53 protein-coding genes (1 of these 53 only partly in view) are annotated in these 57023 nt (G+C 61.7%); 30 read left to right on the top strand and 23 right to left on the bottom strand.

All coding sequences use genetic code 11. The features are described from left to right. Nucleotides 1-23: 23 nt before the first annotated feature. Nucleotides 24-1481, top strand: coding sequence for a D-alanyl-D-alanine carboxypeptidase/D-alanyl-D-alanine endopeptidase (dacB, locus tag BM403_RS06205; RefSeq protein ID WP_093542103.1), 1458 nt, complete (start codon nt 24-26; stop codon nt 1479-1481). Between the two features lies 1 nt (nt 1482). Here the strand turns inward: dacB and BM403_RS06200 are convergent, their stop codons facing one another. Continuing rightward, nucleotides 1483-2262 carry an IclR family transcriptional regulator gene (locus tag BM403_RS06200; protein ID WP_093542101.1) on the bottom strand — a complete coding sequence of 260 codons (780 nt, stop codon included), beginning with the start codon at nt 2260-2262 and terminating at the stop codon, nt 1483-1485. Between the two features lie 120 nt (nt 2263-2382). On the opposite strand from BM403_RS06200, the gene hmgA reads away from it, so the two are divergent. The 4 genes from hmgA (at nt 2383) to BM403_RS06180 (ending at nt 7208) form a co-directional block, all read left to right on the top strand. Next, nucleotides 2383-3666, top strand: a complete 1284-nt coding sequence (hmgA, locus tag BM403_RS06195; protein ID WP_093542099.1) for a homogentisate 1,2-dioxygenase — start codon at nt 2383-2385, stop codon at nt 3664-3666. A 4-nt stretch (nt 3667-3670) separates the two neighbouring features. Continuing rightward, nucleotides 3671-4957 carry a fumarylacetoacetase gene (gene fahA, locus BM403_RS06190; protein ID WP_046034372.1) on the top strand — a complete coding sequence of 429 codons (1287 nt, stop codon included), beginning with the start codon at nt 3671-3673 and terminating at the stop codon, nt 4955-4957. 12 nt (nt 4958-4969) lie between these two features. Next, the gene (gene maiA, locus BM403_RS06185; protein ID WP_093542097.1) at nt 4970-5605 is read left to right on the top strand and encodes a maleylacetoacetate isomerase; all 636 of its coding nucleotides are present in this window, start codon (nt 4970-4972) and stop codon (nt 5603-5605) included. A 232-nt stretch (nt 5606-5837) separates the two neighbouring features. Then, the gene (locus BM403_RS06180) at nt 5838-7208 is read left to right on the top strand and encodes an MFS transporter (RefSeq protein ID WP_093542095.1); all 1371 of its coding nucleotides are present in this window, start codon (nt 5838-5840) and stop codon (nt 7206-7208) included. Nucleotides 7209-7248: 40 nt separating this feature from the next. Here BM403_RS06180 and BM403_RS06175 read toward each other — a convergent pair whose 3' ends face one another. Further along, nucleotides 7249-8052 (bottom strand): SirB1 family protein, encoded by an 804-nt coding sequence (locus BM403_RS06175; RefSeq protein ID WP_093542093.1) that lies wholly within the window; start codon nt 8050-8052, stop codon nt 7249-7251. Nucleotides 8053-8239: 187 nt separating this feature from the next. On the opposite strand from BM403_RS06175, the gene BM403_RS06170 reads away from it, so the two are divergent. Beyond that, nucleotides 8240-9259, top strand: a complete 1020-nt coding sequence (locus tag BM403_RS06170; RefSeq protein ID WP_093542090.1) for a Glu/Leu/Phe/Val dehydrogenase family protein — start codon at nt 8240-8242, stop codon at nt 9257-9259. 54 nt (nt 9260-9313) lie between these two features. Here BM403_RS06170 and BM403_RS06165 read toward each other — a convergent pair whose 3' ends face one another. Further along, nucleotides 9314-9574 (bottom strand): YebG family protein, encoded by a 261-nt coding sequence (locus tag BM403_RS06165; RefSeq protein ID WP_012722374.1) that lies wholly within the window; start codon nt 9572-9574, stop codon nt 9314-9316. A 371-nt stretch (nt 9575-9945) separates the two neighbouring features. On the opposite strand from BM403_RS06165, the gene BM403_RS06160 reads away from it, so the two are divergent. After that, on the top strand, nt 9946-10434 hold the full coding sequence (locus BM403_RS06160; protein ID WP_012722375.1) for a phosphate-starvation-inducible protein PsiE: 489 nt from the start codon (nt 9946-9948) through the stop codon (nt 10432-10434). Here the strand turns inward: BM403_RS06160 and BM403_RS06155 are convergent. The 3 genes from BM403_RS06155 to BM403_RS06145 form a co-directional block, all read right to left on the bottom strand. Next, nucleotides 10431-10745: a DUF3509 domain-containing protein gene (locus tag BM403_RS06155; protein ID WP_012722376.1), complete on the bottom strand. Its 315-nt coding sequence runs from the start codon at nt 10743-10745 to the stop codon at nt 10431-10433. The genes BM403_RS06160 and BM403_RS06155 overlap by 4 nt on opposite strands. A 298-nt stretch (nt 10746-11043) precedes the next feature. Further along, entirely contained in the window at nt 11044-12330 is a 1287-nt protein-coding gene (locus BM403_RS06150) for a serine/threonine transporter (RefSeq protein ID WP_093542088.1), read from the bottom strand. A 62-nt stretch (nt 12331-12392) separates the two neighbouring features. Continuing rightward, nucleotides 12393-13769, bottom strand: coding sequence for an L-serine ammonia-lyase (locus BM403_RS06145; protein WP_012722378.1), 1377 nt, complete (start codon nt 13767-13769; stop codon nt 12393-12395). A gap of 137 nt (nt 13770-13906) precedes the next feature. On the opposite strand from BM403_RS06145, the gene BM403_RS06140 reads away from it, so the two are divergent. Together BM403_RS06140 and BM403_RS06135 are read left to right on the top strand one after the other, a co-directional pair. Beyond that, nucleotides 13907-14854 (top strand): LysR substrate-binding domain-containing protein, encoded by a 948-nt coding sequence (locus BM403_RS06140; RefSeq protein ID WP_012722379.1) that lies wholly within the window; start codon nt 13907-13909, stop codon nt 14852-14854. Nucleotides 14855-15067: 213 nt separating this feature from the next. Continuing rightward, a complete protein-coding gene (locus BM403_RS06135) occupies nt 15068-15478 on the top strand; it encodes an HPF/RaiA family ribosome-associated protein (RefSeq protein WP_012722380.1) in 411 nt (136 codons plus the stop codon). A 59-nt stretch (nt 15479-15537) separates the two neighbouring features. Here the strand turns inward: BM403_RS06135 and BM403_RS06130 are convergent, their stop codons facing one another. Beyond that, entirely contained in the window at nt 15538-17052 is a 1515-nt protein-coding gene (locus tag BM403_RS06130) for an MFS transporter (RefSeq protein ID WP_093542085.1), read from the bottom strand. A 107-nt stretch (nt 17053-17159) separates the two neighbouring features. Here BM403_RS06130 and BM403_RS06125 point away from each other — a divergent pair, with 107 nt between their 5' ends. Then, on the top strand, nt 17160-18071 hold the full coding sequence (locus tag BM403_RS06125) for a LysR family transcriptional regulator (protein WP_012722382.1): 912 nt from the start codon (nt 17160-17162) through the stop codon (nt 18069-18071). 156 nt (nt 18072-18227) lie between these two features. Here BM403_RS06125 and fecA read toward each other — a convergent pair whose 3' ends face one another. From fecA to BM403_RS06110, 3 genes are all read right to left on the bottom strand, one after another. After that, complete coding sequence (gene fecA, locus BM403_RS06120; RefSeq protein ID WP_093542082.1) at nt 18228-20564, bottom strand: TonB-dependent Fe(3+) dicitrate receptor FecA; 2337 nt, start codon at nt 20562-20564, stop codon at nt 18228-18230. 91 nt (nt 20565-20655) lie between these two features. After that, nucleotides 20656-21597, bottom strand: a complete 942-nt coding sequence (locus BM403_RS06115) for a FecR domain-containing protein (protein WP_093542079.1) — start codon at nt 21595-21597, stop codon at nt 20656-20658. Continuing rightward, nucleotides 21594-22082, bottom strand: a complete 489-nt coding sequence (locus BM403_RS06110; RefSeq protein WP_046034383.1) for a sigma-70 family RNA polymerase sigma factor — start codon at nt 22080-22082, stop codon at nt 21594-21596. The genes BM403_RS06115 and BM403_RS06110 overlap by 4 nt, the downstream gene beginning before the upstream one ends. Before the next feature lie 170 nt (nt 22083-22252). Between BM403_RS06110 and BM403_RS06105 the strand changes: the two genes are divergently transcribed. The 5 genes from BM403_RS06105 to BM403_RS06085 are packed head-to-tail and all read left to right on the top strand — an operon-like array spanning nt 22253 to nt 26013. Then, nucleotides 22253-22555 carry a DUF3649 domain-containing protein gene (locus BM403_RS06105; RefSeq protein ID WP_043204828.1) on the top strand — a complete coding sequence of 101 codons (303 nt, stop codon included), beginning with the start codon at nt 22253-22255 and terminating at the stop codon, nt 22553-22555. Next, nucleotides 22552-24126, top strand: a complete 1575-nt coding sequence (locus BM403_RS06100; protein ID WP_012722387.1) for a PepSY-associated TM helix domain-containing protein — start codon at nt 22552-22554, stop codon at nt 24124-24126. The genes BM403_RS06105 and BM403_RS06100 overlap by 4 nt, the downstream gene beginning before the upstream one ends. Beyond that, nucleotides 24127-24453 (top strand): DUF3325 domain-containing protein, encoded by a 327-nt coding sequence (locus tag BM403_RS06095; RefSeq protein ID WP_093542077.1) that lies wholly within the window; start codon nt 24127-24129, stop codon nt 24451-24453. Nucleotides 24454-24460: 7 nt separating this feature from the next. Continuing rightward, complete coding sequence (locus tag BM403_RS06090) at nt 24461-25039, top strand: RNA polymerase sigma factor (RefSeq protein WP_043204830.1); 579 nt, start codon at nt 24461-24463, stop codon at nt 25037-25039. Beyond that, nucleotides 25036-26013, top strand: a complete 978-nt coding sequence (locus BM403_RS06085) for a FecR family protein (protein WP_093542074.1) — start codon at nt 25036-25038, stop codon at nt 26011-26013. The genes BM403_RS06090 and BM403_RS06085 overlap by 4 nt, the downstream gene beginning before the upstream one ends. Here BM403_RS06085 and BM403_RS06080 read toward each other — a convergent pair whose 3' ends face one another. Together BM403_RS06080 and yejK are read right to left on the bottom strand one after the other, a co-directional pair. Next, nucleotides 26014-26364 (bottom strand): glutaredoxin family protein, encoded by a 351-nt coding sequence (locus tag BM403_RS06080; RefSeq protein ID WP_064054842.1) that lies wholly within the window; start codon nt 26362-26364, stop codon nt 26014-26016. Then, on the bottom strand, nt 26364-27368 hold the full coding sequence (yejK, locus tag BM403_RS06075) for a nucleoid-associated protein YejK (RefSeq protein ID WP_093542072.1): 1005 nt from the start codon (nt 27366-27368) through the stop codon (nt 26364-26366). The genes BM403_RS06080 and yejK overlap by 1 nt, the downstream gene beginning before the upstream one ends. Nucleotides 27369-27764: 396 nt before the next feature. Here yejK and BM403_RS06070 point away from each other — a divergent pair, with 396 nt between their 5' ends. Further along, complete coding sequence (locus BM403_RS06070; protein ID WP_003188840.1) at nt 27765-28046, top strand: HU family DNA-binding protein; 282 nt, start codon at nt 27765-27767, stop codon at nt 28044-28046. Between the two features lie 197 nt (nt 28047-28243). On the opposite strand, the gene rlmF is transcribed toward BM403_RS06070, so the two are convergent. The 5 genes from rlmF to BM403_RS06045 all read right to left on the bottom strand — a co-directional run bounded on the left by rlmF (nt 28244) and on the right by BM403_RS06045 (nt 35303). Further along, nucleotides 28244-29263, bottom strand: a complete 1020-nt coding sequence (rlmF, locus tag BM403_RS06065) for a 23S rRNA (adenine(1618)-N(6))-methyltransferase RlmF (protein ID WP_012722393.1) — start codon at nt 29261-29263, stop codon at nt 28244-28246. 430 nt (nt 29264-29693) lie between these two features. Further along, nucleotides 29694-32540 carry a valine--tRNA ligase gene (locus BM403_RS06060; RefSeq protein WP_093542070.1) on the bottom strand — a complete coding sequence of 949 codons (2847 nt, stop codon included), beginning with the start codon at nt 32538-32540 and terminating at the stop codon, nt 29694-29696. Between the two features lie 300 nt (nt 32541-32840). Beyond that, entirely contained in the window at nt 32841-33218 is a 378-nt protein-coding gene (locus BM403_RS06055; protein ID WP_093542068.1) for a DNA polymerase III subunit chi, read from the bottom strand. 7 nt (nt 33219-33225) lie between these two features. Then, the gene (locus BM403_RS06050) at nt 33226-33654 is read right to left on the bottom strand and encodes a DNA polymerase III subunit chi (RefSeq protein WP_012722396.1); all 429 of its coding nucleotides are present in this window, start codon (nt 33652-33654) and stop codon (nt 33226-33228) included. Between the two features lie 158 nt (nt 33655-33812). Further along, entirely contained in the window at nt 33813-35303 is a 1491-nt protein-coding gene (locus tag BM403_RS06045) for a leucyl aminopeptidase (protein WP_012722397.1), read from the bottom strand. 284 nt (nt 35304-35587) lie between these two features. Here BM403_RS06045 and lptF point away from each other — a divergent pair, with 284 nt between their 5' ends. The 10 genes from lptF (at nt 35588) to tadA (ending at nt 46133) form a co-directional block, all read left to right on the top strand. Beyond that, a complete protein-coding gene (lptF, locus tag BM403_RS06040; RefSeq protein WP_093542066.1) occupies nt 35588-36706 on the top strand; it encodes an LPS export ABC transporter permease LptF in 1119 nt (372 codons plus the stop codon). Beyond that, nucleotides 36699-37778: an LPS export ABC transporter permease LptG gene (gene lptG, locus BM403_RS06035; protein WP_046034392.1), complete on the top strand. Its 1080-nt coding sequence runs from the start codon at nt 36699-36701 to the stop codon at nt 37776-37778. The genes lptF and lptG overlap by 8 nt, the downstream gene beginning before the upstream one ends. 151 nt (nt 37779-37929) lie before the next feature. After that, nucleotides 37930-39729 (top strand): translation elongation factor 4, encoded by a 1800-nt coding sequence (lepA, locus tag BM403_RS06030; RefSeq protein WP_003210439.1) that lies wholly within the window; start codon nt 37930-37932, stop codon nt 39727-39729. Between the two features lie 5 nt (nt 39730-39734). Further along, a complete protein-coding gene (gene lepB, locus BM403_RS06025; protein ID WP_012722400.1) occupies nt 39735-40589 on the top strand; it encodes a signal peptidase I in 855 nt (284 codons plus the stop codon). Between the two features lie 146 nt (nt 40590-40735). Continuing rightward, nucleotides 40736-41425, top strand: a complete 690-nt coding sequence (gene rnc / locus BM403_RS06020; protein ID WP_012722401.1) for a ribonuclease III — start codon at nt 40736-40738, stop codon at nt 41423-41425. Next, nucleotides 41418-42320 carry a GTPase Era gene (gene era, locus BM403_RS06015; RefSeq protein WP_043204836.1) on the top strand — a complete coding sequence of 301 codons (903 nt, stop codon included), beginning with the start codon at nt 41418-41420 and terminating at the stop codon, nt 42318-42320. Before rnc ends, era begins: the two co-directional genes overlap by 8 nt. A gap of 194 nt (nt 42321-42514) precedes the next feature. Continuing rightward, a complete protein-coding gene (recO, locus tag BM403_RS06010) occupies nt 42515-43204 on the top strand; it encodes a DNA repair protein RecO (RefSeq protein WP_012722403.1) in 690 nt (229 codons plus the stop codon). A gap of 52 nt (nt 43205-43256) precedes the next feature. After that, nucleotides 43257-44000, top strand: a complete 744-nt coding sequence (pdxJ, locus tag BM403_RS06005; protein ID WP_012722404.1) for a pyridoxine 5'-phosphate synthase — start codon at nt 43257-43259, stop codon at nt 43998-44000. Between the two features lie 259 nt (nt 44001-44259). Next, entirely contained in the window at nt 44260-45636 is a 1377-nt protein-coding gene (locus BM403_RS06000; protein ID WP_139237943.1) for a multicopper oxidase family protein, read from the top strand. After that, on the top strand, nt 45636-46133 hold the full coding sequence (tadA, locus tag BM403_RS05995; protein WP_046034395.1) for a tRNA adenosine(34) deaminase TadA: 498 nt from the start codon (nt 45636-45638) through the stop codon (nt 46131-46133). Before BM403_RS06000 ends, tadA begins: the two co-directional genes overlap by 1 nt. Nucleotides 46134-46213: 80 nt before the next feature. Here tadA and cmoB read toward each other — a convergent pair whose 3' ends face one another. The 6 genes from cmoB to BM403_RS05965 form a co-directional block, all read right to left on the bottom strand. Further along, entirely contained in the window at nt 46214-47170 is a 957-nt protein-coding gene (gene cmoB, locus BM403_RS05990) for a tRNA 5-methoxyuridine(34)/uridine 5-oxyacetic acid(34) synthase CmoB (RefSeq protein ID WP_012722407.1), read from the bottom strand. Further along, nucleotides 47167-47910 (bottom strand): carboxy-S-adenosyl-L-methionine synthase CmoA, encoded by a 744-nt coding sequence (gene cmoA, locus BM403_RS05985; protein WP_046034397.1) that lies wholly within the window; start codon nt 47908-47910, stop codon nt 47167-47169. The genes cmoB and cmoA overlap by 4 nt, the downstream gene beginning before the upstream one ends. 203 nt (nt 47911-48113) lie before the next feature. Continuing rightward, nucleotides 48114-48749, bottom strand: coding sequence for a lysoplasmalogenase (locus BM403_RS05980; RefSeq protein WP_093542061.1), 636 nt, complete (start codon nt 48747-48749; stop codon nt 48114-48116). Between the two features lies 1 nt (nt 48750). After that, nucleotides 48751-49140, bottom strand: coding sequence for a protease inhibitor I42 family protein (locus tag BM403_RS05975; RefSeq protein WP_012722410.1), 390 nt, complete (start codon nt 49138-49140; stop codon nt 48751-48753). 209 nt (nt 49141-49349) lie between these two features. Next, nucleotides 49350-51770, bottom strand: a complete 2421-nt coding sequence (gene lon, locus BM403_RS05970; protein ID WP_012722411.1) for an endopeptidase La — start codon at nt 51768-51770, stop codon at nt 49350-49352. 218 nt (nt 51771-51988) lie between these two features. Further along, nucleotides 51989-52978 (bottom strand): GntR family transcriptional regulator, encoded by a 990-nt coding sequence (locus BM403_RS05965; RefSeq protein WP_012722412.1) that lies wholly within the window; start codon nt 52976-52978, stop codon nt 51989-51991. Nucleotides 52979-53315: 337 nt separating this feature from the next. Between BM403_RS05965 and BM403_RS05960 the strand changes: the two genes are divergently transcribed. The 4 genes in view from BM403_RS05960 to BM403_RS05945 are tightly spaced (at most 31 nt apart) and all read left to right on the top strand, a layout consistent with a single transcriptional unit that may run on beyond the window. Further along, nucleotides 53316-54638: an amidase gene (locus BM403_RS05960; protein ID WP_093542059.1), complete on the top strand. Its 1323-nt coding sequence runs from the start codon at nt 53316-53318 to the stop codon at nt 54636-54638. A gap of 11 nt (nt 54639-54649) precedes the next feature. Then, nucleotides 54650-55528, top strand: coding sequence for a polysaccharide deacetylase family protein (locus BM403_RS05955; RefSeq protein WP_003234086.1), 879 nt, complete (start codon nt 54650-54652; stop codon nt 55526-55528). Nucleotides 55529-55559: 31 nt separating this feature from the next. Beyond that, nucleotides 55560-56900: an MFS transporter gene (locus BM403_RS05950; protein ID WP_012722414.1), complete on the top strand. Its 1341-nt coding sequence runs from the start codon at nt 55560-55562 to the stop codon at nt 56898-56900. A gap of 10 nt (nt 56901-56910) precedes the next feature. Further along, nucleotides 56911-57023: the 5' portion of an SDR family NAD(P)-dependent oxidoreductase gene (locus BM403_RS05945; protein ID WP_012722415.1), read on the top strand. Its footprint extends 649 nt past the window's final position; 113 of the gene's 762 nt are visible here — the first part of the coding sequence; it begins with the start codon at nt 56911-56913; its stop codon lies beyond the right edge, outside the window.

Genomic DNA, 57023 nt, shown 5'->3' with positions numbered 1-57023 from the left:
CAGCTTTGCGGACAACGCTACTGATGTACTTTGGAAAATGCTTACACACCCGCGGCATGCTGGTTGGCTTGAGCCTTTTGCTGGGGGGCTGCGCGAGTGTTTCCCAGACCTCCACCCCAGCCACCCTCGATCACCTGATGGCCGACCCGGCGCTCAACGGCGCCACTGTCTCCCTGATGGTGCGTGACGCCCGCAGCGGCAGCACGCTCTACCAACACAACCCGCGAACACGGGTCATTCCTGCGTCCAACCTCAAATTGCTCACCACTGCGGCGGCGATGGATGTGCTGGGGCCGCAATACCGGTTTTCCACTCAACTGCTGGGTAACGGCACCCAGCAGGGCGAGCGCCTCAGCGGCAACCTCTATTTGCGCGGCTTGGGCGACCCGACCACGCAATTCGCCGACTACCAGGCATTGGCGGCACAACTGGCGGGGCAGGGTGTGCGCCAGGTCCAAGGCGATCTTGTCTTCGACGACACTTGGTTCGACGCCGAACGGCTGGGCGTGGACTGGGCCCAGGACGATGAAAGCACCTACTACGGCGCGCAGATTTCGGCGCTGACCGTGTCGCCCAATGCGGATTTTGATGCGGGCACGTTGCTCGTCACGGCGAAGGCGCCCGTCGCGGTTGGCCAGCCGGTGAGCGTGGTGGTGAGCCCGTCCACCGATTATGTGCAACTGAACAACCGCGCGGTCAGCGGTCCCGGTAACACCTACGGCATCACCCGCCAGCACGGCACCAACCTGCTGCAACTCACGGGTGCGCTGGCGCCAGGCAAACAAAGCCGGCAGTGGGTGAGCGTGTGGGAGCCGACGCAACTGGTGGCCAATCTGTTTGAGCAGGCGTTGGCGCAGCAGGGCATCCAGGTACTGGGCCGACGCGTGATCGGTGGTACAAGCCCAGCGACGGCCAGGGTGCTGGCCGAGCATCAATCGGCACCGCTGCAGGAACTGATCACGCCGCTGCTCAAACTGTCGAACAACAACATGTCCGAGGCGTTTCTCAAGGCCATGGGGCGCAAGACAGCCAACGCGGGTACGGCGCAGGCCGGTGTCGCGGCAGTCGCGGATTTCATGCGGCGCCAGGGTTTGGACCCGATGACGCTGAGCCAGGTGGACGGTTCAGGTCTGTCGCGGCGTAACTGGGTGTCGTCGCAGAACCTGACCGACCTGCTGCTGGCCGCAGCCAAGCAGCCCTGGTTCGAAGCCTGGTACAACGCCTTGCCGATCGCCGGTGACCCCGACCGCATGACCGGCGGCAGCCTGCGCTACCGCCTGCGCGGCACGGCGGCGCAAAACAACCTGCACGCCAAGACCGGCTCCATGGCCGGGGTTTCCTCGTTGAGCGGCTACATCACCGACGCCGATGGCCGACGCCTTGTGTTTTCAATGATCAGCAATAACTACGTGAGTGACGCCACGCCCATCCGTGCGCTGGAAAACCGCGTGGCACTGGCCCTGAGCCAATGGCACGACTAGCTCAGGGCTGATAACCCATCCGCCAACTCACGGCCTGGGTCGCCGCCAGCAAGCGCTGCGCCGCCGGGCCGTCTTCATCGGCGTGGAACAACGAGGTGGGGCCGACCACGGTCATCACCGCCGCCACTTGGCCGACAGCGTTGAACACCGGCGCCGACAACGCATCGACGCCGGGCATCAGCAAACCATGCACAAAGTGCAGGCCACGGCGGCGGATCTGTTCGCAGGCGGTCGCGTAAGCCTGGTCGTCCGCCAGGGCATGGGCGGTGCCGGCCTGGATCTCGCGTTCACGCAGCTCTACGGTTTCCCGCAACGGCAGGAACGCACTGAACACCAGCCCGGTGGACGAACTGAGCAGCGGCAACACCGAACCCAACTGCGTGACCACCGTCACCGCACGCACCGCCGGTTCGATCTGCACCACGGTCGCGCCCTGGTTACCCCACACCGCCAGGAAGCAGGTTTCATTCAATTCATCGCGCAACTCCGCCAGGGGCATCGCGCCGACCTTGAGCACGTCCATGCTGCCCAGCGCCGCCAGGCCCACACGCAAGGCTTCGCGGCCCAGGCCATAGTGATTGGTGGCGGTGTTCTGTTCGGCGAAACCTGAGGCGATCAGCGCCTGCAGGTAGCGGTGCACCTTGCTGGCCGGCATTTGCACGTGCTCGGCCAGGCGTGAAAGCGAGGTCGCCGGTGACAGTTCGGCCAGGGCCTTGAGGATGTCGGTGCCCACTTCGGCCGAGCGGACTTTCTGTTTACCGGTGTCGCGGGGCTTTTCCATGGAGGGGCGAGAATCCGAGAGATGAATGGGCGTCTTTATAGCTTGACGGTCGTTAGTGATCAAATTACGTTATGCGTAACTGGATTACGATAAAAACAACTTCCGTACAGAGGATGCTCCATGAACCTCGAATACCTGTCGGGCTTCGGCAATGAGTTCGCCAGCGAAGCCTTGGTCGGCGCACTGCCGGTCGGCCAGAACTCCCCACAAAAAGCGCCCTATGGGCTGTACACCGAACTGTTCTCCGGCACGGCGTTCACCATGGCGCGCAGTGAAGCCCGGCGCACCTGGCTGTACCGCATTCAGCCGTCGGCCAATCACCCAGCGTTTATCAAGCTTGAACGGCAGTTGGTCGGTGGGCCGTTGGGGGCGGTGACGCCGAATCGCTTGCGCTGGAACCCGTTGGATATTCCAAGTGAGCCGACTGACTTTGTCGATGGGCTTGTAGGGATGGTCGCTAATTCCGGGTCGGAAAAACCCTCGGGCATCAGCATCTACAACTACCGCGCCAATCGTTCGATGGAGCGGGTGTTCTTCAATGCCGATGGCGAATGGTTGATCGTTCCCGAACAGGGCCGTCTGCGTATCGCGACTGAATTGGGCGTGCTGGAAGTCGAGCCGCTGGAAATCGTCGTGCTGCCGCGCGGCCTCAAATTCCGCGTCGAACTGCTGGATGCGCAAGCGCGCGGCTACGTCGCCGAGAACCACGGTGCCCCACTGCGCCTGCCGGACCTGGGGCCCATCGGCAGCAACGGCCTGGCCAACCCGCGCGACTTCCTGACCCCGGTCGCCCACTACGAAGACCTGAAACAACCGACAACGCTGGTACAGAAATTCCTCGGCGAACTCTGGGCTTGCGAGCTGGATCATTCCCCGCTCAATGTGGTCGCCTGGCACGGCAACAACGTGCCGTACAAATACGACCTGCGCCGCTTCAACACGATAGGCACCGTGAGCTTCGACCACCCGGACCCGTCGATCTTCACGGTATTGACCTCGCCCACCAGCACCCACGGCCTGGCCAACCTCGACTTCGTGATCTTTCCGCCGCGCTGGATGGTGGCCGAGAGCACCTTCCGTCCGCCGTGGTTCCATCGCAACCTGATGAACGAATACATGGGCCTGATCCAAGGAGCCTACGACGCCAAGGCCGAAGGCTTCGTGCCCGGCGGCGCGTCGCTGCACAGCTGCATGAGCGCCCACGGCCCGGACGGCGAAACTTGCACCAAGGCCATCAACGTGGCGCTGGCGCCGCACAAGATCGATAACACCATGGCCTTTATGTTCGAGACCAGCCAAGTGCTGCGCCCGACCCAGTTCGCCTTGGACTGCCCGCAGCTGCAAAACACTTACGACGCGTGCTGGGCCTCGCTGCCCGCCACCTTCAACCCGAACCGGAGATAAACCCATGACGCAGCCAACACTCACCCGCAGCTGGGTGGCCTCCGCGAATGGTCACACCGATTTTCCGCTGCAGAACCTGCCGTTGGGCGTGTTCAGCGTCAACGGCTCCGCACCGCGCGCTGGCGTGGCGATTGGCGACTCGATCCTGGACCTGCACGCCGCGATCGATGCGTTCGACGGTGACGCCCGTCGCGCCGTCGAGGCGACCGCCGGTGGCCAACTGAACGCCTTCTTCGAACTGGGCCGTGGCCCGCGCGTGGCCTTGCGCGAGCGCTTGCTGACGTTGTTGGCCGAAGGCAGCACACTGCAGGCGCGTGAAGCGCACGTGTTGCACCGTGCTGCCGATTGCCAGATGCACGTACCGGCGCGGATCAATGACTACACCGACTTCTACGTCGGTATCGAGCACGCGCAGAACGTCGGCAAACTGTTCCGCCCAGACAACCCTCTGCTGCCCAACTACAAGTACGTGCCGATTGGCTACCACGGTCGCGCGTCGACCATCCGTCCCTCGGGCACCGATGTGCGCCGCCCCAAGGGCCAGACCTTGCCCGCCGGCCAGGCCGAACCGATCTTCGGTCCGTGTGCACGCCTGGACTACGAGTTGGAACTGGGCGTCTGGATCGGCCAGGGCAATGAGATGGGCGATTCGATTGCCATTGGTGACGCGGCTGAACATATCGCCGGTTTCTGCCTGCTCAATGACTGGTCGGCACGGGATATCCAGGCCTGGGAGTACCAGCCGCTGGGGCCGTTCCTGTCGAAAAGCTTTATCACCACCATTTCACCGTGGGTGGTGACGGTCGAGGCACTTGAACCGTTCCGCACAGCGCAACCGGCGCGGCCTGAAGGTGACCCGCAGCCGCTGTCGTACCTGCTGGACCAACGCGACCAGGCAGCGGGTGCCCTGGATATCGAATTGGAAGTCCTGCTGACCACGGCCGCCATGCGTGAGCAAAACCTGCCGGCCTATCGCCTGGCCTTGAGCAACAGCCTGCATATGTACTGGACCGCCGCGCAATTGGTCGCGCACCACAGCGTCAACGGTTGCCAGCTGCAGGCCGGTGACCTGTTTGGCACGGGGACCTTGTCGGGGCCGCAAGCCGGTCAGTTCGGCAGCCTGTTGGAAATGACCGAAGGCGGCAAAAAGGCCGTCGAATTGCCCTCCGGCGAGGTGCGCAAGTTCCTCGAAGACGGCGATGAAGTCATCCTGCGCGCTCGCTGCAGTCGTGAAGGATTTGCCTCTATCGGCTTCGGCGAATGCCGCGGCACTGTGGTCGCGGCGCGCTAGAAGGAGAGGGGGATGGAACTCTATACCTACTACCGTTCCACCGCGTCGTACCGGGTTCGCATCGCCTTGGCGCTCAAGGGCCTGGATTTCACTGCCGTGCCGGTCAACCTGCTGGTGCCGGCGGGCGGTGCCAATCGCCAACCCGAGTATTTGGCGATCAACCCGCAAGGACGTGTGCCTGCCTTGCGCACCGATGAGGGTGAGCTGTTGATCCAGTCGCTGGCGATCATCGAATACCTGGAGGAGTGTTATCCACAGGTGCCGTTGCTCTCCAACGACCTTGCGGCCCGTGCCCATGCGCGTGCGGTGGCGTCGATCATCGGCTGCGATATTCACCCGCTGCACAACTCCAGTACCCAGAACCTGCTGCGTCAGTGGGGGCATGACGAGGCAAAGGTGCTGGAATGGATTGGCCATTGGATCAGCCAGGGATTGGGCGCGGTGGAACAATTGATCGGCGATCAGAGGTATTGCTTCGGCGACCAGCCGGGGCTGGCCGACGCGTTCCTGATTCCGCAGCTGTATGCGGCCGAGCGCTTCAAGGTGCCATTGGCGGCGTACCCGCGCATCGGACGGGTGGCGGCGTTGGCGGCACAGCATCCAGCATTTGTGCAGGCACACCCCGCCAATCAACCTGACACGCCTTAGGACCCAATGTGGGAGGGGGCAAAAAATAACCTGTGGCGAGGGAGCTTGCTCCCGTTGGGCCGCGAAGCGGCCCCAGCTCTTTGTTTCAAAAGACTGGGACTGCTGCGCAGTCCAACGGGAGCAGCTCCCTCGCCACAGGTACAGTGTTTGCCCTTAACTGACTGGCATTAGGGCTTGCCCCCTCCCACATTTTGACCTGCGCCACCCTTATAAAAATAATAGGTACTTTGCGATGCACAATCAGCTTGCCAGCTTTCGCGCGGCACTCGACGCTCGTCCGGTCTCGCGCTACCAGTGGTTGATTCTTCTGTTGCTGGCACTGTTGCTGGTGACGGATGGCTATGACGCCCAGGTGTTGGGGTATGTAGTTCCAGCGTTGGCTCAAGATTGGGGGCTGGAAAAGGCCGCATTTGGGCCGGTGTTCAGCGCCAACCTGCTTGGGCTGACCTTGGGTTCGCTACTGGTCACGCCATTGGCGGATCGCTTTGGCGTACGACGCATCCTGCTTGGCTGCGTGCTGATCTACGCCAGCCTCACGGTGCTGATGGTGTTCGCCCACTCACTGACCACCTTGATGGCCGCCAGGTTTATCTGCGGTATCGGCATGGGGGGCGCCATGCCCAGTGCCATGGCGTTGATGTCGGACTACTCCCCACCGCGCCTGCGCACGTTGATGGTGACCCTGGCGGCCTGTGGCTTCTCGTTTGGTGGGGCAGCGGGTGGGTTTGTGGCGGCGGGGTTTATCGAAGGCTTCGGGTGGCAGGCAGTGTTTCTGGCGGGTGGCGTAACGCCGCTGCTGTTGTTCCCGTTTCTTGTGCGGTGGTTGCCGGAATCCTTGCCGCGCTTGCTGCGAGATGCGCCGCCGTATGCGCGGCTGCAGGCCGTGACGTCACGCATGTTGCCCGGCTGGCAAGCGCCGCCTGCGAGCGAGGCCGAGAACCAGCAGGAGCAGGGCAGCAAACTGACCGTCGTGGAGTTGTTCCGCAATGGCTATGCGCGTCCGACGCTGCTGATCTGGGCGACCTTTTTTGTCAGCTTGATCCTGCTGTATTTCATGATCAGTTGGTTGCCGTCGCTGCTGTTGGAAAGCGGGCTGGCGTTGAAAGAAGCCAACCTGGTGACGTCGATGTTCCTGTTCGCCGGCACCTTGGGGGCCATCGGCATGGCCTGGTTCGCCGACCGCTTGCAAAGCAAAGTGCGCCTCCTGTCCGGCGTGATGGCGACGGCGGCGGTGTGCACCATTCTGCTCGGTCTCAACCATGACAACCCGCGCTACCTGGTGGCCTGCGTGTTTGCGGCAGGGTTTTGCATCATCGGTGGCCAGCTGACCCTCAACGCCTTTGCCAGCAATTTCTACCCGGCGCACGTACGCGCTACCGGAACGGGCTGGGCGTTGGGCGTGGGGCGGTTTGGCTCGATCCTGGGGCCGCTGTTTGGCAGCATACTGCTGGCGATGCATATCCCGGTGGAGCAGATTTTTTTCTTTTGCGCGATACCGGCGGTGATCGCGGCGTTGTTGATTATCCAGGTGCGTTCGCCTGGCGGTGTGAGGCTGAACGCCTCGCTGCCGGGCGACATTTTCAAAGCGCCGGGCAAGCACTGAGCCACCATCAATCAGCGTGGAAGCGCTCGAGAATCGGGCGTCAGTGCACCACTGAATTGGGCGGCAAATGCCCCAGGCGCTCGGTCAGGCGCAGGCGTTGGATCGGGTCTTCGCTGAGCATCAGCGCGTGTTCCAAGTCAAAACGCTCGGCGTTGGGGCAGTCCAGGCGCTGGTACAGGCTGGCCCGTGCCAGGTAATCGGCGGCACTGGCATTGCCCAGCTCCAGCACGCGCTCGGCGTCGACCAAGGCTTCAAGCGGGGCGTCGTTGGCCAGGTGCAATTGCCGCAGGTTGCGTGACAACCGCTGCAGGATCGAACGTGGATCGGCGGTGTGCAGGTGGTCGGCCTGCAACTTGAGGTTGGGGCCGTATTGGCGTTGCAGCAGGTCACGGCAATCATTGGGGTACAGGCGTCGGCCGCCGCACGGGTCCAGAAGGTGATCGGCGCCGGGGACCCGCAGTAGAAAGTGGCCGGGGAAATTCACGCCGACCATGAGGATATCCAGGCGTCGTGCCAACTCAAGGGCGATCAGCCCCATGGCCAAGGGTTGTCCGCGTTTGCGCTGCAAGACCTTGTCCAGCAGCGCGGCAGCGGGGCGCAGTGGCGTGAACTCATCCTGGGCAAACCCCAAGTCATTCATGCGCCGCAACAACGTCTGGCCCAGTTCATCCGCCGGCACCATGGGCATGCCGAGGCTCACCTGCTGTTGCAGCAACGTCAGCTCCTGCAGGATCAGCAATGGCTGCACTGCCGGGTCATGCTCGGCGGCTATCCACAGCGCGGCTTCAAACAGCGCAGGGGGGGAGCGTTCCAGGCAGGCAAAAAAGGCTTTGCGGGGGTTCATTGCATTCTCCGGCGGATGCCCCCGTTTTAGCCTTGCTGGGAATTTTCGTCCAGTGGCTTAGGCGATAACCTGTGTGCTTATGTCGCAAGGCCTGCGAAATCGAGCGGCTTATTCCAGCGTATTTCGGCAGGTTTCTGCCGCAAGCCTATACTTGGCCCACTACCAGAAGTGATTCGGGAGCTTGACGATGTTTGCTCTCATGCACAGCACCCGCCTTGAATCGCTGCACTTGAGCGTCGACCCGGCTACCGGGCTGAAGGTGGTCATCGCCATCCATAACAGCCGCCTGGGGCCTGCTCTCGGCGGTTGTCGCTATCTCTCCTACCCCGACGACGAAAGTGCCGTGGCCGACGCTGCGCGCCTGGCCCAAGGCATGAGCTACAAGGCGGCATTGGCCGGTTTGCCGGTGGGCGGCGGTACGGCGGTGATCCTGCGCCCCGGCCATGTGGAAAACCGCGCGGCACTGTTTGAAGCATTCGGCCGTTGTATCGAGCAACTCGACGGCCGCTACATCACCGCCACCGACAGCGGCACCTCGGTGGCCGACATGGACTGCATCGCCCAGCACACCCGCTTCGTCACCAGCACCAGCGCGGCAGGCGACCCTTCACCCCATGCCGCCATGGGCGTTTTCGCCGGCATCCGCACCACCGCCATGGCCCGCCTGGGCAGCGACAACCTCGAAGGTTTGCGCGTCGCCATCCAGGGCCTCGGTAACGTCGGTTACGCCCTGGCCGAACAACTGCACGCCGCGGGTGCCGAACTGCTGGTCAGCGACATCGACCACGGCAAGGTGCAGTTGGCCATGGAGCAACTGGGCGCGCACCCCATCGCCAACGACGCCTTGCTCAGCACCCCGTGCGACATCCTCGCGCCCTGCGGCCTCGGGGCCGTGTTCAACCGCCAGAGCGTCGGCCAACTGCGCTGCGCTGCCGTGGCCGGTTCCGCCAGTGCGCAATTGACCAACCTGCAAGTGGCTGACCAACTGGAAGGGCGCGGCATCCTCTACGCCCCTGACTACGTCATCAACTCGGGCGGCCTGATCTACGTCGCGCTCAAACACAGCGGGGCAGAACTGCCGACCATCACCGCGCACTTATCCAACATCGGCACGCGCCTCACGGAAATCTTCGCCCACGCCCAAGCCGAAAAACGCTCGCCCGCACGGGTCGCGGATGAATTGGCCGAGCGCCTGCTTTACCAATAGCCGGTTATTAAAAAGGCCCTGAATCGATGATTCAGGGCCTGTTCAATTCGGGCTTTATTCCGCCGGTGCGTTCAGCAACTCGGACAACGCGTCCGGCTGACTCTTGAACGCCTTGGCAAATACATCGCGGTTCTTCGCCATGTAGATCCCGGCTTCTTCCACCTGCTGCTCGCTCAGGGACGGCACGGCTTTTTGCAACACTTCTGCCAGCAACTCAGCGAGTTCAAGCATCTTGTCATGACGGTCAGCTTCGGCTTTATCCATGAACAAACGCTCCAGATCTCGGCTGCTGCGGTATACCACTTCGACGGCCATTCACCACCTCACATGCCTTCACGATAGTTGTCTTTCGCTACTACTGTATTCATATACAGTGAAAAGAGTAAGCCAAACCGTGGGGTTTGGGTAGCAGTTTTTTAATGTAGTCGGGAAATAGAGGTTTGCTACAACGGAAATTTCTGACAACACGGCGAGGTTGCCGGGTAATCCTACGGTGACACCCTCTTCAATGTGACCCCAACGGGAGCAAGCTCCCTCGCCACAGGTTATGTGCCACTTAATGAATCTGTGTCTCATGTCATGCTGCCACCATCTCATTTCCCAGCCCTGGCCTTTTTTCTGCATGCAGAACAACCGTCACGTCCAACCCGCATTATCCGGTCGAGTCGACCTAAGGAAGCATCATCGTGAAAATCAACTGGGCCGAAAGGCTGCGCCAGCAAGTACATGGTCTGGCCGAGTCCCTGGGCAATCTGTTTGTCGAGTCGTTCCACTACCTGGCGCTGTTCGCCATTGGTGCGGTGACCGCGTGGGCGGCGGTGATGGAGTTTCTGGGGATGCTCGAGAATGGGCATATCAAGATCGATGACATCTTGCTGCTGTTCATCTACCTGGAATTGGGCGCGATGGTCGGGATTTATTTCAAGACCAACCACATGCCGGTGCGCTTTCTGATCTACGTGGCAATCACCGCGCTGACGCGTCTGCTGATTTCCAACGTGTCCCACCACAATCCACCCGACATTGGCATCATCTACCTGTGCGGCGGGATTCTGCTCTTGGCGTTTGCGATCCTGGTGGTGCGCTATGCGTCGTCGTCGTTCCCCTCCGTGAAGGTAGAAGGCCCGCGCCGCAAGGGCGAAGCGAGCCTGGAAACCGAGAAAGGTGAGCTTTAAAGCCCGACACTGAAGGGCAGGGGGCGGTTGGGCGGACGCTGTAGTACTTTGTGATCGCCATCCGTCATCACCGCCAGGATTTCCATGGCGCTGTGACCCTGCTCGATGGCGATGCCGAATTGGATACTCTGCACCAGACGCTTCAGCCGCTTTGGATCATTGCGTTGTTCGGCGCTGATCATGCGTTTGGCTACCACCCCTTGCTCGTTGGAGAGGGTCAGCATGATGCTGCCGTCCAGCCGTTGGATGCTCAAGTTGACACGGTATTCTGGCGTGAACGTGTCGGTGATGATCTGAAAAGGATTGTCCATGGTGCGTTACCGCCTGATAAGAACATGCAGTCATTGACGACCGGTGTCGGGTTTAGTTCGCGTCTCCTGACCACCGGCCACTCCGTCGCTGAAGCTTCACAAGATCCGTTTGCTTCAATGCTGTACAGCAAGGGGCGTGCCGTACAGAGATCTTTCAGACAGTGCGATTCCAATGTGGGAGGGGGCTTGCCCCCGATAGCAGTCTTTCAGCCGAGCATTCATTGGCTGACACACCGCCATCGGGAACAAGCCCCCTCCCACCGTTGTTTTGGGTTGCGTTTGAGATCGGTGACCTGTTTCAGGGCAGTACCGAGAAAACGATCGCAGACAGCGCAATCAACCCAATCACCACCACAAACACATTCGACAGCTGACCCGAATACTGGCGCAGAGAGGGCACGCGGCGGATCGCGTACATCGGCATCAAGAACAGCAGGCACGCGATGATCGGCCCGCCCATGGTCTCGATCATGCCCAAGATACTCGGGTTGAAAGTCGCCACGGCCCAGCAGGTCAGCACCATAAACAGCGCGGTGCAGCGTTCCAGCCATTTGGACGACATCGAACGGTTACGCCCGCGCAGGGATTTGACGATCAGGCCTTGGAAGCCTTCGCTCGCGCCGATGTAGTGACCGAGGAAGGATTTGGTGATGGCCACCAGCGCAATCAACGGCGCGGCGTAGGCGATCACCGGGGTCTGGAAGTGGTTGGCCAGGTACGACAGGATCGAGATGTTCTGGGCCTTGGCCGCTGCCAGGTCGGCCGGCGACAACGCCAGTACACAACTGAAGCAGAAGAACATCACGGTCACCACCATCATGCCGTGGGCGGTGGCGAGGATGCCGCTGCTTTTGCGCTCGGCCTGCGGGCCGTACACGCGTTTCTGGTCGACGGCGAACGCGGAGATGATCGGCGAATGGTTGAACGAAAACACCATGACCGGGATCGCCAGCCACAAGGTTTTGAAGAACATCGGCAGCGGCATGCCCTCGCTGGCAGAGGCGAAGAACGCACCGTTCCAGTTGGGGACCAGGCTCACGGCCAGCAGCAACAGGGCGGCAACGAACGGGTACACCAGTACGCTCATGGCCTTGACGATCACGCCCTGGCCGCAGCGCACAATGGCCATCAGTCCGAGGATCAGCACCAGCGACAGGATCGCCCGAGGCGGTGGGGCCATGTGCAGTTGGTGTTCCATGAAACTGCCGAGGGTGTTGGTCAGCGCCACGCTGTACACCAACAGGATCGGGAAGATCGCAAAGAAATACAGCAGGGTGATCAGCTTGCCGGCGCCGACGCCGAAGTGTTCTTCGACCACTTCGGTGATGTCGCCGGATTTGCCCGACAGCACAAAACGCGTCAGCCCACGGTGGGCGAAGAAGGTCATGGGGAAGGCCAGCAGTGCCAGCACGATCAGCGGCCAGAAACCGCCGACGCCGGCATTGATCGGCAAGAACAGGGTGCCGGCACCGATGGCGGTGCCGTAGAGGCCCAACATCCAGGTGGTGTCGTGTTGGGTCCAGCCGGTGGTCACGGTGTTGTCTGAAACAGGATTTTCGGCAGCAGGTGTACGTACATCGGTCATCGTTATTGCCTCGTTATTATTTTTGCGCGGGCTCACGTTTGGGGCGGGTAGCAGTGCTCCGATCAGCACTCCACCCAGCTGACCGCCAGGCCGCCCCGTGAAGTTTCTTTGTATTTGTCATGCATGTCGGCCCCGGTATCGCGCATGGTGCGGATCACCCGGTCGAGGGAAATGAAGTGTTTGCCGTCACCGCGCAGGGCCATTTGCGTGGCGTTGATCGCCTTGACTGCCGCGATGGCGTTGCGCTCGATGCACGGTACTTGCACCAAGCCGCCGACCGGGTCGCAGGTGAGGCCGAGGTTGTGCTCCAGGCCGATTTCGGCGGCGTTTTCCAATTGCTCGGGGGTGGCGCCGAGGATGTCGGCCAACCCCGCAGCGGCCATGGCGCAGGCCGAACCGACCTCGCCCTGGCAGCCGACTTCGGCACCGGAGATCGAGGCATTTTTCTTGCAGAGAATGCCGACGGCAGCAGCGGCCAGGAAGAAATTGACTACGTCGTCGTCAGACGCGTCGGCGTTGAACTTCATGTAGTAATGCAGCACGGCCGGGATGATCCCGGCGGCGCCATTGGTCGGTGCGGTGACCATGCGCCCGCCGGCGGCATTTTCCTCGTTGACGGCGAGGGCGAAGAGGTTGACCCATTCCATCGCCGACAAGGTTGAGGTGATCACATTCGGCTTGCCGATTTCCAGCAGGCTGCGGTGCAGTTTTGCCGCGCGGCGTGGCACGTCCAGGCCACCTGGCAGGATGCCTTCATCGCGCAGGCCTTGCTCCACGCATTCGCGCATCACCGACCAGATATGCAGCAAGCCGCTGCGGATGTCGGCGTCGCTGCGCCAAGCGCGTTCGTTGGCCATCATCAGTTCGGAAACCCGCAAGCCATGCTTGTTGCACAAGGCCAGCAGCTCCACGGCGCTGGAAAAGTCGTAGGGCAAATCAACATCGCTGGTCGGCGCAATGCCGGAGGCGGCTTCTGCCGCTTCGATGATGAAACCGCCGCCCACCGAGTAATAGGTTTGCTCACTCAACAGGCCATTTTCGCCATAGGCGTGCAGGGACATGGCGTTGGGGTGGTAGGGCAGGCTCTCGTCCAGCAGCAGGAGGTCTGTGTGCCAGTTGAAGGCAATGTCTTGTGTGCCTGCGAGTAGCAGACGGCCGGACTCGTGCAATTGCTGGATGCGGGGATTGATTGAGCTCGGATCGACCTGATCCGGCCATTCGCCCATCAGCCCCATCACGCAGGCGCGGTCGGTGGCGTGGCCGACACCGGTGGCGGACAGTGAGCCGTACAGGCGCACTTCCACGCGGCGGGTATCGGTCAGCAATTGTTGGTCGATCAGGGCTTTGGCGAAGGTCGCCGCCGCCCGCATGGGGCCGACGGTGTGGGAGCTGGAGGGGCCAATGCCCACTTTGAATAGATCAAAAACGCTGATAGCCATGCTAAAGCCTTACAAGCAATGGAGTAGAAATCGCTGCCATGTTTTGTAGAGCGAGCGGAATTGGCGCGATACTGAGCCTCTGGATCGGCACTGACCAACGAATTATCCTAAGACACCCTTTAGCAGGACTAAACGCTATGACCCGGCCCCTTCATGGCCAGACGTATGTCTGGCTGCACGTTTTTTCCTGCGCTGCGCGGCATTTGTCGTTTACGCGCTGCGCCGAAGAACTGCACATCACGCCGGGTGCGGTGAGCCAGCAGATCCGCCAGCTGGAGGAGCGATTGGGTTTCCGTTTGTTTCATCGACGCGCGCGTGGGGTAGAGCTGAGTGCCGAGGGGCAGCGTTTGGCGACGACGGTGGGTGAGGCCTACGGCAGCATTGATGCCGAACTGCAGCGCTTGGACGCGGGGATGATCAGCGGCACGTTGCGGCTGCGTTCGATCCCGTCGTTTCTCGGCAAGTGGCTGACCCCGCGTTTGCCGCGCTTGCAGCAACGCTTTCCGGATATCCAATTGCGCATGGTTGCCGAGGACAGCAGCATCGCTCTGCATGAGGGCGATTTCGACCTGGCCATCGACTTGAACGACGGCAGCTACCCCGGCCTGTTATCCACAGCCTTGCTCGACGAGCAGATCTTCCCGGTGTGCGCCCCGAGCCTGCTACGCGGCAGGCCACCGTTGCATGGCCCGGCCGACCTGGTGCATTTCCCGTTGCTGCACGACATTACCGCCTGGCGTGGGAGTTATGAGTACGCAGAGTGGGAGTTCTACCTGAATGCCATCGGCTATCACGACGCCGACGTGCGCCGTGGGCATACGTTCAATCGCAACCACCTGACCATCGAGGCGGCCATTGCCGGCATGGGCGTGGCCATCGCGCGGCGCACCTTGCTCAACGATGAATTGGAGCGCGGCACCTTGATCGTGCCGTTCGGCCTGGCCGTGCCCAATCACAAACGCTACGTGCTGCTCTATGCGCCGGGTGCACTGAGCCATCCGGGCGTGCGCGCGGTGCATGATTGGCTGGTGGAGGAAGCAGGGATTTTCCGCGGGTTGCACCCGTTGGGAGAGGGGCAATTGTAAGGTTGGCTGAGCGTAAGAAGATGTAACCAACTCCCCACCCTAACAGCGTTTTTGCTTGTCGTCAGACTTAATTTGTAATGTGGGATTTATCTTTGCAAAGGGGTTGAATTGTTCTTCGGACTGCTCAATTGTGTAATCAAGAGGTCATGGTTTCACCACCCCGGTGTTGCAGTTTGTGACCTCTCGCGAGCTAGCTGAAATAAGGGAAGAACTATGCAAATCCAAGTCAATAGCGATAACCATATTGAAAGCAGCATCCGACTGGAGGAGTGGGTACGTACTACCATTGAGAGCACGCTCGAACGTTACGAAGAAGACCTGACCCGAGTGGAGGTCTACCTGCGGGATGAGAACGGCGACAAGCCCGGTCCCCACGATTTAAGTTGCCGCCTGGAAGCACGGCCAAAAGGCCATCAACCGCTGTCGGTACTGCACAAGGCCGATACCCTGGAACAGGCGATCGACGGTGCGGCGACCAAGCTGGACCATGCGTTGGAACATCTGTTTGGCAGACTGCAAGGCAAGCCACGCGCTGCCGGGAAAAGTCTGTCGGACACCAAGGTCAATGAAGATGAGCTTGAACAGGAGTTTCTGGAAAAAGAACGTGCTGTGTTTAACAGTTGATCACTGAAAGTTCTTTCATCCCCCACTGAACGGGCCTGCCATTGCAGGCCCGTTTTCGTTTAGTGTCCGCGCCGGAAGAAAGACCTGCTCAACCACGCCAACCCACACGCCCCCCATCCCGCGAAGAGCATGGCCCAGCCGACGCCATGGCGCAGGGCTGCCTGGGCATCGGTGACGCTAAGGTCCATCGATGAAGCCAGTTTGCCCGCCGCAATGTTCTGGCTGATGGCCGCCCAATCCAGCACGGTGCTTTGGGGCAATACAGCAGCCAGTTGATGGCTGATCCCCAGCAACAGCACCAGCCCCATCAACGCGATGTTGAGCGCGAGGGTGATCAGCCGCGCGCTGAGGTCGATGCCCGAGGCCATGCCTGCACGGTCGGCCGAGACTGAACCGGTGGTGGTGTTGGTGGTGGGGGAGTTGGTCAGCGCCAATCCCACACCGGCCGCGATGCAACTGCTCAGCACCAGCACGATGCTTGGCTGCGCGGCAGCGTTTGCAGCGGCCATGCTCAAGAAACCTGCACCCATCAAACCTAACCCAAGAGGGATGATGCGTTCGGCGCCATAGCGCAGGGCCAGGCGTTCGGCCAGTGGCGGCACCAGCAGTGTCGGCAAGGTGTAGGCGAGCAGGGCGCCGCCGGTGGTCAAGGTGTCGTAGCCCAGCCCGGCCTGGAAATACAGTGGCAGGTAGATCATGAACGGCCAGAAGCTGAAGTTCATACCGATCGAGCCCATCAACGCGCCGTTGAAGCGCTGGATACGGAACACCGAGAAATCAAACATCGGGTGGGCGCTGCGCCGTTCAACAACGATGAACAGCAGCAGTGCGGCCACTGCCAGGCCCGCCCAGCCGAGCATGGCCGGGGTGCCAAAGCCGTGTTCGGTGCCTTGGGTGATGAAGTAGACCAGCGCGAACACCGACAGCGTCAAGGTGAGCATGCCGGCGATGTCCAGGCGATTGCCCGCCGGGTCGCGGGATTCCTGCACGCTGACGTGCAGCAGCACCAGGGTGAACACCGTGAGTGGCACGTGCACGAGAAACACCCAGCGCCAATCCGCCACCGCCAGGATCAACGCGCCCACCATCGGCCCGAAGCCCAGGCCCACGCCGGCAATCACGCCCCAGATCGCGAATGCTCGCGCCCGCGCTGCCGGTTCGCGGAACAAGTGCGACAAAATCGCGAACTGGCAAATCATCATCGCCCCGGCGCCGATGCCTTGGACGAAACGCGCGGCGATCAGCGTCGAAGCATGCTCCGCCAGGCCACAGGCCAGGGACGCTAGCCCGAACAGCCACAGGCACAGCACCAGCATGCGTCGGCGGCCAAAGCGATCGGCCAGGGTGCCGGCCGCCATCAACACGCTGGTGCAGGCCAGGGTGTAGGCATTCATGATCCATTGGGCGTCCTGGAAGCCGGTGCCCAGTTCCCTTTCAAGGGTGGGCAGGATGACCGGCACGCTGGAGATTTCCAGGCCGAACATCAGGGCGACCAGGCACACGGCGGTCAGCGCGAGACCATTTTTGGCGGTGCGCGGTGGGCTGGCGACCGATAACGTGGCAGCGGGTGGCATGGGGACTCTCCTGTCGTTGGGGGATCGGGCTATTTTCAGGGGAATCTGGTTCTTTATTCGTGATAAGTTTTCCAGTAATAAGGGAATCAAGAGCGACAATCGAGCCTATGACCACTCCACGTTTTGATGGCGTTGAACTCTTTCTGCAGATCGTCGAGAGCGGCAACCTGACCGAAGCCGCCGAGCGGCTGAATGTGACGCGCTCGGCAGTCGGCAAGGGCTTGGCGCGACTTGAGGCCCGCCTGGGCACGTGCCTGTTACAGCGCTCTACCCGTCGCCAACGGTTGACCGAGGACGGGCAGGCCTATTACGAGCATTGCCTGCGGGCGCTGGCGGAACTTGAGGCCGCCGAGTCCGTGCTGGAAAGCGGACGGCAACAACCTCGTGGGCGGTTGCGGGCCAGTCTGCCATTAGCGTTCGGGCACCACTATGCGGCGCCTGCGCTATGGGGGTTGATGGATAGATTTGCCGAATTGGAGATCGAGATTTCTTTCTCTGACCGGCTGATCGACGTTGCCCAGGAAGGCTTCGACCTGGCGGTACGCATTGGCGCGCTGCCCGACACCGACCGCTTGAGCGCCCGTCGCCTGGGCGAGCAGGCGATTGGCCTGGCGGCGTCACCGGCGTACTTGCAGCGCGTGGGTCAAATAGAGCGTATCGAGGACCTGGCCGGGCATCGCGGCATTGCTTATCGCTGCAGTGCCCCGCGCCTGGAGTGGGCGCTCAATGACGAGCAGGGCCGCCCACACCGTGCGCGGGTGGCCTCGCCGCTGATGATGGATGACCTCCAGGCCGTGGCCGATGCCGCCATCGCGGGCGTGGGCCTGGCCTGGTTGCCCAGTTGGCTGATCGCCCACTATGCGCTGCGTGGTCAGTTGCAAGCGGTACTGCCTGGTTACTGCGAGCAGCCCTCGCCGATCCACGTGATCTGGCCCACGGCGGCGCACATGCCGGCCAAGACGCGCTGTGCCATCGACGCGTTGGTGGCCGGCACGCCGTCGTGCCTGGCGGGCAGTTAGAACTCAGGATGAACATAGGCATTGTGGTGAGCGGGCTTGTTGTGGTGAGCGGGCCTGCCCCGCGCTGGACTGCGTAGCAGGCCCATTTTTCAGGGTCGCTGCGCAACCCGGCGCGGGGCAAGCCCGCTCACCACAGGTTATTTGTTGCTCGAGCCGTTAGAACGCGATGGAGGTCTGCACATACACCGTGCGTGGCTCACCGACGTATTTGCCTTTGTTGTTGTCGTCGAATGAACGGGTGTAGTACTGCTTGTTGAAGATGTTTTTCACTCCCACCGCCACGTTCAAATCCGACAGCTGCGGGCCGAAGTCGTAGGCGGCGCGGCTGCTGAACAACAGGTAGCCGGGGATGCGCCCATTTGCACCGTCGGCGCTTTCGGCCTGGGTGTTGGCGTTGTCGGCGAACTGGCTGCTCTGGTAGCTGCTGTCCAGGTTGAGCTTCCAGCGGCCTTCGGTGTAGCCCACGCCGAAGGTGCCCTTGTGTTTTGACGAGAAGGGCACGCGGTTGCCTTTGTTCGGGCCGTCTTCGCGGATGGTGGCGTCCACGTAAGCGTAGCTGGCATACACATCGAACCCTGCCAGCGCCGGGCTCAAGCCGTCGAGGGCGTAGTTGATGCTGGATTCGATGCCCTGGTGACGGGTCTCACCACGGGCAATCACCGAATCATTGGTCTGGTTGCTTTCGTACTGGTTGTCGAAGTTGATCAGGAACGCGCCGATTTCCGCGCGCAGGCTGCCGTTGTCGTAGCGTGTGCCGAGTTCCCAGGTCCGCGCTTTTTCCGGTTTGACTTCGCCGCTGGTCACACGGTTGGGCATCTGGCTGTACTGCACGCTACCGAACGAACCTTCGGTGTTCGCGTAGAGGTTCCAGTCGTCGGTGAGGTGATAAAGCACGTTCAGTGCCGGCAGCGCGGTGTTGTAGTCACCCTTGTATTTAACGTTGCTCAGGTTGTTGGTTTGCTGGGACTCGATCATCTCGTAGCGAATGCCCGGGGTGATGGTCCACTTGCCGATATCAATCCGGTCATCGATGAAGAAAGCATTGGCCTCGGTGCCGCCACGGGTGTCGCGGTCATTGCGGCTGTCGGTGGTGGGGATTTGCTGGTTGGCGGCAATCGGCGTGCGGTAGCGCAGTTCGTGGCCGGCCTCGTTGATATAACGGTAGCCGACGCCCACTTCGTGGCTGGTCGGGCCCAGGTCAAAGCCTTGGGCGAAGCGCGTTTCCACGCCGCGCACCCAGTACTCGCGCGGGGACAGCGACAGGAACGTGCCTTGGTCGAGGTAGCCGCTGCGCAGCGTCTTGGTGAAGAAGCTGTTCACGGTGAATTCGCGACGGTCCTGCTCATAGCGATAGCCGACGTTGAACATCGTACGGCGGCCCCAGAACTTGTCGTAGGGACGGGTGGACTGATACGGATCGGCCTTGTAGTCCGCGACGTTCAAACCACCGGGCATATCGGCCTGGCCTTCGTAGTATTGCGCCATGGCGTTGAAGCTGTTGGCATCATCGAGCTGGTATTTACCCTTGAGGATCAAGTCGTCAATGCGCGTGTTGCTGTTCTCGCGCCAGTCGCCGCCTCGGGTGCCGGAGTACAGCAGCGCGCCGCCCAGGCCGTTGTCGGCGGTGCCGCCGGCGAGCAGGTTGCCGGTGGTCTTGAAGCCGTCGTGGCTGGAGGACGGGCTGGTTTCGGTCTGCAGGCCGCCTTTGACCGTGGGCGCATCCGGGATCGCGCGGGTCACGAAGTTGACCACGCCGCCGACGTTCTGCGGGCCGTAGCGCACAGCACCGCCGCCGCGTACGACGTCCACCGCATCCATGTTGCCCATGCTGATCGGCGCGAATGAAAGCTGCGGCTGGCCGTAAGGCGCGAAAGGCACCGGGATGCCGTCCATCAACACCGTGGAGCGCGAGGCCAGGCGCGGGTTGAGGCCGCGAATGCCGAAGTTCAGCGCCATGTCGTGGCTGCCGGTGCCGTTGTTGTCCGGTGCGTTGACGCCGGGGATGCGGTTGAGCACGTCCTTGGCCTGGGTCGCGCCCTGACGCTCGAACTCTTCGCGGCGGATCACATCACGGGCGCCTGGGTGTTCGAATACGTTGGTTTGCGCCGCATCGCCGAGCCAGTCGCCGACCACGCTGGACGTGCCCAATTCGATACTGGCCGGTGCCGTGACCGGTTGCAGGCTGTAGGCATTGTCGCCCTCGGCGCGGGCTTGCAGGCCGGTGCCTTCCAGCAGTTTTTGCAGGCCGTCTGCGGCGCTGTAATTGCCGGACAGGCCACGGCTCTGTCTACCCGCCGTAACTTCGGAGCCGAAGGAAATCAGCACGCCCGCTTCGCGGCCAAACTGGTTCAACGCAGCTTCCAGCGATGTCGGGGCGATGTGATACGGCTTGGCATCGGCCGCCATCACCGGCGGCAGTACGGTAAGACTCAGGCTGGCGCCGAGTAGGAGTTGGCGCAAGGTGCGGGCGAGAAGCGTCGGTTGCTGGGGCATGAACAGCGGTCCTGAGAAGGAAGGATCAAGGTGGCTTTCCTTCTCTGTCACGCGAGGGGTGGAAAACGGCTCATCGGTTTTGAAATTAATCTCAGGCGCGTGCCTGCACGGTCACCCAATACCGCGTAAAACGCCTTACTTTCACCGGCAGGCTCACTTCCAGCAGGTCGAGAATGCGTTCGCTGTCATCCAGCGGGTAGCTGCCGGAGATCAGCAGGTTGGCCACCTGTGGGTCGCAATTGACCTGGCCACGACGATAACGGCCCAGTTCGCCGAGGAAATCTTCCAGGCGCATGTGGGATGCGACCAGCATGCCGTCGGCCCAGGCGCCGCTGTTGGCGTCGGTGGGGCGCGGGGTGTCCCAGCCTTTGCGGGTGAAGTTGACCTGGCGCCCAGCCTCGACCGTCAGCGGCAGGCCGCTGTAGGTGTTGGGCATCACCTCGGCGCGGCCATCGAAGACCGTCAGTTGGGTGTGATCGTTGAACTGGCGCACATTCAAGCGCGCCGCCTGGCTGGTGAGCAGGCCCTGGCCGGTCAGGACATTCAGCGGCGTATTGCCTGCGAGGCTGGTCAGCAGGATCTCGCCTTCAAGCAGGCGGATCAGCCGCTGCCGGCCATCGAAATGCACGTCTACCGCGCTGCCGGTATTGAGCTGCAATTGGCTGCCATCGGCCAATTGCACCTTGCGACGCTGGCCGACGGGGCTGCGATAGTCGGCGGTCAGCGGCGGCAGGATATGTTGCTGGCGCAGGCTCCAGGCGGCGGCCGAACCGGCACCGAGGACCAGCAGTAACTTGAGGGCCTGGCGGCGGCTGGTGGAGGTCGGCGCATTCAATGCGGCATGGGCCAGGGGCGAGGGCATGCCGCGCAGGCGCTGATTCACGCGCTGCATATGGTCCCACGCGCGCTGGTGTTCGCTGTGGGCGTTCAGCCATTGCTGCCAGGCCGCTTGCTGGCGAGGGTTGAGCGCGCCTTGCTGCATTTCCATCAGCCAGTGCACGGCTTGTTCGGCGACTTGAGTGGAAAAACTCATAGGGCGAAATAGCAGCGCATGGCCGCTTTGTTCAGGTGGCGTTTGACGGTGGCGATGGAGATGCCCAGTTCAGCGCCGATTTGTGCGTAGGTCAGGCCATCCAGCTGGGCCAGCAGGAAAGCGCGTTTGACCGGCACGGGCAGGCCGTCGAGCAGCTGATCCAGCTCCACCAGGGTTTGCAGGATGATTGCGCGTTCTTCTTCCGACGGCGCGACGTGCTCGGGCATGTGCGCTAAGGCGTCGAGGTAGGCGCGTTCCAGGTCCTGGCGGCGGTAGAAGTTGAACAGCACGCGCTTGGCGACGGTGGTGAGAAACGCACGGGGCTCGATCAACGGGGGCGTTTCCCGTGCGGTGAGCACGCGAATGAAGGTGTCCTGTGCCAGGTCGGCGGCACTTTCCGGGCAGCCGAGCTTGCGTCGCAACCAGCCGGTGAGCCAGCGGTGGTGGTCGTTGTACAAAACTTCGACGGTGTTGGACGGGCTCAACGGGGACACTCCACAAGCATCGCCATGCTTTAGAGAACAAGAATTGTTCGCATTGTAGGGTGCGTGAGCGGCTTCGGCAATCCACCTGCGCAGGTGATTCATCCGTTCTGTTTTGCTTATGAGAATATTTATCATTAATATTGCGTGCTGATGAACCTGGCGCTTCCCGCATGAAAAGCAAAACCTCGCTGCCTGTCTCCTATCGTCTTGCTGTGACCTCGCGCGTGCTGGCTGCCGTGGTGGGGGGGTACCTGATGGCTTCCCTGGCCAGTATCTGCCTGGCGCTGTGGGTGCCTATTTCCCGTGCTGACGCAGTGATCACCGGGATGATGAGTTCGTTCGTGTTCTATCTGCTGGCCGTGCTCTGGTGTTTCGCCTGCCGCAGTGCCGCGCGCGCCTGGTTGGGTGTGATGCTGCCGAGCGCGGCTTTCGCCACGTTGGCGGGTGTGGGGTTCTGGATGGCACGCACATGAAAGAGGGCTTTCGCCAGGCCATGGCTTGGCTGCACACCTGGGCTGGGCTGATCTTTGGCTGGCTGCTGTTTGCGATTTTCCTGACCGGCACCTTGGCGTATTTCAAGGACGAAATCAGTCATTGGATGCAGCCTGAAGTACAGGCCCATCCGCTCGACGATACGCGCAGCCTCACGGTGGCACAGGCGTATCTGCAGCAGCAGGCACCGAATGCCGCGCGCTGGTTCATCACCTTGCCCGACAGCCGCGACCCTGGCCTTTCGGTGATGTGGCAAGACAAGGTCGACCCCGGCAAGCGCGGTAATTTCATCCAGAAAACCCTCGACCCAGTCAGCGGCCAGGCCGTGCAGGCCCGTGAAAGCATGGGCGGCGAGTTCTTCTATCGCTTCCATTTCCAGCTGCAGATGCCTCACCCGTGGGGCCGTTGGCTGTCGACCATTGCCGCGATGGTGATGTTTGTCGCGCTGATCACCGGCATCATTACCCACAAGAAAATCTTCAAGGACTTCTTCACCTTCCGCCCCCGCAAAGGCCAACGCTCCTGGCTCGACGGGCATAACGCGGTGGGCGTGCTGGTGCTGCCATTCCATTTGATGATTACCTACAGCAGCCTGGTGATCTTCATGAGCATGGTGATGCCCGCGCCGATCCTGGCTTCTTATGGCAACGACACCCGCGCCTTTTTCAGCGAGGTGTTCCCCAACACCAACAACGCGCCGGCCTTGGGCCAGCCAGGCACATTGCGGCCGCTGGTGCCGATGTACGAACAGGCACGGGCGCAGTGGGACGGTGGGCATGTGGGGCGCGTGGCGGTGAATAATCCCAGCGATGTAAACGCCTCGGTCAATGTGTTCCGCGCAGGTTCCGACAGCGTGGTGCACGATTTCGGCAGCACCGTTTCCTTCAACGGCAGCACCGGTGAGCTGTTGCGGGTGAGTGGCGAGCAGTCACTGCCGGCGGCCATCGGCGGCAGTTTCTACGGCCTGCACATGGGCCATTTCGCCGGCCCGGTCCTGCGCTGGTTGTACTTTATCTGTGGCTTGGCGGGCACGGCGATGATCGGCACCGGGCTGGTGATCTGGCTCGGCAAACGCCAGCTCAAACACGCTAAAGCCGCGGTCATGCCGTTTGAATTGCGCTTGGTGGAAGTACTCAACATCGCCAGCATGTCCGGGCTGATGATCGCCATCGCGGTGTTTTTCTGGGCAAACCGTCTGCTACCGGTGAGCTTCGCAGAGCGTTCTGACTGGGAAGTGCAAACCTTCTTTATCGCCTGGGGCCTGAGCCTGTTGCACGCCATCCTGCGGCGCGGGCGACAGGGTTGGGTCGAGCAGTTAAGCGTCGGCGCGCTGCTGTTTATCGCCATTCCGCTGCTCAATGCGTTGACGACCTCGCACCACCTTGGCGTTTCGCTGGCCACCGGCGATTGGGCCATGGCCGGCTTCGACCTGACCTGCCTGGCCAGCGGAGTGTTTCTCGCCTGGGCCGCCTGGAAGATGCAGCATCGCACCGCGCCTGCGCCCAAGGCTGAACGCGCACGCCCGTTGACGCTCAAGCAGGAGACCAACTGAATGCTGCTCGCTCTGCTGATGTGCTACGCCGGGTTCACGGCACTGTGCTTGTCCACTGACCGTCACCACGGCGAACTGCTGCACAGCAAACCCTCGCCCCGGCGGCGCCTGGGGTTGCGTGTGACCGGCTGGTTGCTGCTGACGCTGTCGATCTGGCCGGCGGTGAGTGTCGTCGGTTGGGGGCAGGGCCTGGTGGAGTGGTGCGCCGTGTTGATGCTCAGCGCGCTGCTGTTGGTGCTGTTGTTGCCGTATCGGCCAAGGCTGGCCTTGATCCTGGCAGGCGTCGGCCTGCTGGCCAGCCCGGTTGCGGCGTTTGCCATCCTTTGAGCCCACCTTGATGATCAGCACCCCACCCGAATCCCAGGACAGCCAGCACGCTGACGCGGCCGGTGGGCGTGCGCATTTCCTGCAGGTGTTCTTGTCCCAGCGTTCGCAGATGGAAGCCCTGGTAAGTCGACGCGTGGGGTGCCGCGCCACGGCGGCTGACCTGGTGCAGGACCTGTTCCTGCGCTTCTGGCGCCGGCCGCTGGTGCAGGTTGAAGAACTCAGCACCTACCTGTTGCGCTGCGCCGGCAACATCGCTATCGACCACCTGCGCAGCGAAGGCGCACGGGTGCGCAGCAGCGAAGGCTGGCTGCCCGAACAGCAAGACAACCAGGGCTCCGAACCCCAGGCGGCGCTGGAGGCAGGCAACGATCTGCGCCACGTCGAAGCGGCCCTGCGCAGCTTGCCCGAGCGTACGCGGCAGATTTTCCTGCTCAACCGCATCCACGGCCGCAAGTACGCCGAAATCGCCAAGGCCATGGGCCTGTCCCAAAGTGCCGTGGAAAAACATATGATGCGTGCCCTCGAAGCCTGCAAAGCCAGCCTTCGCGAACCTTCATCCCCCCGCACGCCAGGGAAAGCACCGTGAACGTCACCCCCACGCCCGCCCAGGAGCAAGCCGCACTGGCCTGGCTGAGCCTGCTGCACGACCAGCCCAGCAGCGGCGACCAGGCTACGTTCAGCCAGTGGCTGCGGGCCGACCCTGCGCACGTCGCGGCCTATTCCCAGGCGCAGGTGCTGTGGGAGTTGAGCGAAGTACCGGCGCGCAAGTTGGCGGGCGAGGAAGCGTTGGCATTGCAGGGCTACCTTAACGCCATGCATGCCTCAAAGCGTTCGCGGGTGGTGCGCTGGTCCGGGGCGCTGGCCATGGCCGCGTGCCTGGTGGTGATGATGTCGATGGGCGCCGGTTGGCAGCCGTCGCGCTGGGTCGATGACTTTGGCGCGGACTATGTGACGGCGCCCGGAGAAATCAAAACCGTCACCCTGGCCGACAAGTCCCAAATCACCCTCGATGCCGACAGCGCCATTGCTGTGGATTTCAACCATGGCGAACGGCATATCCAACTGCGTCGGGGCGCGGTTTTTTTCAGCGTGACCCACACCGGTGAGTCCTTCGTCGTGGCGGCGGGCAGTGGCGAAGCGCGGGTGCTGGGCACACAGTTTGAAGTCCGTCTGCAACCGGCTGGCGCTCAGGTAACGGTGTTGTCCGGGCGGGTTGGCGTGACGCCGTCAACGCAGGGCCAGCAGCAGATTCTTACGGCGGGCCAGCAAGTGGCCTACACCGATGGCATTGCTGATCAGATGCACGCGGTCGACAGCGAATCACGCCTGGCCTGGCGCGACGGCTGGCTCAACTACTACAAGGCGCCGCTGGCCGACGTGGTCAAGGACCTGGAGCGTTATTACCCTGGTCGCATCCTGTTGCTCAATGACGAGATGGGCGCCAAGCGCGTCAGCGGCAGCTTCCCGAGCCAGGATCCGCAGGCGGTGCTGAATGCATTGCAGGCGGTACTGGGTTTTGAACAGCACCATGTGCTGGGGCGAATGATCGTGGTGCGCTGATTACTTCAGCGCCGCCATGATTTTCTCCGGGCTGTAGTCGCGAATCAGCGTGCCGTTCACGTCCACGAACGGAATCCCGCCGCCGCCCAGCGCCTCGTACGCCTTGCGCGCCTGGGCGTCCTTCTCGATATCGAACGCCTGGTAGGGAATGCCTTTCTGGTCCAGGAACCGGCGGATCTGTTTGCAGTACCCACACCATTCGGTGGAATAGAGCACCACGCGCGCCGACGTGCGCACGTGCTCCGGCACCCCTTGCGAGGGGTTGAACACCCGCTCGATCTTGCCCCAGTTCTGGATCACCACCACGACCAGCAACACCAGCAAGACTTTCTTGAAAACCCCGCCCAGCATCAGTTGCGGCGCTTGAGCTGATCGGTCAGTTGGGTTGGCAGGCCCTTGATGATCAAGGTGCCGGCGGCTTCGTCGTACTCGATCTTGTCGCCCAGCAGGTGCGCTTCAAAGCTGATGGACAAGCCCTCGGCGCGGCCGGTGAAGCGGCGGAACTGGTTGAGGGTACGCTTATCGGCAGGGATTTCCGGCGACAGGCCGTAGTCCTTGTTGCGGATATGGTCGTAAAAGGCTTTTGGCCGATCTTCATCGATCAATCCGGAGAGCTCTTCCAGGCCCATCGGTTCACCGAGCTTGGCCTGGCTGCTGGCGTAGTCCACCAGGGTCTTGGTTTTCTCGCGGGCGGACTCGTCCGGCAGGTCTTCGCTTTCGACGAAGTCGCTGAAGGCCTTGAGCAGGGTGCGGGTCTCGCCCGGGCCGTCGACGCCTTCCTGGCAGCCGATGAAGTCGCGGAAGTATTCCGAAACCTTCTTGCCGTTCTTGCCCTTGATAAAGGAAATGTACTGCTTGGACTGCTTGTTGTTCTGCCACTCGGACACGTTGATGCGTGCCGCCAGGTGCAGCTGACCGAGGTCCAGATGACGCGAGGGGGTCACATCCAGCTCGTCGGTCACCGCCACGCCTTCGCTGTGGTGCAGCAGGGCGATGGCCAGGTAGTCGGTCATGCCCTGTTGATAGTGGGCAAACAGCACGTGGCCGCCGCTGGAGAGGTTGGACTCTTCCATCAGCTTCTGCAGGTGCTCGACAGCGGTGCGGCTGAAGGTGGTGAAATCCTGCCCACCCTCGAAATACTCCTTCAACCAGCCGCTGAACGGGTGCGCACCGGACTCGGCATGGAAGAAACCCCAGGCCTTGCCTTGTTTGGCGTTGTAGCTCTCGTTGAGGTCGGCAAGCATGTTCTCGATGGCGGCCGACTCGGCAAGCTCGGAGTCGCGGGCATGGAGAACTGCAGGTGTGCCGTCGGGTTTTTTGTCGATCAGGTGGACGATGCAGTGACGGATCGGCATAGGCTTCTCGGCTGGTTGATAGGGGAGCGGTTGGCCTCCCCGAAAAGTCGCCAAGTGTACCGCACCATTGGCCAAGACGTGCTTCGAAGGGTGTTTCGAGCACCTTCCGACGGGCCATATGCCTTTTTTTCACGGTTTAGAGCGATAAAGCTGACCAAATGGGTAGGTAGAAGCGGATATTTCCCCGTCTCTGTGCTAGTTTTGCCCCGTCTTACGCCAAGTCTCGGCGATAAGCGTGCATTCAGCATCTGTCAGGTCGAACCAATCCCCGTTTCAAGCATCTATAACCCCGATCTCCGTGGTTATAGCCGGGGGTGCCAGGCCATGACGGTCGGGCTCGACGGCTGACACTGCACTCTGCAATCCATATGAATTTGATAGGGAAGGAACACCACAATGGCTATTACTAAAGACCAACTGATCGCTGACCTGGCTGAAGCAGTAGACGCACCGAAAACTACCGTGCGCGCTCTGCTGGACCAACTGAGCCAAGTTGTTGCTGACCAGCTGGAAAACGGCGGCGAAATCACTCTGCCAGGCGTTGGCAAACTGAAAGTGACCGAGCGTCCTGCCCGTACTGGCCGTAACCCTTCGACTGGCGCTGCCATCGAAATCGCTGCCAAGAAAGTTATCAAGCTGGTTGTGGCCAAAGGCCTGACCGACGCTGTTAACAAGTAAGACGCAGCAAAAAAAACCGTGCTCCGGAGCGATCCGGGCACGGTTTTTTGTTGCCTGCGATTTACTGGGGTTGCGGGGTTACTGTGGCGAGGGAGCTTGCTCCCGCTGGGCTGCGCAGTGGCCCCAAAAGTCTGGGAGCGCTTCGCACTGGAGCGCCAGCCCGGTCCCGCGGGAGCAAGCTCCCTCGCCACAATGGATCAGTCGCGCACCCAGCGCTGGCGCCAGATCTGCTGCTCGTTCTTGGTCTGGAAGGTCCAGGCCACGAAACGGCTTTGCTTCTGGCCCTGGGACATTTCCACTACTTGGCTTTCCAGCACGCCGGCTTTTTTCAGGGCTGTCTCGATAGCGGGCAAGTTTGACGCTTTTGACACCAAGGTGCTGAACCACAACACCTTGTGGGCAAAATGCGCGCTCTCGGCAATCAGCTGCGTCACAAAGCGCGCTTCGCCGCCTTCACACCACAGTTCAGCTGATTGGCCACCGAAGTTCAGCACCGGCAACTTGCGCTTGGGGTCGGCTTTGCCCAGGGCGCGCCACTTGCGCTCGCTGCCCTTGGTCGCTTCGTCCATGGACGCATGGAACGGCGGATTGCACATGGTCAGGTCAAAGCGCTCACCCGGCTCCAGCAGGCTCAGCAGGATCTGCTTGGGGTTGGTCTGCTGGCGCAGTTGGATGACTTTGCTCAGGTCATTGGACTGCACAATCGCCTTGGCGGCGGCCACGGCGATAGGGTCGACCTCCGAGCCGAGGAAGTTCCAGCGGTACTCCATGTAGCCAATCAGCGGGTAGACGCAGTTGGCGCCCATGCCAATGTCCAGCACCTTGACGATCGAACCGCGTGGGATCTTGCCGTCATTGACGCTGGCCAGCAGGTCGGCGAGGAAGTGCACGTAGTCGGCACGGCCCGGTACCGGTGGGCACAGGTAATCGGCCGGGATGTCCCAATGCTGGATGCCATAGAACGACTTGAGCAACGCTCGGTTGAACACCCGCACCGCGTCCGGGCTGGCGAAGTCGATGCTTTCCTTGCCGTACGGGTTGATGATCACGAATTGCGCCAGTTCCGGCGTGGTCTTGATCAGTGCCTGGAAGTCGTAACGGCCTGTGTGGCGGTTGCGCGGGTGCAGGGTGGCCTCTTTACGCGGCACGACGGGTTTGGCCGTGGTTGCGGTTTTAGGCTTCTTGCGCTGAGGTTTTGGCGTGCTGGGGGCGGTCATGATGATTCTGGTGTTGGCTCAAAGTGGTGGGCATTGTCACACATCCTGAGCCTGTCCCGGTCAAATGTGGGAGGGGGCTTGCTCCCGATTGCGGTGGACCCGCCAGTTCATAGGTCGCTGATACACCGCTATCGGGGGCAAGCCCCCACCCACATTGACTGTATTGTCAGCCTGGCATTGGGAGTCTCCAGGCAAAAAAAGAGGCCCGAAGGCCTAATGCAAGTCAGTTAAGGGCAAACACTGTACCTGTGGCGAGGGAGCTTGCTCCCGTTGGACTGCGCAGCAGTCCCAGTCTTTTGAAACAAAGAGCTGGGGCCGCTTCGCGGCCCAGCGGGAGCAAGCTCCCTCGCCACAGGTTATTTTTTACCCTTTCTACGTCTTAACTGACTGGCATTAGGCCTGAAGGCCTCTTTCTTAAACGCGGTCCACCTTACAGGCTGGAAATCCGCGCATGTTGCTCCGCCAGCTTGCCCAAGGCCTGTTCAGCCTCGGCTAACTTGGCGCGTTCCTTGTCGATCACTTCCGCCGGCGCCTTGTCGACGAACGCCGCGTTGGACAGCTTGCCGCCCACGCGTTGCACTTCGCCTTGCAGGCGGGCGATTTCCTTGTCGAGACGGGCCAGTTCCGCACCCTTGTCGATCAGGCCAGCCATCGGCACCAGCACTTCCATGTCGCCGACCAGTGCGGTGGCAGACAGTGGTGCGTCTTCGCCGGCCGCCAATACGGTGATCGACTCCAGCTTCGCCAGCTTCTTGAGCAGTGCGTCATTCTCGCTGAGACGACGCTGGTCCTCGGCACTGGCGTTCTTCACGAACACCGCCAGTGGCTTGCCCGGCCCGATGTTCATCTCGGCGCGGATGTTGCGCGTACCAAGCATCAGGGTCTTGAGCCATTCGATATCGCTTTCGGCGGCCTCGTCGATGCGCGCTTCGTTGGCCACCGGCCAAGGTTGCAGCATGATGGTCTTGCCTTCGATACCGGCTAGTGGCGCCAGGCGCTGCCAGATTTCTTCGGTGATGAACGGCATGAACGGATGCGCCAGGCGCAGCGCCACTTCGAGCACGCGTACCAGGGTACGGCGAGTGCCGCGCTGGCGTTCAATCGGCGCGTTTTCGTCCCACAGCACGGGCTTGGACAGTTCCAGGTACCAGTCGCAATACTGGTTCCAGATGAACTCGTACAAGGCCTGTGCAGCCAGGTCGAAACGGAACTGGTCGAGCTGGCGGGTCACTTCGGCTTCGGTGCGTTGCAGCTGCGAGATGATCCAGCGGTCGGCCAGGCTCAACTCATAGGCTTCGCCGTTCTGGCCGCAGTCTTCGCCTTTATCCAGCACGTAGCGCGCGGCGTTCCAGATCTTGTTGCAGAAGTTGCGATAGCCTTCGACGCGGCCCATGTCGAACTTGATGTCGCGACCGGTGGACGCCAGCGAGCAGAAGGTAAAGCGCAGGGCGTCGGTGCCATAGCTGGCGATACCGTCGGCGAACTCGTCGCGGGTCTGCTTCTCGATCTTCTTCGCCAGTTTCGGCTGCATCAGGCCCGAGGTGCGTTTCTGCACCAGGGTTTCCAGGTCGATGCCGTCGATGATGTCCAGCGGGTCCAGGACGTTGCCCTTGGACTTGGACATCTTCTGGCCCTGGCCATCACGCACCAGGCCGTGCACGTACACGGTCTTGAACGGTACTTGCGGGGTGCCGTCCTCGTTCTTCACCAAGTGCATGGTCAGCATGATCATCCGGGCAACCCAGAAGAAAATGATGTCGAAGCCGGTGACCAGCACGTCGGTGGAGTGGAATTTCTTCAGGAATTCGGTCTGCTGCGGCCAGCCCAGGGTGGAGAAGGTCCAGAGGCCCGAACTGAACCAGGTGTCCAGTACGTCGTTGTCCTGTTGCAGCGCAACGTCCGCCCCCAGGTTGTGCTTGGCGCGCACTTCGGCTTCGTCGCGGCCGACGTAGACCTTGCCCGACTCGTCGTACCAGGCCGGAATGCGATGGCCCCACCACAACTGACGGCTGATGCACCAATCCTGGATGTCGCGCATCCACGAGAAATACATGTTTTCGTACTGCTTGGGCACGAACTGGATACGGCCGTCTTCCACGGCGGCAATGGCAGGTTCTGCCAGCGGCTTGGTAGACACGTACCACTGGTCGGTCAGCCACGGCTCGATCACGGTGCCGGAGCGGTCGCCCTTCGGCACTTTCAGGCCGTGGTCGTCAACGCTGACCAGTAAGCCGACGGCGTCGAAGGCGGCAACGATCTGCTTGCGCGCTTCAAAGCGGTCAAGGCCGGCGTATTCAGCCGGGATCTTGCCGTCGATGCTGTCGTTCAGCGTGCCGTCCAGGTTGAACACCTGGCAGGCCGGCAGAACGGCGGCATTCTTGTCGAAGATGTTCAGCAGCGGCAGGTTGTGGCGCTTGCCGACTTCGTAGTCGTTGAAATCGTGGGCCGGTGTGATTTTCACGCAGCCGGTGCCGAATTCAGGGTCGCAGTAGTCGTCCGCGATAATCGGGATGCGGCGGCCCACCAGCGGCAGCTCGACAAACTTTCCGATCAGCGCCTGGTAGCGTTCGTCGTTCGGGTTAACGGCTACGGCGGCGTCGCCGAGCATGGTTTCCGGGCGCGTGGTGGCGACGATCAGGTAGTCGTTGCCTTCAGCGGTCTTGGCGCCGTCGGCCAGCGGGTACTTGAGGTTCCACAGGAAGCCTTTCTCGTCGTGGTTTTCCACTTCGAGGTCGGAAATCGCCGTGTGCAACTTGGTGTCCCAGTTGACCAGGCGCTTGCCGCGATAGATCAGGCCGTCTTCATGCAGGCGCACGAAGGCCTCTTTCACGGCTTCCGACAAGCCGTCGTCCATGGTGAAGCGCTCGCGGCTCCAGTCCACGGACGAGCCCAGGCGGCGGATCTGACGGCTGATATTGCCGCCGGACTGGTCTTTCCATTCCCAGATCTTTTCCAGGAACTTCTCGCGACCCAGATCATGACGGCTCTGGCCGGTGGCTTCGAGTTGGCGTTCCACGAGCATCTGGGTGGCGATGCCAGCGTGGTCGGTGCCCGGCTGCCACAGGGTGTTGCGGCCCTGCATGCGGCGGAAACGGATCAACGCATCCATGATCGCATTGTTGAAGCCGTGGCCCATGTGCAGGCTGCCAGTGACGTTCGGTGGCGGAATCATGATGGTGTAGGAATCGCCCGCGCCTTGCGGGGCGAAATAATTCTCGGATTCCCAGGTGTTGTACCAGGAAGTTTCGATAGCGTGCGGCTGGTAGGTCTTATCCATGCGCGGCGGGACCCTAGTTGGCATTTATTCAGGAAAGCCGGCAAGTATAACGGGGGCGGACGAGGAGGGCGAGTTGAAGACGGGCTTAAGGCTGATGCAAGACTAATGGGGGAGGGGGCTTGTGGTGGTGAGGGGGGTTGTCCCCCCGACGGGCTTACCGAAAAAACCAAGGGGACTGCTTCGCAGTCCAGCGCGGGGCAAGCCCGCTCACCACAGCAAGCCCGCTCACCACAGCAAGCCCGTTTACCACACAGCAAGCCTGCTCATCACAGCAAGCCCCACAGGGGATTTTGGTGTGGTTTAAGACTGGTACTGGCTCAGCAACCGCTCCATCCGCGCATCCAACCGACGCTTGATCTCGGTTTCGATATGCGGGGCAAAGTCGTCGATCACGTCTTGCATGATCAGTTGCGCGGCGGCGCGCAGTTCGTTGTCCAGGTGCAGCAGCAGGGCGTCGGGGCCTTTTTCGGCCGCTGCGGGGGCGGCGGCCTTGACCACCGGCGCCGGCTCGACCGGCTTGCCACCGACCATATCGAATAACAGCGGAATCTGCGGCTCGCCCTCGGCGGGCTCGGTCAACAGCGGCGGCTGCACGTTGTCATCACCCAGCAACTGACGGATCGACTCCAGGTCGTCCAACAGGTGGTCGTCTTTTTTTAGAGGGTTTGGCGTGTCCATCATTTACTCAAAGTCGTTGTAGCCGGTGATCCTGCAGAGGATAGCCCTGTTCGCGGTAGAAACGGAAACTCTCCCGCGCGGCCTGACGAATAGCCGGATCTTCCACCACCACTTCCGCCACACGGGCGAATGCCTTGGCGAACGGCGGCACTTTCAGGTCCAGGTTGACCAGCAGGTCGTGGTGATCGCCGCAACTGTCGCCTAAACCCAGCACTACCAGGCCTTCAGGTTCAGACTCGGCGGGGCCGTGGGGCACGAAGCTTTCGCCCTTGAAGCGCCACAGGCGGGCATCCAGCTCGTCGCGCTGGGCGGCATCGCTGCAATGCAGGTAGATGCGGTGGCCCATGCGCCAGGCTTTTTCGGTGAGTTTGCAGGCAAAGTCCAGGCGCGCGAGCGGGTCGGCGCTGGGCAATATATAGAAGTCGACTTGGGTCATTGCGGTTCCTGGGCGGCCTCAACAAGGGTAAAAGGCAGCTTGTTGTGGCGAGCAAGCGTGCTTGCGCTGGGGTGCGAAGCGCCCCCAAAAAGCTGGGGACTGCTGCGCGGTCCAGCGGGAGCAGGCTCCCTCGCCACATCAAGCCCGCTCAGACCGGGTTAGGCCTTGGCGCGATCCAGCAGGTATTGGGTCAGCAGGGGAACCGGGCGGCCAGTGGCGCCCTTGTCCTTGCCGCCGCTGGTCCAGGCCGTGCCAGCGATGTCCAGGTGCGCCCAGTTGAAGTTCTTGGCAAAGCGCGACAGGAAGCAGGCAGCGGTGATGGTGCCGGCTTTCGGGCCACCGATGTTGGCGATGTCGGCGAACGGGCTGTCCAGCTGTTCCTGGTACTCATCGAACAGCGGCAGTTGCCAGGCGCGGTCGTCGGCGGCCTTGCCGGCGCTGAGCAGTTGCTCGATCAGCTCATCGCTGTTGCCCAGCAGGCCCGACGTGTGGGAGCCCAGGGCAACGATGCAGGCACCGGTCAGGGTGGCGATGTCGATCACGGCCTGCGGCTTGAAGCGCTCGGCGTAGGTCAGGGCATCGCACAGCACCAGACGGCCTTCGGCGTCAGTGTTGAGGATTTCGACGGTCTGGCCGCTCAGGGTGGTGACGATGTCGCCTGGACGGGTCGCGCCGCCGCTCGGCATGTTCTCGGCGCAGGCCAGGATGCACACCAGGTTGATCGGCAGCTTGAGTTCCAGCACGGCGCGCAGGGTGCCGAACACACTGGCGGCGCCGCCCATGTCGTACTTCATTTCGTCCATGCCCAGGCCCGGCTTGAGGCTGATGCCGCCGGTGTCGAAGGTGATGCCTTTGCCGACCAGGGCGTAAGGCTTCTCGGACTTCTTACCGCCGTTGTATTGCATCACGATCAGGCGTGGCGGCTGGTCGCTGCCTTGGCCCACGGCATAGAACGAGCCCATGCCCAGTTCCTTGATCTTCTTTTCGTCCAGCACTTCGACTTTCAGGCCCTTGAACTCTTTGCCCAGCGCCTTGGCCTGTTCGCCCAGGAACGTCGGGTGGCAGATGTTCGGTGGCAGGTTGCCCAGGTCGCGGGTAAAGGACATGCCGTTGGCGATGGCCTGCGCGTGGGTCACGGCGCGCTCGACTTCAGCCTGGGCAGCCTTGATGGTCAGCAGGGTGATTTTCTTCAGCGCACGCGGTTCGGCTTTCTGGCTCTTGAACTCGTCGAAAATATAGCCGCCGTCCACCAGGGTTTCGGCCAGCAGGCGGGTCTTGCCGTAGCTGTCACGGCCTTTTACAACGATTTCATCGAGGGCCAGCGTCGCATCGCTGCCGCCCAGGCCCTTGAGGGTCGTGAGGATACCGCTGATGATCTTACGGAACGGGCGGTCGCCCAGTTCGGCCTCTTTGCCCACGCCGACCAGCAACACGCGCTCGGCCTTGAGGTTGGGCAGGCTTTGCAGCAGCAGGCTCTGGCCGACTTTGCCGGCCAGGTCGCCGCGCTTGAGCACCGCGCTGATGGCGCCGCCGCTGAGTTCGTCGAGTTGCTTGGCGGCAACGCCGAGCTTGCGGCCTTCGCCGATGGCGACCACGAGGGTGGCGGTTTTCAACGTTTCGGGGCTAACGCTTTTTACAACCAATTCCATTTTCGGGTCCCTTATAAAGGTCTGTTAGCCAAGAGTCTGTACTCCGGCTTTAATACCAGGCAGCTGTGTAAACCGCCGGTGACAAAGGCCGCAGTTTGAACCTCGCCGACGGAGCCTGACAACCCTTGCCACCTGCTTTGTGCATGTGCATGAGGTTGCGCAGTGACAGGCGCGGTCAATCACAGGATAATGCGCCATCTTTTTAGCCGGCCCTGTGTCAATGGGCTGACTCGGTATGCTTGCTTGTTTGGCCGCCTTAGCCTGACAACCCTGGAGTGTCTGGTTTGATCGTCTTCCGTTATCTGTCCCGCGAAGTCCTGTTGACCCTGAGTGCCGTGAGTGCGGTATTGCTGGTCATCATCATGAGTGGTCGTTTCGTCAAATACCTGGCCCAGGCTGCCTCCGGCGCCCTCGATCCGGGCTCGCTGTTCCTGATCATGGGCTTTCGCCTGCCGGGTTTCCTGCAGCTGATCCTGCCGTTGGGCCTGTTCCTCGGGATCCTGCTGGCCTACGGCCGGCTGTACCTCGAAAGCGAAATGACCGTGCTCTCGGCCACCGGCATGAGCCAGCAGCGTCTGCTGGGCATGACCATGATCCCGGCCGCCGGCGTCGCGCTGATCGTGGCCTGGCTGAGCCTGAGCCTGGCCCCTCAGGGCGCCATGCAGTTCCAGTTGGTGCTGAACAAACAGGACGCGATGACTGAGTTCGACACCCTCGAACCCGGCCGCTTCCAGGCACTCAATGACGGTTCACGTGTGACCTACACCGAAACGCTGACCGACGACCGCGCCAACCTGGGCGGTGTGTTCATCTCCGAGAAGCGTCTGGGCCAAGACAAGAAAGACCGTGGTATTTCCGTGCTGGTGGCTGATTCAGGTCGCCAGGAAGTGCGTCCTGACGGCAGCCGCTACCTGATCCTAGAAAATGGCTATCGCTATGATGGCAGCCCAGGCATGGCGGATTATCGCGCGATCAAGTACGACACCTATGGCGTGATGCTGGCTCGCCCGGACATCAGCGATGAAGTCACCGACCGCGACGCCATTCCCACGACCGACCTGTTCGGCAGCAAGGAACTGCGCTCCATTGCCGAGTTGCAATGGCGGATTTCCCTGCCGCTGCTGGTGTTCATCGTGACGTTGATGGCCGTGCCGCTGTCGCGCGTCAACCCGCGCCAGGGCCGCTTCCTCAAGCTGTTGCCGGCAATCCTGCTGTATATGGCTTACCTCACCATCCTGATTTCCGCCCGTGGCTCCCTGGAAAAAGGCAAGTTGTCGCCGACGCTGGGCCTGTGGTGGGTGCACGGGATCTTCCTGGTGATTGGCCTGGGGTTGCTCTACTGGGAACCGATCCGTTTGAAAATGAAGAGCCGTCGTGGCCAGAAGGAGTTGGCTCGTGGCTAAGCTCGATCGCTACATTGGTAGCAGCGTACTGATCGCCATCCTGGCGGTACTGGGCATCATCCTGGGCTTGGCCTCGTTGTTCGCCTTCATCGATGAAGTCGGCAACGTCAGCGACACCTACACGGTGTGGGATGTGCTGAGCTACGTGGCCCTTACCGCGCCGCGCCGCCTCTACGACATGATGCCGATGGCTGCGCTGATCGGTTGCCTGATTGGCCTGGGCAGCCTGGCCAGCAACAGTGAACTGACCATCATGCGCGCTGCGGGTGTGTCCATTGGGCGCATCGTCTGGGCCGTGATGAAACCCATGCTGCTGCTGATGGCCTGCAGCGTGCTGATCGGCGAATACGTGGCGCCACCGGCCGAAACCACCGCCCAGGCCAACCGCGCCCTGGCGCAGGGGTCGGGCGATGCGCAAAGTTCCAAGCACGGCCTGTGGCACCGTCAGGGTGAAGAGTTCATCCACATCAACGCCGTGCAGCCAGGCGGCCTGTTGATTGGTGTGACGCGCTACACCTTTGACAAAGAACGTCACTTGCTGGAGTCGAGCTTCGCCAAACGTGCGCAATACAGTGGCGAAAAATGGCAACTGAGCGACGTCACCACCACGTACTTCCGCAATATTGGCCAAGGCACCAACGCCCGTACCGAAGTGATCAACGTGCCGAGCGAAGAGTGGGATATCGCCCTCAAGCCGGAACTCTTGAATACCGTGGTGATGATCCCGGAAAGCCTGCCGATCTCGGGGCTGTGGAGCTATATCCACTACCTCAAGGACCAGGGCCTGAACAACGGCCGCTACTGGCTGGCATTTTGGGTCAAGGTGTTGCAACCGGTGGTCACCGCGGCGCTGGTGCTGATGGCGATTTCGTTCATCTTCGGCCCGTTGCGTTCGGTAACCCTGGGCCAACGCGTGTTTACCGGCGTGCTGGTGGGCTTCACCTTCCGCATCGCCCAGGACCTGCTGGGCCCGTCGAGCCTGGTGTTTGGTTTCTCGCCGCTGTTTGCGGTGCTGGTGCCGACCGCTATCTGCGCCCTGGCCGGGTTCTGGCTGCTGCGCCGGGCGGGCTAGCCGCGCGCTTATGAACAAAAAATGCCCCGGTCGAGAGATCGGGGCATTTTTGTTCTGGTCAGCAAAGATGACGCCTGGCCTGAGCATCAGGTACAATTCCCGGCTATTTTTCAGCGGGCAATCTGCCTGCAGCCTTTTTGAGTGTTGATCCGTGAGTGATTTGAGTCATATCCGCAATTTCTCCATCATCGCCCACATTGACCATGGTAAGTCGACGCTGGCCGATCGATTCATCCAGATGTGCGGCGGCCTTGCCGAGCGTGAAATGGAAGCCCAGGTACTGGATTCCATGGACCTCGAACGCGAGCGCGGGATCACCATCAAGGCCCACAGCGTGACCCTGTACTACACCGCCAAAGACGGTATCAAGTACCAACTGAACTTCATTGACACCCCGGGCCACGTCGACTTCACCTACGAAGTCAGCCGTTCCCTGGCGGCCTGCGAAGGTGCGCTGCTGGTGGTGGACGCGGGCCAGGGCGTTGAAGCCCAGTCCGTGGCCAACTGCTACACCGCCATCGAGCAAGGCCTGGAAGTGATGCCGGTGCTGAACAAGATCGACCTGCCACAGGCCGATCCGGACCGCGTCAAAGAAGAAATCGAAAAAATCATCGGCATTGACGCCACCGACGCCGTCGAGTGCAGCGCCAAGACCGGCCTGGGCGTCGACGAAGTGCTCGAGCGCCTGGTCAAGACCATTCCCGCCCCCACCGGCAACTACGAAGATCCGCTGCAAGCGTTGATCATCGACTCCTGGTTCGACAACTACCTGGGCGTTGTTTCCCTGGTACGCGTGCGCCATGGCCGTGTGAAAAAAGGCGACAAGATCCTGGTCAAGTCCACCGGCAAGATTCACCTGGTGGACAGCGTCGGTGTGTTCAACCCCAAACACACGGCTACCACTGATCTGAAAGCCGGTGAAGTAGGCTTCATCATCGCCGGTATCAAGGACATTCACGGTGCGCCGGTCGGTGACACCCTGACCTTGAGTTCCACCCCTGACGTCGACGTGCTGCCGGGCTTCAAACGCATCCAGCCGCAGGTCTACGCCGGCCTGTTTCCGGTCAGCTCCGACGACTTCGAAGATTTCCGCGAAGCCCTGCAAAAGCTCACCCTCAACGACTCGTCGTTGCAGTACACCCCGGAAAGCTCCGACGCCCTGGGCTTCGGCTTCCGTTGCGGCTTCCTCGGCATGCTGCACATGGAGATCATCCAGGAGCGTCTTGAGCGCGAGTACGACCTGGACCTGATCACCACCGCGCCGACGGTTATTTTTGAGCTGGCGCTGAAAACCGGTGAAACGATTTACGTCGACAACCCGTCCAAGCTTCCAGACCTGTCTTCCATCGAAGACATGCGCGAACCGATCGTGCGCGCCAATATTCTTGTGCCGCAGGAACACCTGGGCAACGTCATTACCCTGTGTATTGAAAAGCGTGGCGTACAGCACGACATGCTGTTCCTCGGTACCCAGGTGCAAGTGACCTACGATTTGCCGATGAACGAAGTGGTCCTGGACTTCTTTGACCGTCTCAAATCCACCAGCCGCGGCTATGCTTCGCTGGACTACCATTTCGACCGGTACCAATCGGCTAATCTGGTGAAACTGGATGTGCTGATTAACGGCGACAAGGTCGATGCCCTGGCACTGATCGTGCACAAGGACAACGCGCACTACAAAGGTCGCCAGTTGACCGAGAAGATGAAAGAACTGATCCCGCGCCAGATGTTCGACGTTGCGATCCAGGCCGCCATCGGCGGGCAGATCATTGCGCGGACCTCGGTCAAGGCCCTCAGAAAGAACGTACTGGCCAAATGCTACGGCGGTGACGTAAGCCGTAAGCGCAAGCTGCTTGAGAAGCAAAAGGCCGGTAAAAAACGCATGAAGCAAGTGGGTAACGTGGAAATTCCACAAGAAGCCTTCCTTGCGGTGCTCAGGTTGGATAGTTAGGTCCTATGTCGCTAAATTTCCCGCTGTTGCTGGTCATCGCCGTTGCCGTTTGCGGTCTGTTGGCATTGCTCGATCTGGTCTTCTTCGCCCCGCGTCGTCGGGCGGCTATCGCGTCCTATCAGGGCAGCGTCAGCCAGCCCGATGGCGTGGTCATCGAGAAGCTGAACAAAGAGCCTTTGCTGGTTGAATACGGCAAGTCGTTCTTCCCGGTGTTGTTCATCGTGCTGGTGCTGCGCTCGTTCCTGGTGGAGCCGTTTCAGATCCCGTCGGGCTCGATGAAACCGACCCTGGACGTGGGCGACTTCATCCTGGTGAACAAGTTTTCCTATGGGATCCGCTTGCCGGTGATCGACAAGAAGGTCATCGAAGTCGGTGACCCGCAGCGCGGCGATGTGATGGTGTTCCGCTACCCGAGCGACCCGAACGTCAACTACATCAAGCGTGTGGTGGGCCTGCCGGGCGACGTGATTCGCTACACCAGCGACAAACGCCTGTTCATCAACGGTGAATCGGTGGCCGAGAAACTGATCGGTTCCGAACCGAACAGCCTGGGCAGCGCCGAGCTGTACCAGGAAAAACTCGGTGCGGTCGAGCACGAAATCCGCAAGGAAATGAGCCGCTACCGCGCGACGCCTGATGGTGAATGGAAAGTGCCGGCCGGGCACTACTTCATGATGGGCGACAACCGTGACAACTCCAATGACAGCCGCTACTGGGATGATCCCAATATTCCCAAGGACCTGCTGGGCATGGTTCCCGACCAGAATATCGTCGGCAAGGCCTTTGCGGTCTGGATGAGCTGGCCGGAACCCAAACTCAGCCACCTGCCGAACTTCTCGCGAGTCGGGCTGATCAAGTAATACAAGCGGCGCTGTGAACACAGCGCCGAATGCTTTTCTGGGGCTCGGACATTTCCGGCCTCATGCAGCACCAACCAGGATTTGAATTTGAACACTGCGTCAATCGTCGATGGCCGCCGGTGCCACCAACTAGATATGGATAAACCGTGACCGTTTCTCTAGCACGTCTCGAGCGCCAGCTCGGCTACACCTTCAAGGACCAGGAGTTGATGGTCCTTGCCCTCACACACCGCAGCTTTGCAGGGCGCAACAACGAGCGCCTGGAATTCCTCGGTGATGCCATCCTCAATTTTGTCGCCGGTGAAGCGCTGTTCGAGCGCTTCCCCCAAGCCCGTGAAGGCCAGCTGTCGCGCCTGCGCGCACGCCTGGTGAAGGGCGAGACCCTGGCCGTACTGGCCCGTGGCTTTGGCCTGGGCGAATACCTGCGGCTGGGTTCCGGTGAGTTGAAGAGCGGCGGTTTCCGGCGTGAATCGATCCTGGCCGATGCCCTCGAGGCGTTGATCGGTGCGATCTACCTCGATGCAGGCATGGAAGCGGCCAAGGAGCGCGTCACTGCGTGGCTGACTTCCGAGATCGAAAGCCTCACGCTGGTCGACACCAACAAAGATCCCAAGACCCGCCTGCAGGAATTCCTGCAGTCCCGCGGTTGCGAACTGCCACGCTACGAAGTGGTGGATATCCAGGGTGAGCCCCATTGCCGCGTATTCTTCGTGGAATGTGAAATCACCTTACTGAACGAAAAAAGCCGAGGTCAGGGTGTGAGCCGTCGTATTGCCGAACAGGTAGCGGCCGCTGCAGCACTGATTGCCCTGGGCGTGGAGAATGGCCATGACTGATTCAACCGCAACACGCTGTGGCTATGTTGCCATTGTTGGCCGCCCCAACGTGGGCAAGTCCACGCTGCTCAACCACATCCTCGGCCAGAAGCTTGCGATCACCTCGCGCAAGCCGCAGACCACCCGCCACAACATGCTGGGCATCAAGACCGAAGGCACCGTGCAAGCGGTCTACGTCGATACCCCGGGCATGCACAAAGGCGGCGAGAAAGCCCTTAACCGCTACATGAACAAGACCGCTTCGGCGGCGTTGAAAGACGTCGACGTGGTGATCTTCGTGGTCGATCGCACCAAGTGGACCGACGAAGACCAGATGGTCCTCGAGCGTGTGCAGTACGTCACCGGCCCGCTGATCGTCGCGCTGAACAAGACCGACCGCATCGAAGACAAAGCCGAGCTGATGCCGCACCTGACCTGGCTGCAGGAACAACTGCCGAACGCCCAGATCATGCCGATCTCGGCCCAGCACGGTCACAACCTCGAAGCCCTGGAACGCGTGATTGCCGGCTACCTGCCGGAGAACGAACACTTCTTCCCCGAAGACCAGATCACCGACCGCAGCAGCCGTTTCCTTGCCGCCGAACTGGTGCGCGAGAAAATCATGCGCCAGATGGGCGCCGAGCTGCCGTACCAGATCACCGTCGAAATCGAAGAGTTCAAGCAGCAGGGCAAGACCTTGCACATCCATGCGCTGATCCTCGTCGAACGTGACGGCCAGAAGAAAATCATCATTGGCGACAAGGGCGAGCGCATCAAGCGCATCGGTACCGAAGCGCGCAAGGACATGGAATTGCTCTTCGATTCCAAGATCATGCTCAACCTGTGGGTGAAGGTTAAGGGTGGCTGGTCCGATGATGAGCGTGCATTGCGCTCCTTGGGCTACGGCGACTTGTAAAACACCGCACGATGATGGGCGGGCTTGTTGTGGCGAGGGAGCTTGCTCCCGCTGGGCCGCGAAGCGGCCCCAAAAAGGCCACCGAGGTTTTACTGATAAAGCTCGGTGGCTGATACAGGGGCTGCTTCGCAGCCCAGCGGGAGCAAGCTCCCTCGCCACAAAGGCGCTTTCCCTCTTCAGAGATTCCCCGTCTCATGTCCCAATCCCCACCCCCCAGCCAACTCGCCTATGTCCTGCACAGCCGCGCCTATCGCGAGACCAGCGCCCTGGTGGATTTCCTCACGCCACAAGGCCGCTTGCGCGCAGTCTTGCGCAGCGCGCGGGGCAAGGCGGGCACGTTGGCCCGGCCGTTCGTGGCCCTGGACGTGGAGTTTCGCGGCAAGGGCGAGCTCAAAAACGTCGGCCGCCTGGAAAGCGTTGGTACCTCCGCCTGGCTGAATGGCGAGGCCCTGTTCAGTGGCCTCTACCTCAATGAGTTGCTGATCCGTCTGCTTCCCGCGGAAGACCCGCACCCGGCGGTCTTCGATCACTACGCCGCCACCCTGATCGCCTTGGCCGAAGGCCGGCCCCTGGAACCGTTGCTGCGCGCGTTTGAATGGCGCCTGCTCGACGACCTGGGCTATGGCTTTGAATTAAACAACGACCTGCACGGCGACCCCATCGCTGCCGACGGCATGTACCGACTGCAAGTCGACGCGGGTCTGGAGCGTGTGTACCTGCTGCAACCCGGCTTGTTCCAGGGCACCGAGCTGTTGGCCATGAGCGAAGCCGACTGGACTGCCCCCGGCGCCTTGTCCGCCGCCAAGCGCCTGATGCGCCAGGCCCTGGCCGTGCACTTGGGCGGACGGCCGCTGGTCAGTCGCGAGTTGTTTCGAAAGCCCTGACATCCCCGTGTATGCTGTGCAGCGTTTCTTTCCCCTTTTCAGGAGCGCTTCCGTGAGCACCAGCAATCGCATTCTTCTTGGCGTCAATATCGACCACGTCGCTACCCTGCGTCAGGCCCGGGGCACCCGTTACCCTGACCCGGTCAAGGCCGCGCTGGACGCCGAAGAAGCGGGCGCCGACGGCATCACCGTGCACCTGCGCGAAGACCGCCGCCACATCCAGGAACGCGACGTGCTGTTGCTCAAGGATGTGCTGCAAACGCGCATGAACTTCGAAATGGGCGTCACCGAAGAAATGATGGCCTTCGCCGAGCGCATCCGCCCGGCGCACATCTGCCTGGTCCCGGAAACCCGCCAGGAACTGACCACCGAAGGCGGCCTGGATGTGGCTGGCCAGGAAGCGCGAATCAAGGCGGCGGTAGAGCGCCTGTCGAAGATCGGCAGTGAAGTGTCGCTGTTCATCGACGCCGACGAGCGCCAGATCGAAGCCTCGCGCCGTGTCGGTGCCCCCGCCATCGAACTGCACACCGGCCGTTACGCCGACGCCACCACGCCCACCGAAGTGGCTGACGAGCTGCAGCGCATCATCGACGGTGTGAACTGCGGCCTCAACGAAGGCCTGATCGTCAACGCCGGCCATGGCCTGCACTACCACAACGTCGAAGCCGTGGCCGCGATCAAGGGCATCAACGAGCTGAACATCGGCCATGCACTGGTCGCGCACGCGCTGTTCGTCGGCTTCAAAGGCGCCGTGGCCGAGATGAAGGCGCTGATCCTGGCTGCTGCCAAGGCTTAAAAAACGCCGAAAATCCAATGTGGGAGGGGGCTTGCCCCCGATAGCGGTGTGTCAGTCAGCCTATCTGTAGCTGACCCACTGCAATCGGGGGCAAGCCCCCTCCCACAGTGATTTTCGGTGCATCCAAAGTTGTCGTCATCCAGCCAACCCCTTTGAAATCAGCCATGCGGCAATGCGAAGCCTTACTGTTTAGCCAGTGCAGGTGTATCGTATCTGCCCTTTGCAGGCCCCGAGCCTGCGGCAGATACGTGAGGTTGTTGTGTCCCGATCCTTTTCTCGTCGACAAATCCTGGGTGGTCTTGCAGGCCTGGCCGTAGTGGGGGTGGGGGCCGGTGGCGCCTATCGCTACTGGCTGGGGAAAGTCGCCGAGGCCGAGGCGGGACACGATTACGAACTGATTGCGGCACCGCTGAATGTGGAACTGGTGCCGGGGCACAAGACCGAAGCCTGGGCGTTCGGCCCGTCGGCGCCGGGCACCGAATTGCGCGTGCGCCAGGGCGAATGGCTGCGCGTACGGTTTATCAACCACCTGCCGGTCGCCACCACCATTCACTGGCATGGCATCCGCCTGCCGCTGGAAATGGACGGCGTGCCCTACGTCTCGCAATTGCCGGTGCTGCCCGGCGAATACTTCGACTACAAATTCCGCGTGCCCGACGCCGGCAGCTACTGGTATCACCCGCATGTGAACAGCAGCGAAGAACTTGGCCGCGGCCTGGTCGGCCCGCTGATCATCGAGGAGCGCGAACCTACCGGTTTCAAGCACGAGCGCACCCTCAGCCTGAAAAGCTGGCATGTGGACGAAGAGGGCGCTTTCGTGGCGTTCAGCGTTCCCCGTGAAGCGGCGCGTGGCGGCACCGCCGGGCGCTTGTCGACGATCAATGGCGTGTCCCAGGCGGTGATCGATCTCCCCGCCGGGCAGATTACGCGCGTGCGTCTGCTCAACCTCGACAACACCTTGACCTATCGCCTCAACATCCCGGACGTTGAAGCGCAGATCTATGCGCTGGATGGCAACCCCATCGAACCTCGCCCGTTGGGCAAGGAATATTGGCTGGGCCCGGGCATGCGTATCTGCCTGGCGATCAAGGCACCGCCGGCCGGCGAAGAGCTGTCGATCCGCAACGGCCCGGTGCGCCTGGGCACCTTCCGTTCGGTGGTCAATACCGACGCGCCGACCGACTGGCCACCGGCATTGCCCGCCAACCCGATCAGCGAGCCGGACCTGGCCAATGCCGAGAAACTCAACTTCAATTTCGAGTGGGTGGGTTCGGTGTCGGTGGATGACGGCAAGCCGCCGAGCCTGTGGCAGATCAACGGCAAGGCCTGGGACATCACCGACAAGACCTGCGCCGACCGCCCGATTGCCAGGCTTGAGAAGGGCAAGAGCTACATCTTCGAATTGAAAAACATGACCCAGTACCAGCACCCGATCCACCTGCACGGCATGAGTTTCAAGGTGATCGCTTCGAACCGCCACAAGGTGATCCCGTACTTCACCGACACTTACCTGCTGGGCAAGAACGAACGCGCACGCGTGGCGTTGGTGGCGGATAACCCAGGGGTGTGGATGTTCCACTGCCATGTGATCGACCACATGGAAACCGGCCTGATGGCCGCCATCGAGGTGGCGTGATGCGCCAGTTTCGCCCTACGGCGATCATCGACCGCAGTCGCGACCAGGACTTCATGCGCGAGGCCCTGGTGCTCGCCGCCCAAGGTGCCGCGTTGGGTGAAGTGCCCGTGGGCGCGGTACTGGTGCAGGACGGTGAAATCATCGGCCGTGGCTTCAACTGCCCGATCAGCGGCAACGACCCCAGCGCCCATGCCGAAATGGTCGCTATCCGCGCCGCTGCGCAAGCCATCAGCAACTACCGCCTGGTGGGCAGTACGCTGTATGTGACGTTGGAACCGTGCAGCATGTGCGCCGGTTTGATCGTGCACTCACGGATTGCGCGGGTGGTGTACGGCGCGCTGGAGCCTAAGGCCGGGATTGTGCAGAGCCAGGGGCAGTTTTTTACCCAGGGCTTTTTGAATCATCGGGTGGTGTTTGAAGGTGGGGTGTTGGCGGAGGAGTGTGGGACGGTGCTGAGTGAGTTCTTCAGGGCCAGACGCGCCAAGCCTCAGGCCTAGCCAACACCGTATAGCCAATGTAGGGGGAGCAAGCCCCCTCCCACATTGTGATCTCCCTTTATTCAAGGGGGATCGGGGGGTTATTTCTTGGCGATGATCACCGCCCGCATCGGCGCCGGCAGCCCTTCAAGGGTCTTGCTGTGATCCTCCGGATCGAGGAAGTCACTTAACGACTGATACTTCATCCACTCCGTGCCGCGCTGTTCCTCCACGGTGGTCACGCTCACATCCACGCAACGCACGTCACTGAACCCGGCACGGCGTAGCCACAGCATCAACGCCGGCACCGAAGGCAGGAACCACACGTTACGCATCTGTGCGTAGCGATCTTCCGGCACCAGCACTTGCTGCTGATCGCCCTCGACCACCAATGTTTCCAGCACCAGCTCGCCGCCCTTGACCAGGGTGTCCTTCAGCGCCAGCAAATGCTCGATCGGCGAACGGCGGTGGTAGAAAACACCCATCGAAAATACCGTGTCAAAGCCTTCCAGGTTCGCCGGCAAATCTTCAAATGGGAACGGCAGGTGCCAAGCCTTGGGCTCGGACAGGTAGCGCTGCACCGCCTGGAACTGGCAGAAGAACAGCCAATTCGGGTCCACGCCAATCACACTGTCGGCACCGGCGCCGAGCATGCGCCACATGTAATAGCCGTTGCCGCAACCTACATCCAGGATGCGTTTGCCTTTGAGGTCCAGGTGCGGCGCGACCCGTGACCATTTCCAATCCGAGCGCCATTCGGTGTCCACATGGACGCCGAACAGGTGGAACGGCCCCTTGCGCCACGGGCACAGCCCCATCAGTGCCGTGCGCATTTGCGCGCGGGTAGCGTCGTCGCAGTCGGTGTCCAGCGCCAGGTCGTTGAGCAAATCGACTTCGCTGGGTTGGATGTTCGGCAGTGCATCCAACGCACTCTGCCAACGGTCCAGGTCGCCATGACCCTTTTCCATCTTGCTATCGAGTTGTGCTTGCAGGCCTTGGGCCCACACGGCCAGGGGAGTGCCGACCAAATGGCGGGCGAGGGGGGACAGATCAATCATGGCAAGGCAATCAACGAGGCAAAGTTAAGACACTGGAACCACGGCACGACTTTTGAGAACCCCGCCGCCAGCAGGCGTTCACGGTGTTCTTCGAGGCTGTCGGGCTTCATGACGTTTTCGATGGCGCTGCGCTTCTGGGCGATTTCCAGTTCGCTGTAGCCGTTGGCGCGTTTGAACGCGATGTGCAGGTCGGTGAGCAGCGCGTGTTCTTCAGGATCGTTGAAACGCAGCTTCTCCGAAAGAATCAACGCGCCGCCCGGCAACAGCGACTGGCGGATGCGCGAGAGCAAGGCCAGGCGTTCATCGGGGGCAATGAACTGCAGGGTGAAATTCAGCGCCACCACCGAGGCCGGCGCAAATTGCAGCGCGAGGATATCGCCCTCGATCACCTCGACCGGCAGCAACTCCTGGAACATCGAGTCCTGGCCATTGAGGTATTCGCGGCAGCGCTCGACCATCGCCGCCGAGTTATCCACCGCAATCACCCGACAACCGTCGGTGCGCACATGGCGACGCAAGGCCTGGGTCACCGCGCCGAGCGACGAGCCCAGGTCATACAGCACGCTATGGGGCTGGGCAAACTGCGCCGCGAGCACACCGAGGTTCTCGACGATGGTCGGGTAACCCGGCACTGAGCGCTTGATCATGTCCGGGAACACCCGCACCACGTCTTCGTTGAAGGCGAAGTCCGGCACCTGGGGCAGGGGCTGGGCGAATAGGCGATCGGGTTCTTTGCTCACGGTTGTTCCGGCGACGAAGGGGGAAAGGCCGGCATTTTAGCCAAGTTGGCCCTCGGATGCGCGCGTTGTCTGATTTGTGGTCAGCAGGCTTACTGTGGTGGGCGGGCCTGCTGTGGTGAGCGGGCTTGCTGTGGTGAGCAGGCTTGCTGTGGTGAGCGGGCTTGCCCCGCGCTGGGCTGCGCAGCAGCCCCAAACTATTAAGGTCAGCGCTGCTTCCGGATAAATGCTGATGCAGTGATGCCCCACTGTCCCAGCCAGTAAGTGACGATCAGCAAATACGGCGCCGCCTCGAACGCCACCACAAACCGATTGATACCGATCAGCGTGTCGGAAAACACAAACGACCCCGCACCCGCCGCCGCCAGCAGTGCCGAGCGTTTCGGCACATCACTGCCCAATCGCGCCAGTGCGCGCCAGAGCATGGCGCTGATCACCAGCGCGTACACCACGACGGGGATCAGCAAATCGCCAAGCCCGTGGGAAATCAAAATGCTCAGCAGCACCGCGCCCACGGCCAGCGCGAGCACCAACGGCAGCAGTGCCAAACGCCGACAGTCGCTGTAATAGGCTTTCAGATAGGCCAGGTGCGCAAACAGGAACGCACCGAGGCCAAAGATAAACAGGTCGCCCGGCCAGGCGAGCAGCACATCGCCGACCAGGGAGAAAATCAGCCCCAGGCTGATCCAGCGTCGATAGTCGGTGGGCGGTGCATCATGCAGCCAGCCCAGCAGCGCCAGTACCGGCAGCGGCTTGACCAGCAGGCACAGCAACGCCGCATGGGTGGTCAAGCCGTAGATAAAGGTGCCGGCGCCCATCAGCGCAAGAATCAGCCATGGCATATCAGTTCACCGTGACGGCGCAGTCAAAGGTTTCGACGGGTTCGGCTTCCGGTTCCCAGGGTTGCTGGGAGGTCAGGCGCAAACGGCCCTGGCCGGCCGCGAAGGCCTGGAAGCGCCAGGTGGACTGGCCGCCGCCTCCGATCACGCCGGATTCCGTGCTGCTATAGACCTCGGGGCTCAACGCACGCAGCACACCGCCGGCGGAGTCCTGGATGGCCCAGCGGTAACCGGTGGTGGGGTTGCTGGGCAGGGTTAGGATCAGGTTTTGCCCGGTTTTAAGCTGAAGCGGGCAGGCGCTTTGGTTGTCCACGCTGACGTTTTGCTTGGGGGCACTGGCGCAGGCGGCCAGCAGGGCAAGGCTCAAGGGGAGAAGCAGGCGGGCTGCGGTCATGGGGGCTCCGTTGATTCACGACGAAGGGCGAGCATAACTGAAGATGAGGCAAGGTGTAGTGAGCGGGCTTGCCCCGCGCTGGGTGGCGAAGCCGCCCCTGTTAAGCACACCGCATTCTTTCAGGCAGAACGCGGTGTCTGGTTCAGGGCGGCTTCGCCACCCAGCGCGGGGCAAGCCCGCTCACTACAGGGCCGGGCACTACCTGGTGATTAGAACAGCACCTTCGCCACGTCCGCAAAGCGCTTGGCAAAGTGCACGGTCATGCCTTCCTTCAGGTATTCCGGCAACTCCTCGAAGCTACCGCGATTCGGCTCCGGCAGAATCAGCTCATGAATCTTCTGGCGCCGCGCCGCAATCACCTTTTCGCGCACCCCGCCAATCGGCAGTACATGCCCGGTCAACGTCAGCTCGCCGGTCATGGCCACGCCTTTTTTCGGCGGCTGGTTACGCGCCAGGGACAACAGCGCACTGGCCATGGTCACCCCCGCACTCGGGCCATCTTTGGGCGTGGCACCTTCCGGCACGTGCAAGTGCACGAAGGCTTCGTCGAAGAACTTCGGATCACCACCAAACGACTTCAAGTTGGAGCTAATGTAGCTGTAGGCGATTTCGGCGGATTCTTTCATCACTTCACCCAACTGCCCGGTGAGCTTGAAGCCGCGATTGAGCGTATGGATGCGCGTCGCCTCGATCGGCAACGTCGCGCCGCCCATACTCGTCCAGGCCAGGCCGGTGATCACACCGGTGCCGGACAGCACTTGCTCATTGCGGAACACCGGCATGCCCAGCGAGCTTTCCAGGTCCTTGTTGCCGATCTTGATCACCGAGTCCGGCTCATCCAGCAGCTTGACCACGGCCTTGCGCACCAGTTTGCCCAGCTGTTTCTCCAACTGGCGCACCCCGGCTTCGCGGGCGTAGCCGTCGATCAATGCGCGCAGGGCGCCGTCGCTGATGCTCAGGCTGTTTTTAGACACGCCGGCTTTTTCCAGCTGTTTCGGCCACAGGTGACGCTTGGCGATGGCAACTTTTTCTTCGGTGATGTAGCCCGACAGGCGAATCACTTCCATACGGTCGAGCAGCGGGCCGGGGATGGAGTCCAGGGTGTTGGCGGTGCACACGAACAGCACCTTGGACAGGTCCAGGCGCAGGTCCAGGTAATGATCGAGGAATTCGACGTTCTGCTCCGGGTCGAGGGTCTCCAGCAACGCCGACGCCGGGTCGCCCTGGAAGCTCTGGCCCATCTTGTCGATCTCGTCGAGCATGATCACTGGGTTCATCACTTCCACATCCTTGAGCGCCTGCACCAGCTTGCCCGGCAGCGCGCCGATGTAGGTGCGGCGATGGCCCTTGATCTCGGCCTCGTCGCGCATGCCACCCACACTGAACCGGTAGAACGGCCGCCCCAGGGATTCGGCGATGGATTTGCCGACGCTGGTCTTGCCCACGCCCGGCGGGCCCACCAGCAGCACGATGGAACCGGCGACTTCGCCTTTATAAGCGCCCACCGCGAGGAATTCGAGGATGCGACTCTTGATGTCATCCAGCCCCGCGTGGTGTTTATCCAGCACCTTGCGCGCGTGTTTGAGGTCAAGTTTGTCCTCGCCGTACACGCCCCACGGCACCGCGGTGGCCCAGTCGAGGTAGTTGCGCGTCACCGCGTATTCCGGCGAACCGGTTTCGAGGATCGACAGTTTGTTCAGTTCTTCATCAATACGTTTTTTCGCCTGGGCCGGCAGCACTTTGCCTTCCAGGCGTTGCTCGAACTGTTCGACATCCGCGCTGCGGTCGTCCTTGGTCAAGCCCAGCTCTTGCTGGATGACCTTGAGCTGTTCCTTGAGGAAGAACTCGCGCTGGTGCTCGCCGATCTTGCGGTTCACCTCGGCGGAGAGTTCTTTTTGCAGGCGCGCCACTTCCACCTCTTTGCGCAGCATCGGCAGGACTTTTTCCATGCGCTTGAGCATGGGCACGCAGTCCAGCACTTCCTGCAACTCGTTACCGGTGGCCGAGGTCAGCGCGGCGGCGAAGTCGGTCAGCGGCGACGGGTCGTTGGGGCTGAAGCGGTTGAGGTAGTTCTTCAGCTCTTCGCTGTACAGCGGGTTGAGCGGCAGCAGTTCCTTGATCGCATTGATCAGCGCCATGCCGTAGGCCTTGACCTCGTCGGTCGGCTCGCTCGGCTGGTGCGGGTATTCGACTTCCACCAGGTACGGCGGGCGGTGGTGCTTGAGCCAAGTCTTGATGCGCACGCGGGTCAGGCCCTGGGCCACGAACTGCAGCTTGCCGTTCTCGCGGCTGGCGTGGTGCACCTTCACCAGGGTGCCGTACAGCGGCAGGCTGGAGGTGTCGAAGTGGCGCGGATCTTCCGGCGGGGTGTCCATGAAGAACAGGGCCAGGGAGTGGTGGTCGGATTTGCTTACCAGCTCCAGGGTCTCGGCCCACGGCTCTTCATTGACGATCACCGGCAGCACTTGCGCCGGAAAGAAGGGCCGGTTGTGGATCGGGATGATATAGACCTTGTCCGGCAGGTTTTGCCCAGGCAGGGCCAGGCCGGTGTTGGACGAAGGGGTTTCAGCGTTTTCGGGGTCGGCGTAGTCGTTGAGGTCGTAATCAGGGAAATCTTGCTGGTCGCTCATGGGGCACCTGCATAAGGAAGTATGGTGCTTAGATGGGGCGGGGCAGTGGTGGTTTCAATGGGGGGGTGGAGTTAGCAACAAATTGCATGAAATAACGGGAGAGACTCGCTCAGTGTGGGAGGGGGCTTGCTCCCGATAGCGGTTATTCAGATAAAAATTGATGTCTGGCACACCGCCATCGGGAGCAAGCCCCCTCCCACATTTTTTATCGCGTGGCGTCAGCTGATTTTGTGCAGGTAGGCGGGCAAGGGCTGCTCCGGTAACACTGAGAGCACCTTCAAACGCTGCAACATACGTTGCCGTGCCCGCTGTAAATGCTCACGCAGGTTCAGCGCCGCTGCATCAAACGCGCCGTGCAGCAGCAACTCCAGAATCAAACGATGTTCGGCCAGCATGGCGGGATCGGCGCCGATCCCCAGCAAACGGTAGAAAATCCGGCTGATGATCATCGGGCTCTGGCCCTGGCGGATCAGGGCGGCGATCTTGCGGTTTTGCAGGCCGGCCAGGCAGCGTTGGTGCAAGTCCTCTTCAATCTGCTCAATGGCTTCCAGGCTGCATTGGGGGCTGTCTTGCGCTTCCAGCACGCGCTGCAACATCGCTTCAAGCAGCTCGCGGTCGAGGTGGGGCGCGCTCTGGCGCAGGGCTTCAGGCTCCAGGCAGGCACGCAGTTCGTAATCTTCGGTGACTTCCCGCGCCGTCAAAGGCCCCGCCAGCCATTGGGAGTAGGGCTCCTTTTCGACCAGGCCACGATCGCGCAGGCGCATCAGCGCTTCGCGCACTACCGCGCGGCTGACGCCATAGTGGTCGGCAGCAGCTTGCTCGTCGAGTCGGTAGTGGCCGAAGGCAATGCAGGTGGACAGCGCCGCGCCGATTTCCTCAACGATGCGCTCGCCCAGCGGCCGCGTGTCCACCAGCTCATCTTCTCCGTTAAGCCCCAGATGCGCATGGCTCAAGGGCAAGCGCAGCGGCTCCATGGCCAAGCCTTCGGGGTTGATCAGGTAACCCCGGCCGTTGAAGCGGCAGATCAGGCCTTCGTCATGCAGCAGGTCCAGCGCCTTGCGCACCGGTACGCGACTGGTGCCGAACAATTCGGCCAGCGGCGCTTCCAGCAACACCAGGCCGTGACGCGCGGTACCGTTGACGATCGCGTCACGCAACACCTGGTGAATCATCGCGTAACGGGAGGCCGAGGCGGACACTGCTTTCATCGCTTTCTCTAGAGGCTGTAGGACGGTGGCCGGGGATTCTCTCATACCTTGCGCCTGTCACTCTGCGCCACGTCGGTGGCACTTTTTTGGGGCCCGAAAGGTGGGACTGTTACTTTTCTGCACCAAAATGTACTTATTAATAAAAGATACATTATTTCATTGAAGGCGCTTTCCCACGCCCTGGCAAGATTTTATTCCACCGTTTAAAACCATCTATCCCGTAGCTCTGGGCAAAATTCACGCATCGCGCCCCTACGGCCTGACGAAGACTGGCACGAAAGCTGCCTTTGTAAAATGTACATTTTATTAATATGTACGTTTTGTGAGGGTCATCCTGATGTCAGACGCCACTTCAATGGCCGAGGATTTTGCCAGCGGTCGCAGCGACCCGGTGCAAGCCCTCGAACAGGCACTCGAAAAGGCCAGCCAAGCGCCGGCCGTTTTTATCAGCCTGACTGCCGAACGTGCCCGCCGTGAAGCCGAGGCCTCTGCCGCCCGTTGGCGCGCCGGCCAGCCATTGAGCATGTTCGATGGCGTGCCGCTGGCCTGGAAGGACCTGTTCGATGTGGCCGGCAGTATCACCACGGCGGGCGCCGCCTACCGTCGAAACGCGTCCGCCGCGTTGCTTGATGCCCCCATCGTCGGCCTGCTGTGCCGCGCCGGGATGGTCAGTGTCGGCAAGACCAACCTCAGCGAACTGGCCTATTCCGGCCTGGGGCTGAACCCGCATTTCGGCACGCCGCACAACCCTCATGGCACCGACCAACCGCGCATTCCCGGTGGCTCGTCGTCCGGCTCGGCAGTGGCCGTCGCCGCCGCAATTGTGCCGATCGCCATGGGCACCGACACGGCCGGTTCCATCCGTATCCCGTCGGCGTTCAACGGCCTGGTGGGTTACCGCAGCAGCAGCCGACGCTATAGCCGCGACGGTGTCTTCCCCCTGGCCCATACCCTTGACAGCCTCGGCCCGCTGACCCGCAGCGTGCGCGATGCGCTGGCCATCGACGATCTGCTGCACGGTCGTAGCCAAACCCACAGCGCCCGCAGCCTCAAGGGCCAGCGCTTTGTGCTGGCGCAACAGGACGTCGAACCCGCTGTGCGCAACAACCTGTTGCGCGCCGTGGAGCAACTCAAGGCCCAGGGTGCGTTGATCGAAGAACTCGAATGCCCGACCTTCCAGGCGACCCTGGACCTGATCAAACACCACGGCTGGCTCGGCGCCTTTGAAGCCTTCGCCCTGCACGAAGCGTTGCTCGACAGCCCCGACGCCGAACAACTCGACCCCCGCGTGCGTCGCCGCCTCGAAGCCGCGCGTTCACTGCCGGCCAGCCAGCTTATCCACCTGACCGAAGCACGCCGCCGCCTGCAACAACACTTGGTTGAAGACCTCGACGGCGCCATCCTCATCACCCCCACCGTTGCCCACGTTGCACCGGCGTTGGCGCCCCTTGAGGCCGACGACGACCTGTTTGTCAGCACCAACCTCGCCACCCTGCGCCTGACCATGCCCGGCAGTTTGCTCGACATGCCTGGCGTAAACCTGCCCAGCGGCCGCGATGCCCAGGGCCTGCCCACCGGGCTGCTGCTCAGCGCCCCGACGGGAGAAGACGCACGCCTGCTGCGCGCGGCGTTGTCCGTCGAAACCGTACTTAACGTTTAAGGAGACACACCATGGCTAAAGACATCCTCTGTGCATTTGGCGTCGACGTTGACGCCGTCGCCGGCTGGCTCGGTTCCTACGGCGGCGAAGATTCGCCCGACGACATTTCCCGTGGCCTGTTCGCCGGTGAGATCGGTGCGCCGCGCCTGCTCAAATTGTTCGAACGCTACGGCCTGCGTACCACGTGGTTTATCCCCGGCCACTCGATGGAAACCTTCCCCGAGCAGATGAAGGCCGTGGCCGATGCCGGTCATGAAATCGGCGTGCATGGCTACAGCCATGAAAACCCCATCGCGATGACCGCCGAGCAGGAAGAAATCGTCCTCGATAAATCCATCGAACTGATTACCCAAGTCACCGGCAAACGCCCCACCGGCTATGTCGCGCCGTGGTGGGAATTCAGCAAGGTCACCAACGAGCTGCTGCTGAAAAAAGGCATCAAGTACGACCACAGCCTGATGCACAACGACTTCCACCCCTACTACGTGCGCAAGGGCGACAGCTGGACCAAGATCGACTACAGCCAGCACCCCGACACCTGGATGAAACCCTTGGTGCGCGGCGAAGAAACCGACCTGGTGGAGATCCCGGCCAACTGGTACCTCGACGACCTGCCGCCAATGATGTTCATCAAGAAAGCCCCCAACAGCCACGGCTTCGTCAACCCGCGTCACCTCGAAGAAATGTGGCGCGACCAGTTCGACTGGGTCTACCGCGAACACGAACACGCGGTGTTCACCATGACCATCCACCCCGATGTGTCCGGCCGCCCGCAAGTGCTGCTGATGCTGGAGCGCCTGATCGAACACATCCAGAGCCATGCCGGCGTGCGCTTTGTCACGTTCGACGAAATCGCCGACGACTTTATCCGCCGTCAACCGCGTACCTGAACCTTTGCCCCCCACCCCTGAGGCGCGACCCATGTCCATCTACAACAAGCTTGACCTGACTGGCTGGAAACCCCGGCAACTGACTTCCAAGGAGGTGCGTTTCGCCACCTGGATCGCGTTTTTCGCCTGGGTGTTTGCGGTGTATGACTTCATCCTCTTCGGCACCTTGCTGCCGGAAATCGGCCGGCACTTTGGCTGGGGTGAAGTGGAGCAAGCTGAAATCGCGACCTGGGTGGCGGTGGGCACGGCGGTGGTCGCCTTTGCCATTGGCCCCGTCGTCGATAAGTTGGGACGGCGCAAAGGCATTATCTTCACCGTGGCCGGTTCTGCGCTGTGTTCGGCGCTGACCGCGATCGGTGGCGCGTGGGGCAAGTCGCCGCTGATTCTGATCCGGTCGTTGGGTGGCCTGGGCTATGCCGAGGAAACCGTTAACGCCACCTACCTGAGCGAGCTGTATGGCGCCTCGGAAGACCCGCGCTTGACCAAGCGCCGTGGCTTTATCTACAGCCTGGTGCAGGGCGGCTGGCCGGTCGGTGCGTTGATCGCCGCCGGGTTGACCGCGCTGTTGCTGCCGATCATCGGCTGGCAGGGGTGCTTCATCTTCGCCTCGATCCCGGCCGTGGTCATCGCGATCATGGCGCGCAAGCTCAAAGAGAGCCCGCAGTTCCAGATCCACCAGCGCATCAGCCAGCTGCGTAAAAGCGGTGCGGTGAAGGAAGCGCAGAACGTCGCGGTGACCTACGGCGTGGACTACGACGAACACAGCAAGGCCGGCCTCAAGGCGGCCTTCCGTGGCCCGGCGCGCCGCGCCACGTTGGTGATCGGCGCGGCACTGTTGCTCAACTGGGCGGCGATCCAGGTGTTCAGCGTGCTGGGGACTTCGGTGATCGTCAGCGTGCATCACATCTCGTTCGAAAATTCGCTGATCATCCTCGTGCTGTCGAACCTGGTGGGCTACTGCGGTTACCTCAGCCACGGCTGGATGGGCGACAAGATCGGCCGCCGCAACGTGATCGGCCTGGGCTGGATGCTCGGCGGCCTGGCGTTCGCCGGGATGCTGTTTGGCCCGAGCAATATGCCGATGGTGGTCGGGCTGTACAGCCTGGGCCTGTTCTTCCTGATCGGGCCGTACTCGGCGGCGTTGTTCTTTATCAGCGAAAGTTTTCCCACCAGCATCCGCGCCACGGGCGGCGCCATCATCCATGCCATGGGCCCGATTGGGGCGGTGGTCGCAGGCTTTGGTGCCACCCAAGTGTTGTCCGCCGGCAGCGACTGGCAGACCGCCGCGCTGTGGTTCGGCGCACTGCCGTGCTTTTTGTCCGGCGCGCTGATGTTTGCCGCACGCCATGTGCGTCCGGAAACCGTTCAGTAAGGAGTGATCGATGAGTCGTAAAGTTGCCTTGATTACCGGCGCCGCCAGCGGCATCGGCCAAGCCCTCGCCGTGGCCTATGCCCGCAACCGCGTGGCGGTGGTGGGCGGGTATTACCCGGCTGA

Origin of the sequence: Pseudomonas sp. OV546 (assembly GCF_900116845.1) — a bacterium.
GTDB lineage: Bacteria > Pseudomonadota > Gammaproteobacteria > Pseudomonadales > Pseudomonadaceae > Aquipseudomonas > Aquipseudomonas petroselini.
The sequence above is the reverse complement of the archived record's forward strand: the minus strand, read 5'-3'. Positions and strand labels throughout refer to the sequence as shown.

What these genes read in the sequence shown, in the direction of transcription:
- maiA (WP_093542097.1), top strand. Translation starts at nt 4,970, where the DNA reads ATGGAACTCTATACCTACTACCGTTCCACCGCGTCGTACCGGGTTCGC.
- BM403_RS05960 (WP_093542059.1), top strand. Translation starts at nt 53,316, where the DNA reads ATGTCAGACGCCACTTCAATGGCCGAGGATTTTGCCAGCGGTCGCAGC.
- BM403_RS06150 (WP_093542088.1), bottom strand. Translation starts at nt 12,330, where the DNA reads ATGACCGATGTACGTACACCTGCTGCCGAAAATCCTGTTTCAGACAAC.
- dacB (WP_093542103.1), top strand. Translation starts at nt 24, where the DNA reads ATGTACTTTGGAAAATGCTTACACACCCGCGGCATGCTGGTTGGCTTG.
- BM403_RS06170 (WP_093542090.1), top strand. Translation starts at nt 8,240, where the DNA reads ATGTTTGCTCTCATGCACAGCACCCGCCTTGAATCGCTGCACTTGAGC.
- BM403_RS06200 (WP_093542101.1), bottom strand. Translation starts at nt 2,262, where the DNA reads ATGGAAAAGCCCCGCGACACCGGTAAACAGAAAGTCCGCTCGGCCGAA.
- BM403_RS06060 (WP_093542070.1), bottom strand. Translation starts at nt 32,540, where the DNA reads ATGGATAAGACCTACCAGCCGCACGCTATCGAAACTTCCTGGTACAAC.
- BM403_RS06180 (WP_093542095.1), top strand. Translation starts at nt 5,838, where the DNA reads ATGCACAATCAGCTTGCCAGCTTTCGCGCGGCACTCGACGCTCGTCCG.
- BM403_RS06135 (WP_012722380.1), top strand. Translation starts at nt 15,068, where the DNA reads ATGCAAATCCAAGTCAATAGCGATAACCATATTGAAAGCAGCATCCGA.
- fecA (WP_093542082.1), bottom strand. Translation starts at nt 20,564, where the DNA reads ATGCCCCAGCAACCGACGCTTCTCGCCCGCACCTTGCGCCAACTCCTA.
- BM403_RS06155 (WP_012722376.1), bottom strand. Translation starts at nt 10,745, where the DNA reads ATGGACAATCCTTTTCAGATCATCACCGACACGTTCACGCCAGAATAC.
- BM403_RS06095 (WP_093542077.1), top strand. Translation starts at nt 24,127, where the DNA reads ATGCTGCTCGCTCTGCTGATGTGCTACGCCGGGTTCACGGCACTGTGC.
- yejK (WP_093542072.1), bottom strand. Translation starts at nt 27,368, where the DNA reads ATGCCGATCCGTCACTGCATCGTCCACCTGATCGACAAAAAACCCGAC.
- BM403_RS06165 (WP_012722374.1), bottom strand. Translation starts at nt 9,574, where the DNA reads ATGGCCGTCGAAGTGGTATACCGCAGCAGCCGAGATCTGGAGCGTTTG.
- tadA (WP_046034395.1), top strand. Translation starts at nt 45,636, where the DNA reads ATGCGCCAGTTTCGCCCTACGGCGATCATCGACCGCAGTCGCGACCAG.
- BM403_RS06070 (WP_003188840.1), top strand. Translation starts at nt 27,765, where the DNA reads ATGGCTATTACTAAAGACCAACTGATCGCTGACCTGGCTGAAGCAGTA.
- BM403_RS05975 (WP_012722410.1), bottom strand. Translation starts at nt 49,140, where the DNA reads ATGACCGCAGCCCGCCTGCTTCTCCCCTTGAGCCTTGCCCTGCTGGCC.
- BM403_RS06115 (WP_093542079.1), bottom strand. Translation starts at nt 21,597, where the DNA reads ATGAGTTTTTCCACTCAAGTCGCCGAACAAGCCGTGCACTGGCTGATG.
- BM403_RS06105 (WP_043204828.1), top strand. Translation starts at nt 22,253, where the DNA reads ATGAAAAGCAAAACCTCGCTGCCTGTCTCCTATCGTCTTGCTGTGACC.
- BM403_RS06055 (WP_093542068.1), bottom strand. Translation starts at nt 33,218, where the DNA reads ATGGACACGCCAAACCCTCTAAAAAAAGACGACCACCTGTTGGACGAC.
- BM403_RS05980 (WP_093542061.1), bottom strand. Translation starts at nt 48,749, where the DNA reads ATGCCATGGCTGATTCTTGCGCTGATGGGCGCCGGCACCTTTATCTAC.
- fahA (WP_046034372.1), top strand. Translation starts at nt 3,671, where the DNA reads ATGACGCAGCCAACACTCACCCGCAGCTGGGTGGCCTCCGCGAATGGT.
- hmgA (WP_093542099.1), top strand. Translation starts at nt 2,383, where the DNA reads ATGAACCTCGAATACCTGTCGGGCTTCGGCAATGAGTTCGCCAGCGAA.
- BM403_RS06045 (WP_012722397.1), bottom strand. Translation starts at nt 35,303, where the DNA reads ATGGAATTGGTTGTAAAAAGCGTTAGCCCCGAAACGTTGAAAACCGCC.
- cmoB (WP_012722407.1), bottom strand. Translation starts at nt 47,170, where the DNA reads ATGATTGATCTGTCCCCCCTCGCCCGCCATTTGGTCGGCACTCCCCTG.
- lepB (WP_012722400.1), top strand. Translation starts at nt 39,735, where the DNA reads ATGTCGCTAAATTTCCCGCTGTTGCTGGTCATCGCCGTTGCCGTTTGC.
- BM403_RS05965 (WP_012722412.1), bottom strand. Translation starts at nt 52,978, where the DNA reads ATGAAAGCAGTGTCCGCCTCGGCCTCCCGTTACGCGATGATTCACCAG.
- BM403_RS06125 (WP_012722382.1), top strand. Translation starts at nt 17,160, where the DNA reads ATGACCACTCCACGTTTTGATGGCGTTGAACTCTTTCTGCAGATCGTC.
- recO (WP_012722403.1), top strand. Translation starts at nt 42,515, where the DNA reads ATGTCCCAATCCCCACCCCCCAGCCAACTCGCCTATGTCCTGCACAGC.
- rlmF (WP_012722393.1), bottom strand. Translation starts at nt 29,263, where the DNA reads ATGACCGCCCCCAGCACGCCAAAACCTCAGCGCAAGAAGCCTAAAACC.
- BM403_RS06100 (WP_012722387.1), top strand. Translation starts at nt 22,552, where the DNA reads ATGAAAGAGGGCTTTCGCCAGGCCATGGCTTGGCTGCACACCTGGGCT.
- BM403_RS06140 (WP_012722379.1), top strand. Translation starts at nt 13,907, where the DNA reads ATGACCCGGCCCCTTCATGGCCAGACGTATGTCTGGCTGCACGTTTTT.
- BM403_RS06145 (WP_012722378.1), bottom strand. Translation starts at nt 13,769, where the DNA reads ATGGCTATCAGCGTTTTTGATCTATTCAAAGTGGGCATTGGCCCCTCC.
- BM403_RS06130 (WP_093542085.1), bottom strand. Translation starts at nt 17,052, where the DNA reads ATGCCACCCGCTGCCACGTTATCGGTCGCCAGCCCACCGCGCACCGCC.
- BM403_RS06080 (WP_064054842.1), bottom strand. Translation starts at nt 26,364, where the DNA reads ATGCTGGGCGGGGTTTTCAAGAAAGTCTTGCTGGTGTTGCTGGTCGTG.
- BM403_RS06175 (WP_093542093.1), bottom strand. Translation starts at nt 8,052, where the DNA reads ATGAACCCCCGCAAAGCCTTTTTTGCCTGCCTGGAACGCTCCCCCCCT.
- BM403_RS05955 (WP_003234086.1), top strand. Translation starts at nt 54,650, where the DNA reads ATGGCTAAAGACATCCTCTGTGCATTTGGCGTCGACGTTGACGCCGTC.
- BM403_RS05950 (WP_012722414.1), top strand. Translation starts at nt 55,560, where the DNA reads ATGTCCATCTACAACAAGCTTGACCTGACTGGCTGGAAACCCCGGCAA.
- BM403_RS06050 (WP_012722396.1), bottom strand. Translation starts at nt 33,654, where the DNA reads ATGACCCAAGTCGACTTCTATATATTGCCCAGCGCCGACCCGCTCGCG.
- era (WP_043204836.1), top strand. Translation starts at nt 41,418, where the DNA reads ATGACTGATTCAACCGCAACACGCTGTGGCTATGTTGCCATTGTTGGC.
- lon (WP_012722411.1), bottom strand. Translation starts at nt 51,770, where the DNA reads ATGAGCGACCAGCAAGATTTCCCTGATTACGACCTCAACGACTACGCC.